Source organism: Halomonas sp. G11 (genome assembly GCF_001663515.1).
GTDB lineage: Bacteria > Pseudomonadota > Gammaproteobacteria > Pseudomonadales > Halomonadaceae > Vreelandella.
Genome location: NZ_LYXG01000009.1, coordinates 1 through 54,193, shown reverse-complemented (window position 1 = coordinate 54,193; position 54,193 = coordinate 1). Strand labels below are relative to the sequence as shown.

Below are 54,193 nucleotides of genomic sequence, written 5' to 3'. Positions count from 1 at the left end.
TCGCGCATCAACATGGTGGGCGTGGATGAGCTGAAAGGCGAAAAACTCGCCCTCGGCGTCACCGGCCCCATCGCCGCCCGCACCAACGTCAACAACCAGGATCGCACCACACGCGACCTCACGACTCTGGACGCTCAAGGCTACGAGTGCCGAATGACCGAGTTCGACACCCACCTGGGCTACAACAAGCTGGATGCCTGGGCCAAGTTCCCCAACTTCCAGGCCATGGTGCGCGATGTGATCGTTCGTCAGCAGGCTTTGGACCGCATGATGGTTGGCTTCAATGGCACCTCCGCCGCCGCGCAAACCGATCCGGTCGCCAACCCGCTTCTGCAAGACGTCAACATCGGCTGGCTGCAGCACTACCGTACCCAAGCCCCCGCTCGCGTCATGAAAGATGGTAAAACCAACGGGAAGATCCTGATCGACCATACCCCTACCAAAGATACAGATGGCAATATCGATGGCATCAAAGGCGACTACGCGACCCTAGATGCTCTGGTATACGACATTATTAGCTGCCTGATCGACCCTTGGTTCCGCCGTCTGCCGGGTCTGGTAGTCATCCTTGGCCGCAATCTCATGGCCGATAAGTACTTCCCGCTGCTCAACCAGCTACCGCCCAGCGAGCAAATGGCTGCCGACATGGTCATCAGCCAGAAACGCATCGGCGGACTGCAAGGTGTAGACGTGCCCTTCTTCCCCGACAACGCGCTAATGGTCACCACCCTGGATAACCTCTCGGTCTACTGGCAGAACGGCGCCCGCCGTCGCTATGTCACCGAGAATCCCAAGCGCAACCGCATCGAAAACTACGAGTCAAGCAACGACGCCTACGTGGTGGAGGACTTCGGCGCGGGCTGCCTGGTGGAAAACATTGAGCTCTCTGAAGCGGCTCGAAACGGTATCAAGGAGTAGTCATGACCAGCCCAGCCCGCCGCCACTTTGAACGCGTCAGCGCCGCCCAGGCGGCCGCTGATGCGGGCGACCAACCCATGCAGGGCGAAGCCTACGAGCTCATGCAGGCCGCGCTGTTTGAAGACTATCGCCGCCTTAAATCCACCCAGTCGATGGAGCGCAAAGCCGAGATCAAGCGCGAGATCCTGCCCAAGTACGCCGAGTACGTCACCGGCGTGCTGGAAGCCGGGCAAGGCGCCCAGGACGACGTGCTGATGCGCGTCATGCTCTGGCGTATCGACGCTGGCGACCTCGCCGGGGCCATCGCGATCGCCCACTATGCGATCACGCACGGCCTCACCCCGCCGGATCAGTTCGAGCGTGGTACCGCCGCCATCATCGCTGAGGAAGTCGCCGACCAGGCCCTCAAACAGCTGGACGACGAAGACGCCAATACGGTCGCCCTCCTCGAGCACCTGGTCAGCGTCGAAGCGCTTACCCGCGAGGCGGATATGCATGACCAGATCCGCGCCAAGCTCCACAAGGCCCTGGGTTACGCCCAACGCACCAATGGCCAGCTGGAAAATGCCCAGGCCACTCTGGAACGTGCTCTGTCACTCAACGAGCGCATTGGCGTGAAGAAAGACCTCGAACGCCTGGAACGAGAACTGAAACAGAACGCTGCCGCGAAGCCTTCGAGCTAGCGGCCAACCGAGTCGACCGCCGACGTCAGGGGGCGCGACGTAAGAGCCAAGCGTGTTAACGCGGCCGCTCGAACGCCGCCCACCCCCTTTTATTGATAGAGGGAACCGATGAGCAGCTTTATCTCGGCAGGCACCACCCGCGACACCGCTGAAAGCACCATCGAGAACAACGGCTTCTGGCCGGACATTCCGCCCAGCGACTTCCGCGAACGCCACCGGCTGGATAGCACCATCACCAGCGCCCGCATCGAAGGCGCGCTGCTGGCCGCCATGGCTACGGTGAACCGCATGCTGCGCCACTGGCAGGCGGAAAAGGTCGACGCGGGTTATCCCACGGTAGACGACATCCCCGTCCCCGTTTGGCAGGCCCCCGGCGTTTTCCTCGGCCTTTATCTCCGCGCCGTGTTCTCCACCGCCCACGCCAGCCTGATAGAGCGCTACGCCGACTATGACGCCACCAACAGCGCCCGCGAGCGCGGCGAACAGCTCGCCGACCCCGCCGATAGCTACCGGCGCGATGCCGCCTGGGCGATCAGCGAGATCGAAGGCCGCCCGCACAGCACGGTCGAGCTGATATGAAAACGCTTCACGCTCGCCAAAACGAAACCCTGGATGCCCTCTGCTACCGCGCCGTGGGGTTTACCCAAGGCATTACCGAACAGGTGCTGGCCGCCAACCCCGGCCTAGCCGACCTCGGCCCCGCTTTGCCCCAGGGCACACCGGTCAAGCTGCCCAACGCCACCGCTCCGCCCCGCCGCCAAACCGTGCGGCTGTGGGACTAATACATTGCTGCGCCCGCTGACGCGCACCCAATCATCTGCTTGAGGCCCGCATGAGCCAGCCCTTTGAAATCACCACCGAAAGTGCCAAGGCCGCGCCGCCCGCCGTGGTCTCGATGATGCACGTTGGCGGCATGACCCCGGCCGACTGGGTCACGGTGCTCACGCTGCTGTACCTCGCCCTGCAAATCGGCCTGCTGGTACCGCGCTACATCACCCGCCTGCGTGAATATTGGGAGAACCGCCGTGGGTCTTAAAACACGTATTGGCGTCAGCCTTGCCGCCGGCGCCGTCAGTATCGCCACCGCCGTGGTGTCGTTTTACGAAGGCTACGAGCCCACTGCCTACCATGACCCGGTGGGTATTCCGACCATCTGCTATGGCCACACCGCCACCGCCCGCATGGGGCAAACGCTCAGCCAAAAGCAATGCACCGAGCTGCTAAAGGCAGATCTCGGGCACGCTTTTGACGCCGTTGACCGCCACGCCCAGATCAAACTGCCAGCCCCTACCCGGGCCGCGCTGGCCTCGTTCGTTTACAACGTCGGCGAAGGCGCGTTTGCCCGCTCCACCCTCCTGCGCAAGCTCAACCAGGGCGACCTGCGCGGCGCCTGTCAGGAGCTACCCCGCTGGGTCTACGCCCAGGGCCGCAAGCTCAAAGGCCTGGTGAACCGCCGCGCCACCGAGCGCGAGCTGTGCCTGGCCGGGGTGAAAGTCGCCAAGCAAACAGAGGAGCCAACGCCATGACCCGCCTGACCGCCGCGCTTGTCATCCTCGGCCTGGTCATCCTGGTGACCTGGGCGCTTTGGCAACGCAGTACCGCCGCCGAGGCCCGGGCCGATCTCGCCGAGCAACGCCTGGCCGAATCCCAGCAGCGCGAAGCCCAACACCAAATGATTATCGACTCGCTATGGGATAACGCCCGCCGGCAAGCCAACCAGCGCCGCGCGCTCGCCAAACAGCAGGCAGCGCTCACCCGCATCGCCTCCAACCGCCTTGCCACCATCGAGGAGCTGCAACGTGAAAACCAAGCCCTACGCGCCTGGGCTGGCACTCGCCTGCCTGATGCTGTTATCCGCCTGCGCAAGCGCCCCGCCGTCACCGGCGCCGGTGCTTACCATCAATCAGTGCGCGATCCCCAGCCCCTGCAGCCTGCCCGCGAGTAACCCGCAAACGAACGGCGAGCTGCACCTGCAGCTGGAACGCACCGAGACCGCCTGGGCGCAGTGCGCCGCCGAGGTCGACGCCATCATTGCCTGCCACGAGGATGCCGATGAAAAAGCTGCACCGGTTACGCGCCCACCTGATTAACGCGGTGCCTGCACTCGCCAACGATCCCGAACGTCTGCTCACCTTCGTGGAAGAAGGCAGTATCGAGTTTCACCGTGGCCCAAACCTCACCCACGAATACCAGTTCACCGCCCAACTGGTCCTCACCGACTTCAGCGCGGATCTCGACACCGTCATTGTGCCGTTGCTTCAATGGCTGGCCGAATACCAGCCGGATGCCGACCCCAATGAGGCGCTAAGCTTTGAAGCCGAGATCCTCAGCCATCAATCGGTGGACGTCGCCCTGCGCGTCAAACTCACAGAACGGGTGCTCGCCAAGGTGGATTGTGACACCGGCCAGATCAAGGTCGATCACGCCCTGCCTCGCTTTGAGGTCACCGGCTGCCCAAGCCCCCGCTGGCAACTACTGATGCGCGATAGCGACACTGAGACCGACTACACCCTGGCCGCCGAATGGAAAGATCCAAATGGCGGATAACCTGGACGCCCTGGAAGACTGGGTCGGCCCGCTGCTGGCCCAGTTGGATGTCAAACAGCGCCGGGTACTCGCCCAACGCGTTGCGCGGGATCTTCGCCGCAGCCAGCGCGATCACATCCGCGCCCAAACCAACCCCGATGGCACGCCCTACGCACCCCGCAAGCCGCAAACGTGGCGGGCCAAACAAGGCCACATCCGCCGCCGCGCCATGTTCAGCAAGCTCTCCACCGCCAGATGGCTCAAGGCCACCGCCCGCAACGACACTGCCATGGTCGGCTTTTTCGGCAACATCGCCCGCATTGCCCGTACCCACCAATACGGCTTGCGCGACCGCGTCAGCCGGAATGGCCCTCGAGTCGAGTACGCCCAGCGCGAGCTGCTGGGTTTTACCCACCAGGATCACGAGCTGATTATGGATTCGGTGCTTACCCATCTGGACTCGGTGTAAAACACCCCACTCACACCCGCCACCGCTTCGCCTTCAACGCCTGCCGCCGCACGATAGCGGCATGAATATTCCCGAACTTCTCCGCCTGCTCCACAACCTGATCCGCACCGGCACTATTGCCGAGGTGGATCACGCCGCTGCCCGGGTACGCGTCAAAGCGGGCGCACTGCTGACCGACTGGCTGCCGTGGCTGGAAGCCCGCGCCGGGACTACCCGGGATTGGAATCCACCCACGGTGGGCGAGCAGGTGATGGTGTTCTCCCCCGGCGGTGACCCCGCTGCCGGGGTGGTGCTGGCCGGACTGTGCTCAAACGCGCATCCGACCCCCTCCAGCAACCCCGACGTGATCGGCCGCTGGCTGCCCGATGGCTCGCGGGTCGAGTACGACCATGCCAAGCACCGGCTGTTCATCAACTGCGTAGGGCCCATTGAGGTGAAAGCCACGGGCACCGTCACGGTCGATGCTCCCTTGATCAAACACAACCAGGGCACCGGCGTGGTCACGCAGCAGCACATCTGCCATTTCACCGGCAACCCGCATGGCGATGGCAGCTCAACGGTCAAGGCAGGCAAATAATGGCGCTCAGCAAATCCCAGCTCAAAAACCGCATCGTCAGCGAAATGCAGGCCCAGGGCGCGACCGCCTCGGGCCAGCACAGCTGGGTGAATCGCATGGCGGAGGCGATCGCCAATGCGGTGGTGGATGAAATTCAGAGCAATGCCGCCGTGCCGGTCACCGGTGGCAGCTCCTCCGGCACGTACAAGGTGCAATAGCATGCCCGGAATGAATGCCACCACCGGCCGCCAGTTGAATGAACGCCAACACCTGGTGCAGTCGGTGCAGGATATTCTCACCACCCCGCTAGGCTCGCGGGTCATGCGCCGCAATTACGGCTCGCTACTGCCGGAGCTGATCGACCAGCCGCTCAACGGCCCCACGGTACTCCGCGTTTACTCCGCCACCGTGGTCGCGCTGATGACCTGGGAGCCGCGCCTGCGCGTGCAACACATCACCCGCCAGGTCAGCACCACTCGACCAGGCCGGTTAACCCTCAGCATTACCGCCCAGCAGGTGGCCACGGGTGAGACGTTCGACATGGAGGTGCCCATCCAATGAGCACGCCGATCGATCTCTCCCAGTTGCCGCCGCCCAATGTGATCGAGCCGCTGGATTTTGAAACCATCCTCGCTGCTCGCAAGGCCCGGCTGGTTGCGCTCTACCCCGAAGAAGAGCGCGAAACGATCACCGAGTTGCTCACGCTGGAATCCGAGCCGCTGGTCAAACTGCTGGAAGAAAACGCCTACCGGGAGTTGCTGCTACGCCAACGCGTCAATGAAGCCGCTCGCGGCGTCATGCTCGCCTACGCAGAGGATGAAGACCTCGATCACCTAGCCGCTAACAATGAGGTGGAACGGCTGATGATCGATCCCGGCGACCCCGACGCCTCACCACCCATCCCGCCGACTTACGAGCGCAACACCGACCTGCGCCTGCGCACCCAGGAAGCGTGGGAAGGCCTGAGCATCGCCGGACCACGCGGCGCCTATGAATTTCACGCCCGCTCGGCGGATGGCCGTGTCGCCGATGCCCGCGCCCTTTCACCGGAGCCTTGTGAGGCGCTGGTGATTATTCTATCTCGCGAAGGCGACGGCACCGCCAGCCAGGACCTGTTGGATATCGTCGAGACCGCCCTCACGCCGGAAGATGTGCGCCCACTGGGCGACCGGGTCACGGTGCAATCCGCCGAGATCATTGACTACGAGATCGACGCCGAGCTGCAGCTGTACGACGACGCCGACACCGCCCAAGAGCCAATTCTCAACGCCGCCAACAACCGCCTGGCGCGCTTTATTGAAGCCCAACATCGCCAACGTCGGCGCCTGGGGGTCAGCATCTACCGCGATGCGATCAAGGCCGCATTGCATGTTGAAGGGGTCGAGCACGTCAACCTGATCAAGCCCGCCGTGCACCTGATCATCGAGCCCACCCAGGCGGCCCGCTGCACGGATAAACGCCTGCGCATCGGGGGCAGCGATGACTGACCAACGCCGCCCCTTATTGCCTGCCAACAGCACGCCACTGGAACGCGCCGCCGCCCAGGCGCTGGCCGAAATTCAGGACGTACCGGTACCACTTCGCCAACTCTGGAACCCCTACGATTGCCCCGCCCATCTGCTGCCCTATCTGGCCTGGGCGCTCAGCGTCGACCGCTGGGACCCGGCCTGGTCCACCGCCACCAAGCGCGGCGTGGTCAGCGCCTCTTGGGCGGTGCACAAGCGCAAAGGCACCATCAGCGCGCTGCGCCGGGTGGTCGAGCCGCTCGGGTATTTGCTCGAGGTGGTCCAGTGGTGGGAAACCGAACCAGCGGGCCAACGCGGCACGTTTTCGCTGCGCATCGGCGTGCTGGATAACGGCATTACCGATGCCATGTATCAGGAGCTCGAGCGGCTGATCGACGATGCCAAGCCGCTCACCCGCCACATTACCGGGCTGGATATCACCCTGAGCACCCGCGTTACCAGCCATGTGGGTGTAGCCATGTTCGATGGCGACACCCTCGAGGTACTGCCCTGGCAAACGCCCGACCTGCACGTGCAGTGCCTCACTACGCACGCGCTCACCCCCTTGTTCCACGACACGCTGGATGTCTACCTCCATGATTGATGAAAACTCTACGTTCGGCGGTTTTCTCACCACCGTTGGGGAAGCCAAGCAAGCCAACGCCAATGCCCTGAAAACGCCCTGGAAGCTCACTCACCTTTTGCTGGGCGATGCCAACGGAAGCGACCCGGTGCCCGACGCTGACCAGACCCAGTTGGTTAACCAGGTACACCGCGCCGCCATCAACCAGCTATCCATCGACCCTGATAACCCTGGCATCTTGATTGCCGAAGTGGTGCTGCCGCCCAACATTGGTGGCTGGTGGATACGCGAGCTGGGCATTGAAGACGAGGATGGCGACTTCGTTGCCGTGGCCAACTGCCCACCCAGCTACAAGCCCCTGCTCGCGCAAGGCTCTGGCCGTAATCAAGTGGTTCGCATGCACCTCATCCTGAGCAACACCGCCAACGTGGAGCTCAAGGTCGACCCGAGCATCGTGCTGGCCACCCGGGAGTATGTTGATAAGGAGATCGAGGCCCACATCGCCAGCCGGAACCACCCGGACGCTACCACCACGGCAAAAGGGTTCGTGCAGTTTGCCACCAAGCAAGAACACCTGGATGGCCAGCGGGACGACCGTGCGGCGAAGCCGTCAGGCGTTAAGGCGATGCTGGATGATCGCGCCGCCGATCAATCTACCGTCGATCAAGGCGAAAGCGACATCAGGTTCGTCACGCCTAAAAAGCTCAAAGCCTGGGCAACCAACTGGGTAAAGCAGGCGACTGAAAGTGTCGCTGGCATGCTCAAGGTGGCAACTCAGGAACAGGCAGAAGCTGGGGAAAGCGATGACACGGTGATAACACCGAAAAAGCTAAGGTGGGGGGTTAGCTATGACATCAGCGAGATAGGGTATTTGGTTATGCCGAGCTGGTTGGGAGGTCTCATTTTGCAATGGGGGATTAGCTCCGTGGGAAACACATCCACGGTCACTTACCCTATTGCATTTCCAAACGCCATTTTAGCAGTAACAGTTGGCGACCTGAACGACAACAATGCTGCCGGAGAAACTGTTGCAATTGCCTCTGACGGGAATGGTTCGCTGCCAACACTAACCATGATGAAACTAACTAAATATATCGCCGATAGCAGTTCTTCTCATCGTGTGTACTGGATTGCATTAGGCCATTAAAGGAAATCACTATGTTCTACAGCCCTAGCGCCCGTGGCTTTTATAGCAAAAAAGTCCACAAAAATATTCCGAGCGATGCAATAGAAATAGCTCCAGCCGAGCATAAGAAACTTCTGCGAGGAGAAGCACAAGGTAAAATAATCACCATTGCCAATGGCTCAATTGTACTCAGCAACAAGCCCGACATTAGCATCAAAGAACATGCGAATGCCGCCAAACAGAGAATCAACGCCGCCCGCGATGCGGCACTAGCAGATGGCCTGCCTCGAGACATCGCTGGCGAGCCGGACGTTGTGCAAACCCGCCCCCAAGATCAAATCAACCTGCTGGGCTTACGCGCCAAGGCCAAATCAGCGCTTGATGAAGGCATCACCGAGCCGGTGATGAAATTTCGTGGCGAGAAAAACGTCACCCGCTACCTCACCCCCGATGAGATGTACACGCTGACCAACGACGCACTGGCCCACATCGAGAGCATTTACGACCACAGCTGGGAGCGGAAGGATGCGATTGAGGTGGCGCTCGAAGCCGAGGATCGGCAATCTATAAATTCTATCTCCTGGTAACATCAGTTAGCGGTCTGCCATAGACTACATCCCTTGCTCTCTATATATGTAGATATATATAAAGCTATCACAATAGATTTACTATCTCGTGAACGTGATTCCAATTTGGCCTTACTAACGTCGCTTAATATGATATTATGTATGGAAGACCATCTCATTTCGATAAGGCCCTAAAATGATGAAAGTATTTTGGTTTCCAATCATAGCCACGGTAATTATTTGGGCTATAGGAGGAGGCTTCTATTGGGAAATAAGAGAAGGTACTCATTACCAGCTGAGCGATGCTGAAAGGGTTAATGCATACTTAACCATTTTTGCTGTGGCATCTGCGTTAACGGGTAGCATATTCTTAATATTTCAACACTGGTTTATGCGCTTACAGTTAGCCCAGACCAATAAACCAAGATTATATTTAGCAGTTGTTCATAACACGTTAAACAATGATCCACAAAATCCTCACAGGACCTCACTCAAGTATACAAACCTAACAGACAATGATTTCGAAGACCTTGAAATATTTCTCTACGGTTCTGTTGACAAAAATGAGACCCAACAATTTTTACAAACTTGTAAGAAAAGAGGATATGTTCAAGGTAGAGATGAAAGAGTTATCAACATATTCACTAATGAAATTATTGATAATCTCTCAAAGAAAAACAATAATACTATGAATGAAAGAAGGTCTTTTCGCATCCAAGCGAAATACGAATTCACTTATTTGAGAAAGAAAATTACGCATTATTCGCCCGTTTACATTTTCAACTTCTCAAGCAATACGTGGGATATTGATGAATAAGTTACAACATGACATCTCTAACTTAAACAGCCAAAAGCCCGCTACTCAGTGGGCTTTTCAAACGCTTTTTCACCTAGGTCGTGCCAAAACTGAGCCGCTGGGTTAGATTGTTTTCCATCCACTATTCTCAGCGCTCTTTGATGCCTACTAAAACCTGAATTGACGGAATTTTTCTTGAATAACATAGCGCATTCAATCATACTAAAGTTATCACTTCCTATAACTGACCTAAAATAATCCTCTAACTCTTTAGCCTCGTACAAGCAGTCTGACACCAAAACACCCAATCTATAAGCATTACCTGTCAAAGCCTCTCCAAAACAAATCAACCACCCCTTATCAAGCTGATCTAACCAAGAATATTCTCCTCCATCAGAAAATAGTTCACCTACTGTTTGATGAATATTGACGTCGGGAGGAACCTCCTGGACCAGATCAAACCCATCAAAAAAATAGTCAGATCGCATTACCCTTTGTCTTTCCAACTCTTTAACCACGGGAGGAATAATATTAACAGCACAGTTATATACCAATTCGACTTTACGCCTTCTTTCCTCACCTTCGAGCTGCTGTCGTGTGAGATCCAACTGCTGCTCTTGCTTTATGATCATATCACTTTGACTATCAATCAGTTTTTTCTGCTGCTTCAACGTAATTACGAAAGCCATCAGTGTCGCCACTACAGCAGCCACACCCACAGTGCCTGATACATACGTTGCGAACGCTGCCCAATCGCTTGGTTTACGTGAGGGTGGTAACCCCCAGAAATTATTTACGTACACTCCAATGGCAACAATGGCAGTAACCATGACTGGAAGTACTAGTGGCCAGTAGTTATATTTCTTACCAGTTTGATCAGTAGCTTCTATCTTTTCCTCTTCCTTCATCCCAACATCCCCTTAACAGTCACTTCCCCGCACCTTACCACACCCCTCAGTGTAAACCGCCCCACTCACCCCCAGCGCTGCTAACACCCTGCCCCAAGACCCCGCACGATACCTGCGTGAATTCACCTTTCTTGTGAACCTGCGCAGGAGCCACCATGGCACTTGATCAATACCACCACGGCGTGCGCGTTGCGGAAGTCAACGACGGCACCCGGTCCATCCGCACGGTCTCCACCGCCGTTATTGGCGTGGTGTGCACCGCGCCGGATGCCGATGACAAAACCTTTCCCCTTAACCGCCCGGCCCTGGTCACCAATGTGGATACCGCCATTGGCAACGCCGGTACTCAGGGCACGCTGAAAAACACCCTCACCGCCATCAGCCAGCAGGCCAAGCCGATCATCGTCGCGGTGCGGGTGGCCGAAGGCGAAACCGAGGAAGAAACCACCGCCAATTTAGTAGGTACCACCACGGAAACCGGCCAGCGCACCGGCCTGCAGGCGCTATTGACCGCCAAGCAAAAGCTGGGCGTGACGCCGCGCATCATAGGTGTGCCCTACCTGGATACCCAACCGGTGGTCACCGCCATGGCCTCGATCCTCGAGCAGTTGCGCGCCTTCGGTTACTTCTACGCCCACGGCTGCGAGACAGTTTCCGAGGTCATTGCTTACCGCGATGAGTTTGGTGCCCGTGAGCTGATGCCGATCTGGCCGCAGTGGGAAGCGTTCGATACCGACGACGCCGAGACCACCACCCTCTGCCCGGTGGCCACCGCCCTTGGCCTGCGCGCCCAGCTCGACCAAACCGTGGGCTGGCACAAAACCCTGAGTAACGTAGTGGTCAACGGCGTCACCGGCATCAGCAAAGACGTCTTCTGGGATCTGCAATCGCCCAATACCGATGCGGGCCTGCTCAACGCGGCGGATGTCACCACGCTGATCAACCAGAACGGCTACCGCTTCTGGGGCTCGCGCACCTGCGCCGGGCCGGAAAGCCTCTACCCGTTCGAGAACTACACCCGCACCGCGCAGATCATCGCCGACACCGTGGCGGAAGCGCACCTGTGGGCGGTGGACAAGCCGCTGCATGCCTCGCTGGCCCGGGACATCATAGAAGGCCTCAACGCCAAGTTCCGCGAACTGAAAAACCTGGGGCTGATCGTCGATGCCAACGCCTGGCTAAACGAGGAGCTCAACACCCAGACCTCGCTCAAGGCTGGCAAGCTGCGCATCGACTACGACTACACGCCGGTGCCGCCGCTTGAGGATCTCGGCTTCCTGCAGCGCATTACCGATTCGTACCTCGCCGACTTCGCTGAGCGCGTTGCGGCCACCGCGTAAGGATTTTTTTCCATGGCACTCCCCAAAAAGCTCAAAGACCTGAATCTGTTCAGCAACGGCGACAGCTGGCAGGGCATCGTGCAGGCCATCACCCTGCCCACCCTCACCCGCAAGATCGAAGAATGGCGCGGGGGCGGCATGGATGGCCCCGTCGGCATCGACCTGGGCCAGGACGGCCTGCTGACCGTCCAGTGGACCGTGGGCGGGCTGGTCGAAAGCATCTTCGATAACTTCGGCACCGCCCGCATCGACGCCGACATGCTACGCATGACCGGCAGCTACGAGCGTGACGACGTGGATGATGCCTCCGCTGTCGAGGTCGTCATGCGCGGCCGCCACACCGAGATCGACATGGGCGACGCCCAGGCCGGTGAGAACACCGAGCACCAGGTCACCAGCACGCTCAGCTATTACAAGCTGACCGTCGACGGCACCACCAAGATCGAGATCGACCTGGTCAACGGCGTGTTCAAGGTTAACGGTGAAGACCGTCTCGCCGGTCGCCGGCAACGCTTAGGCATTTAAAGACAGGCATTTAAGCCGCTCCTTTACCCAACCTTCACTCACACACTAGGACGACCCCATGACCAGAGCCGCCGTTACTCAAGCCATCGCCGCCACCATCACGCTGGATACCCCGCTCACCCGGGGTGAAACCGAGATCACCGAGCTGCGCCTGCGCAAACCCACCTCCGGCGAGCTGCGCGGTGTCTCGCTGGCCGAGGTGCTGCAGATGAACACCGACGCGTTGATCACGCTGGTACCGCGCCTTTCCAGCCCTTCCCTCACCGCCGCCGAGGTGCGCCAGATGGACCCAGCGGATCTCGTGCAATGCGGCGGTGAAATCGCCGGTTTTTTGCTGACGAAGCGGGCCAAGGGCGAGAGCGAATAAACCTACCCGGGCAAGTAGAAGACGCGATGGCGGATCTCGCCATCGTCTTCCACTGGTCACCGGAGGACTGCGCCGGTTTTAGCCTGCGCGAGCTGATGGAATGGCGCGAACGGGCGCGTAAGCGCAGCACACCAACGGAAAGCGGGAGCCAGCGTGGCACGCGATCTTAAACTTCAGGTAATTCTCAACGCCGTTGACCAGGCCACCCGCCCGCTGCGCTCCATTGATCGCGCATCGGCGGGTGCCTCCCAGGCCATGCGCGAAAACCGCGACCGCCTGAAGCAGCTGCAAGCCACGCAGAAGGACGTTAGCTCCTTTCGTACCCTGTCTCGCCAATCCACCGACACCGCCAGCGCGCTGCGCGAGCAGCAGGACCGCATCCGCCGCCTCTCGCAGCAAATGCAAGATAACCAGGGCGACACCGCCGCCCTCACCGCCGAGCGCCAAAAGGCCATCAGCCAGGCCCGCCGGCTGACCCAGCGCTACGACGAAGAACGCCAAAAGCTGCACCGGCTGCGCACCTCACTGAACGACAACGGCGTCAGCACCGGCCAGCTCGCCCGCGACCAGCGTCGGCTTTCCAGCGATATCCGCCAGGCCAACACCGTGGTGGATGAGCAGCGGCAACGGCTGAAGCGGCTGGCCGAGCAGCAACGTAACGCCGCCCGCGCACGCGGCCAGTACGACCGCGCCATGAGCATGCGCAACAACATGGCCGGTACCGGCGCGGGCATGGCAGCCAGCGGCGGTGCCGCGCTGTATGCCGGGGCACGCCTGCTCTCCCCCGGCGTGGCCTATGGCGAGTCGATGTCTCGCGTGCAGGCGCTTACCCGCATGGAGGCCGACGACGAACGGTTCCAGGCGCTTCGCCAACAGGCGCGGGAACTGGGGGCCTCCACCGCGTTCAGCGCCGGGCAATCTGCCGATGCGCAAGGCTACCTGGCCATGGCCGGGTTCGATCCGGAGGCGATTCAGGCCGCCATGCCGGACATGCTCAACCTCGCCCTGGCCAACCGCACGGATCTCGGCCGCACGGCGGATATCTCCTCCAACATTCTCTCCGGCTTTGGGCTGGACCCCGACGAGATGGGCCGCGTGGGCGACGTGCTAACCGCCACTACCACCCGGGCCAACGTCGACCTGGAAATGCTCGGCCAGTCGATGAAGTACGTCGCCCCCCAGGCCCGCGCCATGAACATGTCGCTGGAACAATCCGCCGCCATCGCGGGCCTGCTGGGTAACGTGGGCATTCAGGCCAGCCAGGCGGGCACCACGCTGCGCGCCATGGTCACGCGCTTGTCCGCGCCCACCAGCGCCGCCGCCGGGGCGCTGGCAGACCTGGGCGTCAACGCCAAGGATGCCGAGGGCAACCTGCGCGACGTGCCCAAAATCCTCGCCGATGTGGCCCGTGCCACGGAAGAAATGGGCAACGCCGACCGCGCCGCCTACCTGAAAGACATCTTCGGCGAAGAACCCGGCGCGGGCATGGCCGAGCTGATCGCCCAGCAGGGCAGCGCCGGGATCGAACAGTTCACCGAGATCCTCAGCAACTCAGCTGGTGAGAATGCCCGCGTGGCGAAAACCATGGCCGATAATATCGGCGGCGACCTCAAATCGCTCAGCAGCGCCTGGGATGAAATCGGCATCTCGATCACCGAGACCAACAACGGCCCGCTGCGCGATCTCATTCAGCGCGTCACCGCCATTACGCGGGGCATGGGCGAATGGATCAACGAAAACCCACGCCTGGCCGGTACCCTCGCCAAGGTCGCTGCCGGGCTTGCCGTGTTGGTCACCGCCGGAGGCGCGCTGACGCTGATGCTCGCCTCGATTCTCGGTCCCATCGCCATGGTGCGCTACGGCATGGCCCTGGTGGGGCCGCAGCTGCTCACCGCCGGAAAAGCCATGATGTGGCTGGGTGGCGTATTCCGGGCGGTCTCCATGTTCTTCCTTGCCAACCCCATTGGCATCGCCATCGCCGCGATCGCCGCGGCGGCTTACCTCATCTACCGCTACTGGGAACCCATCAAGGCGTTCTTCCAGGGGCTGTGGCAGCAAGTCAAAACCGCGTTTAGTGACGGCATTGGTGGCGTGGCCAAGCTGCTGGTGAACTGGTCGCCGCTGGGCCTGCTGTACAAGGGCATGACGACCGCCCTCTCAGCACTGGGCGTCGAGATACCCGCGCAGTTCGGCTCGCTGGGCACCGCCATTGTGGACGGCATTATCGGCGGGCTAACCGGCAAACTGGGCGAATTACGGGATCGCATAACAGGCATGGCAGGTAGCGTGCGCAACTGGTTCGCCAACGTGCTGGGCATCAACAGCCCCTCGCGGGTGTTTGCCCAGCTAGGCGGTTTCACGGTGGATGGGTTAATCAGCGGCCTGACCGGCAAGATCAGCGAGCTGCGTGACCGTGTCGTCGGTATAGCGGGTAGCGTAAAAGGCTGGTTTGCCGACGTGCTGGATATCAACAGCCCCTCCCGGGTGTTTACCCAACTGGGCGGCTACACAGTGGATGGCCTGAACAAAGGCCTGGACGCCCAGCGCGACGAACCCGCCCGACGCATTCAGGAGATCGCCAAGCGCGTCACCCGCGCCGGTGCCGGGCTGGCCCTGGGCACCGCCCTACCCGCAGCGGCCATGCCCGCCATCGAGCAGCCAGCGCCCATTCAGTTTGATAACCGCCCGCCGCTCACCCAAGCCAGCACCCAGACGGGCAGCGGCTTCAGCATGGGCGATATCAACATCAACGTAACGCCCACTCAGGGCATGGATGAACGCCAGCTCGCCCAATACGTCGCCCAGGAAGTGGAACGCGCCCTGGCCAACGCTCAACGCGAGAGCCAAGCGCGGCGCCGCTCATCGTTGTGGGATATTGATTAAGGAGTCTCCCTCATGCTCATGGCCCTTGGCATGTTCGTGTTTGAAACCCTCACCGTGCCTTACCAGGAACTCAAGCGAATCACCGAGTGGCGGCACGCCAGCCAATCCCGCGTGGGCGATCGCCCAGCCTATCAATTCGTTGGCCCAGGGGCCGACACTATCACGCTGACCGGCACCCTACTGCCCAGCTTTACCGGCGGGCGGCTCAGCCTGGATGAACTGCGCGAGATGGCCGACCAGGGCAGCGCCTGGCCGCTGGTCGAGGGCACCGGCAGGCAATACGGCCTCTGGGTAGTAACCCGGGTGGAAGAAACCAGCACCCACTTTTTCCGCGACGGCGCTGCAGAAAAAATCGACTTCGTCGTGTCGCTTGAGCATGTGGATGATCAGCGCACCGATCTCATCGGCCGCCTGACACTCTCAGCGGCGGCGCGCTTGGCCGGGGCCTACGCATGAACACGCCCAATGGCTACCCCCGGCCCAGCTACCGCATCACCCTGGGCGACCAGGACATTACCCCGCGCATCAACGGCCGGTTGATCAACCTCACACTGCGCGAGCAGCGCGGCATGGAGGCCGACCAGCTGGATATCACCCTCTCGGATCACGATGGCCAACTGGAATTACCCTCACGTGGCGCCGCACTGGAGGTCGCCTTCGGCTGGGAGGAAGAAGGCCTGGTGGACAAAGGCCGGTTCACGGTAGACGAGGTGCAGCACAGCGGCACGCCGGACAAGCTCACTCTCCGCGCCCGCTCGGCGGATATGCGCGGGCAACTGCCCGGCAAACGCACGCAAAGCTGGCACGACATCACCCTGCTCGACATCATCAGCACCATCGCCTCCCGCCACGACCTAACGCCCGTAGTAGCCACACAGCTCGGCGAGCGGCGCATTGCCCACATCGACCAAACCGACGAGTCGGATCTGAATTTTCTTACCCGTTTGGGCGAGCGGTTCGACGCCGTGGCCGCCATCAAGGCCGGGCGCATGTTGTTCACCGTGGCCGGTGAAGCCCTCACCGCCAGCGGCAACCCCATGCCCCGCGTGCCTCTCACCCGCCGCGACGGCGACCAGCACCGCTACAGCATCACCGACCGCGACGCCTACAGCGGCGTAAAAGCCTACTGGAACGACACCCAAGGCGCAGAGCGCCAAACCGTGCTAGCCGGCAGCGACGACAACGCCAAACAACTACGCCCCACCTACGCCACCGAAGCCGACGCCCTGGACGCCGCCCGCGCCGAATGGCAACGCATCCAGCGCGGCGCGGCAGAGTTCGAGCTCACCCTGGCACACGGCAACGCACGCCTAACCCCCGAAGCTACTGTCACCGCGCAGGGCTACAAACCAGAGATCGACGAGACCGAATGGCTCGCGACGGAAGTGGTGCACTCGCTTAATGATGGGGGTTTTGGGACGCAGATTAGGTGTGAGGTGAGGAGAACAGCAGTCACCAGATAGATAAGTGCTGAAGAACGCTTGCTTCATCTTTCGAAAGGCACTTCTTGGAATATACTAATGCCTAAGTGTTACTCATTTTCTTCGATCTTAAAATAAGGATGCATGCCTAAAAGAACCAGAAACGCTCCAAAATCAACTGTCATACGGGGAACGAATCGATGGTGTATTGCAGCCAGTGCAGCGGAAAGGGTGAGGTTGCTTGCCCAGAATGTAGGGGTGGCCATGCTGATTTGGTGTGTAGCGAATGTCTAGGCAGCGGGATCAGTTATGACGCTGATGCAGAGAAACAGAGGGGATGCCCTCGCTGCGAGGGTGAAGGGCTCGTTGGCCCTGATGAGTGCAGTCTGTGTGATGGAGACACAAAAATAGAATGCAGGACGTGTGGAGGCCTCGGCGAACTTTCAGAAGATGATTGCCAAGTCTGCGGAGGATTGAAAAAAGTAGACTGCGAGAACTGCCACCGCAAAGGAGAGGTAACTTGCAGTGAATGTGAGGGCGAAGATCCCTTCTGCGAATCATGTGGTGGCATCGGGCGTGCCCTCTGTGAAGAATGCGAGGGTGAGGGTGAAGTAATGTGTGCACACTGCGAGTGATGCCTTAAAAGACAACTCCCACTGGGGTATACAAAACCGTAAGCAACCCCCCCGCCATTGCATGGCCGGGGGGTCAATGTCGCATCCTTCTGACGAGCCGGATTCCGTCCCGAGTGCTTCAAGGCGACATTTTCATCATGGCAAATTTTCTATCGCTTTGATGTAAGCCAATGCCGACAGCGCATGTAAGAAATCGCTTACACCCCCCTGCACCTGGCCTGCCGGCAACAATACACCCCGGTACTAATCGGCTTTAGCAAAGCATCCCAGGCCCCGTTAGGCGGTAGCAATGGTCAACGCCTTAGGCCACTGTCACCACTCAGGGCTACAAACCAGAGATCGACGAGACCGAGTGGCTGGCGGCGGAGGTGGTGCACTCCTTGAATGACGGGGGCTTTGGGACGCAGGTGAGGTGTGAGGTAAAAAGCACTGAATTTGCCTCATTTTGATGGATACACCTTAGAACTATCAGTCCCTTAGCTGATAGACCTATTCATGGCACATTTGAACCGCTAAATCTGCTTATCCCAGCCCATACTGCTTAATGAATGTCAGGTAATAAAATATCAATGAGGGGTGGGAGCATGGTGCAACATGTAAAAACAATGAGCCGTAGAGCATTTATGGCCAGCGCGGGCGCAGGTAGCGGGGCGCTTATTTATTATCCTTTAAGTGCACTGGGCCAAGAAGGGGGAGTTTACCTCGACCAGGAAACTTACGATCGAATTAATGCTATCAAGGCTTCAGCAAACCAAGAATTTACATTACTCTTCCTTAAACCGGAATTAATCAATGAAAGTGCTGCTAAGCTTGAGGAATTGCAATCTCTAATTGAAGATTATCTTCCCCTAGATCTTCTTTATGAGGAGAGCCCACAGGAGGGCTGGACTCTAACAAACTACTCACCAAATCAGGTAAAAGACCTTGCACCGATTCGCAGCCCCCAAGAGGTTGCATCTATTCTTGAGCCCCAGGCTATTCATCCTTGTTTTAAAGCTGTTATTCGCGTATTAGCTGATATATTTAACATCGATGAAGAACACATTGAACAGTTCGAAGAATTCATTCAAGAGCAAAGCCTGGATACGCTTATAGAAGGTATAGCCGAATCACTCGAAAAAGATAACGATAACAGTGTCAAAAGCTATATAGAACTACTCATCAACGAATTCAGCATCAGTGATGCTATCAAGCAAGCAGTGCAAGCTTATAACTCTCCCGTCACGAGAGCTCTGCGCGTATGGATCAGGAGCAGAGCCATACCTTTTGTTGGATTATACTTAGCTCTCTTGGATGTAGGAGTGAGTATTATTCAACAGCGTAGGCACATCTTAGCGTGCGTTAATGAGTTTTGAGATAGTTAACCCCCAGCCATTCCATGGCCAGGGGCTTTTAATGCCGCATTCTTCTGACGAAACGTTGTCTGTCCCGTGTGCTTCAAGGCGACATCCTGAGCTTGGCAAATTTTTGCCTAATTTTATGTAAGCCATTGCCTACAGTGCATGTAAGAAATAGCTTACACGGCCCAGCACCTCGCCTGCCTGACCACCACCCCCTTGAACTGCTGCGCGTTCACAAAGTAGCCCTGCCCACCGTTGGGCGGCAATAATCGGCAGCGGCTACCGGCGCGATGGGACTTAAACAGCCGGTACTCGCCTTCTATTTCAGCCACCACCAGATCGGCGTGGCCGAGTGTCAACACCAATGAAGGTTGTCCGCATTTCATCACTCTAGATTGTCCAGTGTTTATCAATGCTCTTTTATCGGAACAGCGTCAGGTTCGTTTGAGGTGTTGTCCTCCTTCGTCGTCGGTGTCGTCACTAAGCCAGCACGTCGTTTGTCCTTCAGTCGATAGCTCTCGCCTTTGATGTTCAGGGTGGTCGAGTGATGCAGTAGCCGGTCCAAGATAGCCGTGGCGATGACCTGGTCGCCAAAGATCTCGCCCCAGTCCATGAACGATTTGTTCGAGGTGAGGATCGTACTGGCCCGTTCGTAGCGCCGGTTGATCAAGCGGAAGAACAGGCTGGCTTCTTCGCGGGTCATCGGCAGGTAGCCCATCTCGTCCAGTACCAGCACCTTCGGGTACGTCAGTTGCTGGAGTTGTCGGTCCAGGCGGTTTTCCTGTCGGGCACGCATCAGCGTGCTGACCAGCCGGTCTAACGTCATGAACAGCACCCGGTGGCCGGCTTCGGCCGCCTTCACCGCCAGCGCCACGGCGAGGTGCGTTTTACCGACACCAGGCGGCCCGAGCAGCACGACGTTGTCACTGCGCTCGACGAAGCCCAGGCCAGCCAGCTCGCGCACGATCTTGTGGTCGATGCTGGGCTGGAAGCTGAAGTCGAACTGCTCCAGGGTCTTGATCCACGGCAGTCGGGCCTGTTTTAGACGGGACTCCAGGCCCTTCTGATGACGCCCGCCCCATTCCTGCAACAGGGCTTGTTCCAGGAACTCGCGGTAGTTCAGGTCTTGCTTGCTGGCGTGCTCGCAGAGGCTGTCGAGCGACGCCTGAAGATGCTCCATCTTCAGGCGATCAAGTAGCTGTTCCAGGGCCATCACAGCACCTCCTCGTAGACGCTCAGGTCACGCTGCTGCACGGAGAGCGTCTGCTGCCATAGGGCAGCATGATGCTCCGGCACGGTGTGCCAACCTGCTTGCGGGGCCTGTAGGCGGTGATAGGCGATGGTGTCACCAGCGGCGGTGTACACCGTCAGCTCGTCATCCAGGCTGAGCCGGATCACCACCGCCTGGCCGCAATAGCCGTCGGGCACGCTATAGCGGTTGCCACGGACTTCGATGTAGCCGTCCCAGCCGACCTGGCGAAGGTCGTGATAGCGGGTATCGAAGTCGGTGGCCGGGAGCCCCTGGAGGGCCTCCGCTTCGGCCGTAAAGCGCTCGGTCGGCGTTAGCCGGAACTGCCGCAGTGGCCGCTGATCGGCCACGCGCTCCAGCCATAGCTGGAGCAGCTGGTTCAAGTGGGCGTAGCTCTCGAACTGGCGATAGCGCTGGAAGAAGTGCTGCTTTACGTAGCCCACCATGCGCTCGGTCTTGCCCTTGGTGCGCGGGCGCTGCGGGCGGCACGCCTTGGGCGCGAAGCTGTAATGGTTGGCCAGTTGCAGGAAGCCAGCGTTGAAGATCACGCGGTGGTCCCGGCCATGCTTGAGCACAGCGGCCTTCTGATTATCGACCAGTACGGTGCGCGGTACGCCGCCAAAATAACGGAAGGCCTGTACCAGCGCCTCGTAGGTATGCTCGGCATCTTGGCTAGGGGCCGCCCAGGCATGGAACCGCCGTGAGTATCCCAGGGTGTTGACGGCAAAATTAACCTTACAACGCTGGCTGGCGATGATTGTCTCGATCTCGCCCCAGTCATGCTGCAACTGAAAGCCGGGCTGGGTCTCGAAACGCACGGTCTGCTTACTGGGCCGGAGGGCGCGTTTAGGCTGGATGTACATCCGCACCATGGTGCTGCCACCGGTGTAGCCCTGCTCGCGAATCAACTGGAAGATCACCTCGGCATTCCAGACATTGTCGGCTAGCAGCTGATTGATGATGGGCTTGAAGGGATCCAGCTTGCTCGCTCGTGGCTTGGTTGGCCGCCCGGTGGGTGCCGCCTCACGGGCCAGGTGGCGCCGCACGGTACGTTCACAACAGCCGATCTGGTGTGCAATGTCCACGAGATGGGCGCCTCGTTGGTGAAGTTGCTTTATCATGAGAAAGTCCTCTCGGCTTAGCATGGCGCAATCTCTTTGTGGTTTGGTCACCAACAAGGAAAGGTCATGCGGGTCGGGGGGACAATCTATTTTGATGATTTACGGACTTATAGCACCGGCGTCGACACGAGCGAGCGCGCTTCATCAACCACCAGCACGTCGCCTTCCATCAACGGCCCGCCTGGATGCGCTTCCTCGCTAATCTCCACCAGAAAACAGCTCGGGGTAAATTTTCGCCTGTCCATTTCCGCTACCGCCGGATGATCAATGCCCACCACGGCTGGCCCCAAGTAAGTCACTCGCATTCGCTCCCCCTGTGCTTGCTCGATGTTTGGCGACGTACATTAGCGTTTGCCTGTCGCTTTCCCTGTGGCTAATACTGTATAAATAAACAGTCTTTCGCAAGAGCCGGGAAGCAAAATGGTCAAAGGAGAAACCCCATACACAGTGGATGCGCGAAGCGACGAACAGGGCTTATCTGATGAAGACGTATCCCAAATAGCATCGGCCCGTGTCACAATCAAAACATATGATGAAATACTTAAAGAAGGTGCTGCATGGCAAAAAATAAGCCCTGGTCTCGAGATGAGCTAATATTGGCATTAGATTTATATTTTCGGTTGGAACCGCGACAAAACAGCACTGACGAGACCGCAATACAAGAACTTAGCCGTCTGTTAGCTGCTATACCCCCACTTGAGAATGAATCTAGGCAAGAGAATTACCGCTCACCCAACAGCATCACGATGAAAATTGCTAACTTGCAGTACATTGACCCTACTAGGTCTGGGGGTCTTAAGGCCGGCGGCAAGTTAGATCGAGAAATATGGGAAGAATTTTCAGGTGACCGCCCTAGATTAGAAGCTACAGCAGCAGCCATATCCCAAGCCTTGGATACAGAGCCATCAAGCGATCAGTACCCTACCGGCGGCGAAGACGACGACGAAGCGAGCGAGGGCCGAACCCTCACTCGCTTGCACAAGAGCAAAGAGCGTAACCGTACACTAGTCAAAAAGAAGAAAGCGAAGGTGATGAAAGAATCCGGCAAGCTAACTTGTGAAGCCTGCTGCTTTGACTTTGCCGAAGTCTATGGAGAGCGTGGCGAAGGCTTTATAGAATGCCACCACACGCGACCGCTCTACACGTTGGACGCAGGGAGTAAAACAAAAATCAGCGACTTGGCCCTACTCTGCGCGAACTGCCACCGCATGGTACATGCTCAACGGCCGTGGCTATCGATTGATCAATTGAAAGAAATAATCGCCTACTCGCAGGGTAAATAGAGGCAAAAGCTTCAAGAAGAAAGAAAGTGTGGCCATACGGCTCTGGGCGTATTAGCATGAGATGCAATAACGCAATAAAGAAAAAACGCATTGAGGGTGTGCCTACACGGCCAAGGGACGTTAGAATCCTACCCTTTCAAGAACATCCATCCCGAGAGGGAGTTAAGGCTTAGGGTAACGTCATGCCAACAGCAGTGTCACTTTTCTCAGGTTGCGGAGGCTCAGACGCTGGCATCATCAATGCTGGCTTTGATGTGCTGATGGCCAACGATGTGTTGGCATACGCGCAGGCAGTGTATGAGCACAACCACCCAGAGACTGACTACCGCTTAGGTGACGTCAGCAAAATAGAACATTTTCCAGATGCCGAGTTATTGGTTGGCTGCTACCCATGTCAAGGATTCAGTCAAGGCGGCGTACGCGACGCTAACAGAAAAATCAACACGCTGTATCTTGAATTTGCACGCGCGCTAAGGCAGATACGGCCCAAGGCATTCATTGTTGAGAATGTATCTGGCATGGTGCGTAAAAATTACGCCTACCTCCTACAGGACCAGGAACGGGTATTTACTGAAGCTGGGTACAACGTATCTTTCCAAGTACTAAATGCAGCCGACTTCGGAGTCGCGCAAGAGCGTAAGCGGATTTTCATCGTCGGCATCCGAGACGACTTTGGTATTGAGTATGAGTTTCCACAGCCAACCCATAGCGTGCTGGGCGGCACTCCAAAAAAGACAATTCATGACGCCATCGGTGGAATGCCCGAATGGCCAGAAGGCGAGTTCTACGACCTAGACTTCCACTGGTACTACTTATCAAGAAACCGGCGCAACGAATGGGCAGATCAGTCAAAAACAATTGTGGCTAATCCTCGGCATATGCCGCTTCATCCAATGAGCCCGCCGCTCGAAAAGCTTGAGCATAACGTTTGGCGTTTCGCGCATGATGGGCCAGCACGCCGCTTCAGTTACCGGGAGGCCGCTAAGCTGCAAGGCTTTGGCGACCTAATGTTTCCAGAGCATAAATACGGAAGCATGAGCATGCGATACAAAGTGGTTGGGAATGCAGTACCACCGCCTCTTTTTGAGGCGGTGGCGAGAGCTTTACCAGACATATGGGATTAATTCTTATAGAGGAAGGCTATAAGCTTCAAATTCAGCCTCAAAATTTTGAAAGTAAGCTTGAAGAGCGATGCCTTCAAAATCATTGCTCTTCTCTATTAAACTAATAATTCGTAAGCGATCTATCACTACGACCCCGGTCACTTTACTTCCTTGCGCCCACCTACCCGTTGAAGATCTGTAAAGTACAGGTGTGAACATAGTAGTTATAACATCATGAGAAAATTGGAAATAGTTTGACAACCCCATGGGATGGGCTTCAAGCCGTTTATCCGGCCAGTTTTCTTCTTGGGCGCCGCACTGTCCAAATATAACATGCGCACCATGTGCCATATCTCTAAAAGAAATGACACCAACTAAATCAATCCCACCATCTCCAGAAGAATCTCGCTCCCTGATATCTTCTTCATGTACTTTGAAAGCACTAACCTGATCTCCTAGCCTAACAAGCGCATCTCTACAGTCGGTTCCGTAATATTCTCGTCGATCATCCGAGTTTGCATCGAAAATTTTAACATCTGCATAATCAGGCAGTAATGAACTCAATGCAACTGATGAAACTTTAGCAAAAGCCTGAGACCAGTGATATCTATTAGTAGGCTTAAAAGACCGCAATCGTGAAGAAGCCAATAAAAACCTATAAACTTTATGCCTAGGGTTGCTCCAATCTGTATTTAGTTTTATTACATCCCCGACGACCTGAAATGGATAATTTTCAGAAAAGCATGAAGCTCGGTACTCCAATTGCGTCCAAGCATCTTCAAGTCGCTCTTCTTTTATATCATGTTTACCGGAGTCAGAGAGATCTGAGTCATCTAATAGCTCCTCACTGTCAACATCATCATCGGATAATGGTAAACCATTGACAATATTCGCAATGTCGTTTTTATGAACTTCATTTTTACCATGAGGATCGAAGATAGCTAAAAATTCAATCAAGTCCGCAAAAAGATGAGGAGAATTGGGCTGCAAGACACCTATCTCAAAATTCATCGTCATCAACCTTCTTAGCTGACAATGTTTTTCCTATGAGCTTGATATTACTTTGTATCTCTCTAGAAACTTCTAGCGCTTGTTCAGAGAAGTCAATATTTGCAACCAAGCTAGAAGCTTGAGCTAGTGAGGCCTGTGCATTATAAAGAAACTCCATAAACTCTTCTTCAGATCCTTTCGAAAGCCTAAAAGCATAATCTAAAGAACTGCCACCCATAAAAGCAATTTTTGCTTTTTCTGAATCTAAGATAGCTCCTAAGCGTTTTAGGTTACGAGATTCGCCAACTCGAGTAACTCCATTTTCGTTTTTCCTATACAGCCAATTTGTTAAATCTTTGATACTTGCTTTAGACAAGCAACCAGACTCAACGATAGGATGTGTATGCTCAGTTTCTCTGCCTTCTTTTTCTGCTGTTCCAATAAAACAAGCTATTCTTTCGTCAGCCAAGGCTGTTGATAATACAGCAAATTTTATACTCTCTTCATCGAGACCAGGAATACCATAGAAATCTTCTTTCTCGATCACCTCATAAACTGCTAAGGCATCTAAGTTGCGCTTAATATGATTGCTACGAGAGCCAATCATCTGAGCAACTTTTCTATATCTTTCACTTGGATCTTCGTGCTCACCCGTAAGTGAAAAAAGTTCACGCATGTATCGAGCTTTTGACAACGGCTCCCACTGTTTCACACCAGTAATATGCCGATACCCCAGATAAGGAAGTACTTTCTCCCTACTCTCCCTTATTACTACAGGAAGTTTTTCAATAGGCTCACAGCTTTCAGAAATCACTGTCATGAGCCTACCTGGTCTATCTATCTCATTAGGGTTATTAAGGAGCCTTACAGCTGAAAGACGTCGATTTCCTTCAACTATTATATATTTTTCATCTTCTTTAATAGCAACTAAAGGTTCACCTGGAAAAAACCCGTTTTGTGCAATAGCTTCCATCAAATCTTCAAGGCTAGTTGTGGTGGCTATATATTTCAGTATAGATTTTTCTGTTTTCTGGACATTTGATGGTAGCCTAGGGTTTCTAAAATCAAGATGCAGAAGATTTACATCTATCATTTTAATTTCACTTTGCTCAATCATTATAAACTCCGCATTTTATAAACCGAGTTAAACGTTATTTTAACAGCAGCCTCCACACCAAACAGTTGTTTACCGTAGAACCCACAATATCCAAGTCTCACACGCCTCAAAATCTTCACGTAGCACATATACTACGGCATGCGACTCGCATCATTTTCGGCTTGTAAAATTCATAACAAACTATTTCCTCAATTGCTCGCCTAGATATGCCAGATCCACCAAAACAGTAGCCTCGCCGGTGGTGATCGCTCGCTCAATCAGCACATCCGAGAAACGTAAGGAAATGGTTTCGCTATCAGGCACTTCCAAGGGTTGTAACGTTGCGGGCTCGCCGTTGACCCACGTAGAAAGTGCAGTGACGGCAAAGGGTTCACCAGTATCGTTAACCACGTCCACAGTAATCGCATATTCTAGTTCGCCCATCATCATATTGGCTTGCTGGGCTTGTTCCAGACGGTTTAACACGGCAGGCGGAACGGCTACGCCAAGCGGCAGGTTTTCACTGGTAGTAATATTGAAAGCATCTTCTGACGCGAACGTTTCTGCATCACCATCTCGATCAATGGGCAAGGCAATGTCAAACTCAGCCCAGCTATCCATACTTTGCGAATAACACTCACTGAAAGACGCGGTAGGGAAAATGCGAGGCATCATTTCTTGAGCTTCAACCAGCGAGTCCGATGGCTTACGGCTATCTTCGTAATCTTCACAGGTCAACACTTCTAACCGCACCTTGCCAGGTACGCTGGCAACGTCTGGGTCTTGCAACTCTGAAAGTGCTACCTGTGTGGAAAACTCGGTTTTGCATCCCGCTAATGCAACAGCTGCCGCCGCGATAGCGGTCATTTTAAAAACTCGCATTCCCTTACTCCCTGTCGTTATTGCAGCCTCAAAACCACCTAGCTGCCTTTATAGTTTTACAGTCAAACCACCCGCCCAATCCGAATCTCACACCTCCCAAGTATCTCCACATCGTGCATATCCTGCGGCTTGATCATTTCCGGCTGGTAGTGATCGTTGTCGCTAATCAGGTACAGCGCACCGCCCGCCAGGCGCTGTACCCGCTTGATCCGACGCTCTCCGCTCACCAGTAGCAAAAACACGCCTTCCTGTTTCGGGTCACGGTTGCTGCGATCCACCAGCACCCAGTCGCCATCATCCAGCGTGCCGAGCATGGAATCGCCGCGAACTTTCACGCCAACCACCTGGGCCGGGTCTAGCCCCTGCTCGGCCAGCTCGCTACTAGGGAAATGCAAAATGGTTTGAACTGGCTCGCCTTCAAAGCTGCGCCCTGCCCCGGCGGCGGCTTCGATGTCGTACATCTTCACTGGCGAGAGCCCAGCTCCTATATCTACTGGCCCAACGTCAGAAGTAATCGAACGACTACCTGTCAGCACGTAATGAGTATTCACACCAACACTATGCAAAGTCGAAAGGTAATCAGCCTTTGGGCTTCGCTTATCGCTCTCATAGAGCAATTGAGTGTTTTTTGTGACGCCTGCGGCGGCTCCCAGCTCTCCTTGGGAGAAGCCAAGCCGTACTCTTTCATCACGCAAACGCTCACCGATAGAACTCATTAGGTATTCATTCCTTGACAAGGTATCGTTTTGGATACACGATAAATATGTCTTTCACTTCACAACACACAGCAAGGGAGCCACTGCCATGGCCACACCTGCCAAACCCACACCGCTACACCCCAAAACCGTGACCTATCGCGGCGTCACCGTTGACCTGGAGCGTTGCCCGCAACGCACTCGCCAGTTACTGCAGCTGGCCACCGGCGGCGGTAGCCAAACGCTCAACCCGCTGGCGGAGATCGAGGCGCTGGAAGAGCGCACCACCGCCGAGGCGGTAGGCCAACTGGCGGCCACGTTGATCGCCAACGGCCAGCATTCCGACATTCAGCGGGAACACGCGCTGGAAGCGCTGCGTACCCACCTGGATGAGCACTTCGTGCAACGCAAGCTGATTCGCCTGTACCAGCGCTAACCACTGGTTCGCATTGTCTTTCACTTTGTTAAGGAAGCCTAACCCATGAACCGCCCTAACTCCATTACCCCAAAGGCAATTTATGCCCCCAAGGGGTGTAACTGCCCAATCATGGCCCACGTGACCGAAAACGAGCGCGACGACCTGAAGCGTATCGCCCAGCTGGAAATGCGCACGCTGTCGGCCACCGCTCGCATGCTCATGCTGCGCGGTATCGAGCAGTACGACCAAGACACCCTCAGTGCCGAATGACGACCCGCTGCCTTGCATAAGGATGTTTGCCATGTACCAGGACCCCAAACGTGTGCGCTCTCGTTACGCCGCTCTCAATTTGGATCAGTACGAGGCCCGACTGATCGATGCCCTGGTGGATTACACCGGCATCGACCGAGCCTCGCTGCTACGTCAACTGGTGCTGAAAGAAGCACTAGAGACGCTGGGCGTTGCTGATCTCTCCGTTAGCAATGTGCCTCAAGAGGCGTCGTAAAGGCAGGTCTTTTTGAGGACCCCAAGGAGCACTGATGTATGGCTGACCAACCGGCCCGCGGCGAATTACGCCTTCCGCTGAATGAGCAGCTAGAGGACGTGCTGCAGCAGGTATGCAACCAGCAGAACTTATCGAGCCTGGACGAAGCCGCCGAGTGGTTGATGCGTCGCCGCTTGCGCAAAGGCACCCAAGGACTCACCGGCCGAGGCCGCGCCCTTTACCCCATTGAGAGAAAACACTGATGACGATGACCAGCAAACACCGCCTTCCTTGCCCGCACTGTGGCCACAACCTGCGCATCCGCAAAAGCCAGGGGCTAACGCCGGTGTACCGCGAGGCGGTCGTGGAATGCCGCAATGAAGACTGTGGGTTTCGGGGCAAAGCGCGCATCGAGGTGTGCAACACGCTGACACCCAGCGACAGCCCCAACGCCCAGGTGGATCTGCCGTTTACGCCCAGGTTGCTTCAACAGGCGATCAAGCAGGCGCAAGGGGCATCGTAAACGCCTGACCGGCCCAGCCAATGACTCTGAAACTAAGGAGGCGAGCGTGAATCCATCGCTGCGCCAGGACATTGTTACGCGCTTGATAAGCGATTTTGAGGCCATTGAGCGCGGCCCCTACCTGCAACGGGTGCGCTGCCCGGAGTGCGGGAAGCGCGAGGCGTACATCAATGCCGACGCGCCGTGGATGCTGAAATGCGGCCGGGAGAACAACTGCGGCGCGCAGCTGCACGTTAAGGCGCTGTTCCCTGACCTGTTCCGCTCCTGGAGCGAACGCTACAGCCCCAAAGCGGGGGAACAGCCCGCCTCCGCCACGCCGGTGGCGGATGGCTACCTGCGCGACGGCCGTGGTTTTGAGCTTTCTCGTATTCAGGGCTGGTACACCCAGGAGAGCTACTGGAAGCCGGAGGTCGGCGGCACCGCCACGGTGCGCTTTGCCCTGCCTGGCGGCGCCTACTGGGAACGCCTGCTGGATAACCCGGAGCGCTTTGGCAAGCAGAAAGCCAACTTCGTCGGCCGCTATAAAGGCCAGTGGTGGTGCCCGCCAGCGCTGACGCTTAACGATCTGGTCGCCGCCGGCGAAGTATGGATCGTGGAAGGCATCTTTGATGCCACCGCCCTATATCACCACGGCATCGCCGCCGTGTCCGCCATGAGCTGCGGCAACTACCCCGATGCAGCGCTCAAAGCCCTGGCGGACGCCGCCCACCACGCAGGCACCTGCCGCCCGGCGCTGGTGTGGGCGCTGGATAACAACCGCGCTGGCCACAACGCCACGCTCAAGCACGTTAAACGTGCCCGGGCGGCTGGTTGGGAGTGCCACGCCGCGCAGATTCCGCACGGTGGCCACGACTGGAACGATGCCCACCAACGCGGCGAGCTGACCGAGGCGGACCGCGAGACCTACCGCTACCACGGCGACCTGCTGTTAGCGCCGACCGCCATGGCCAAGGCGCTGCTGATGTACAAGCGCCGCGAGCAGCGGGAGTTCTGGTTCGAGTTCAAACGCCAGGTGTGGTGGTGGAAGCTGGATATGGACGCCTTCGACCGTGCCCTGCGTGCCGATGGAGCGGATGGCCACGACCAGGAACAGCTGGACCCGGCGATGCGCGATGCCGCCCTGGAGCAAGCGGGCAGCGTGAAGCGGATCTGCACCTGTTACCCCACGGCGCTGTATTACCAGGCCAACGCGGTCACCGATGAGAGCTGGTACTACTACCGCGTGGAATTCCCCGACGGCCGCCCGCCGATCAAGAACACCTTCAGCGGCGGCCAGCTGGCCAGTGCCAGCGAATATAAAAAGCGCCTGCTGGGCGTGGCTCCCGGCGCAGTGTGGACCGGTACCAGTCAACAGCTCGACCAACTGCTGCAGGACCAGATCGGCAACATCAAAACCGTCGAGACCATCGACTTCATCGGCTACAGCAAAGACCACGGCGCCTATGTGTTCGGTGATCTCGCCGTGGCCGGTGGCCGGGTGGTCCCCATCAACAGCGAAGACTTTTTCGAGCTCGGCCCCCGCCGCCAGTTGAAGACCCTCAGCCAGTCCGTGGCGCTGCACATCAACCCCGATCGCAAAGCGTTCAGTACCGACTGGATTCCGCAGCTGCTCGGCGCGTTTGGTACCCGCGGTGTGGTGGCCCTGGGCTATTGGATGGGCAGCCTGCTGGCCGAGCAGATCCGCGCCGAGATGGGCAGCTTCCCATTTCTGGAGATCGTCGGCGAAGCCGGCGCCGGTAAATCCACGCTGATCGAGTTTCTGTGGAAGCTGTGCGGCCGGCGCGACTACGAGGGCTTTGACCCCAGCAAGGCCACCATGCCCGCCCGCTCGCGCAACTTCGCCCAGGTGAGCAACCTGCCGGTGGTGCTGATCGAGTCCGACCGCGAGCAGGAAGGCGGCGCCAAGCAAAAGCAGTTCGATTGGGATGAGCTAAAAACCGCCTTTAACGGCCGCTCGATCCGCGCCCGTGGCGTGAAGAACAGCGGCAACGACACCTACGAACCACCCTTTCGCGGCAGCATCGTCATCAGCCAGAACGCCCCGGTCCAGGCGGGCGAAGCCATCCAGACGCGCATCTGCCACCTGCACTTTTCCCGTGAAGGCCAGAACAAAGACACCAAGGCCATGGCCGAGGCGTTGGAAAAAGCCGAGCTCGAGCACGTCAGCCAGTTTGCCCTCGAGGTCGCCCAGCGCGAAGCCGCGCTGCTGGCGTTGATCACCCAGCGCGCCCGCCGGTACGCCAACCAGCTGGGCGACGATCCGGATATCAAGGTGCTGCGCATCGCCAAGTGCCACGGCCAGCTGATGGCCCTGGTGGAGTGCCTGGGGCCGGAAGGGCTCGACCTGTTCGATGAGCAGACCATCACCGTGGCCATGGGCCACATCCAGCAGATGGCCCGCGAGCGTCAGCAATCCATCAATGCCGACCATCCCCTGGTCGCCGAATTCTGGGAAGCCGTCGACTACATCGAAGGCCTGCGCGACGAGCCCATGCTGAACCACTACGGCAAGGGCAGCGACTTGATCGCCATCAACCTGAAGGATTTCGAGCGCACCTGCGCCGAATACAAGCTGCGCACGCCGGAAATGCGCGAGCTGAAGCGGTACCTGAAGAGCAGCAAGACCCGCAAGTTTGTGGATTCCAACCGCACCGTGAACTCCCGCGTCCGCCTCCACGGCGGCAGCGTGAAGTGCTGGGTGTTTCAACAATGAAGGAGCTAATCATGACCTTTGAAGATAACGCCATTTACAACGCCCTGACCCGCATCAGCCGGTTAACGAGCATCGCCAACCAGCACCGGCTGGCGTACCAGCAAACCGAGCGTGAGCTGAAAGAGGCCAAGCTTGACGCGTTCAACACGCTGAAAACGTTGCCTCACGAAACGCTCATCGCGCTCTCGGAAAACCCCATTGAGGACATGGACCACTTGATCGTCATCAACGACGGCGACGTAGTGGAAGACACCTTCAACGACAACACCATCACCGTGACCCGCTGCCCCAGCGTCACGCCAATCTACCGCTTCAAAGCCCAGGAGGTGAACGATGGCTGATAACGCCGACATCGCCACCGACACCATGGAGCGCCGCATGGAAGCGGCGCTGGCCAGCCGCCCCAAGTGGCTAGGCGTCGACATGGCCGCCACCGATCCGGACTGCGAAGACTGCGGCGACGAGATCCCCGCCGCCCGACGCAAAGCAGCGCCCTGGGCCACCACCTGCATCGAGTGCCAGGGCATACGCGAGCAACGGAGGCGGCATGTGCGCTGAACCGTTCAAGGGCGGCAAGCTGGCCAGGCAAGCCGCCATGCTCTGCCAGGATCGCGCCTTCCAGAGCTACCTGGACAAACGCCGCCGCTACAAACAGGGCCTCACCGAGGCCCAATTACCCGACGGCACCCACAACGCCGACGACGCCCGCGACTGGCTCTGCGCCGCCTGCCAGATCCAAAGCCGCGCGGAGCTGGATCACGACTCAACCGCGGCGGCCACGTTCCGCCGCATTCGCCAACGCTTCATGAAGTGGAAGCAGCTAACAGGTAATAAATCATGACCACATCATCTACCGGTAACCGTCTATTGCGCAGAAAGGAAGTAGAGAGCCGTACTGGAAAAAGTCGCTCTGCCATCTATGAAGGCATAAGAAAAGGGACTTTCCCCGCGCCTGTCCCCATCGGAGGGAAGAGCGTTGCCTGGCTGGAAGAAGAGGTTGAAAGCTGGATCGCCAACTGTGTGGCCGCACGAACAGCATCACGGAAAAACCTCAATAACTAAAACCTTGCCGAGTTAGACCACAACCCAACCGCGGCGGCCACATTCCGCCGCATTCGCCAACGCTTCATGAAGTGGAAGCAGCGCCCAGGGAGGCACCAATGAACACTTACTTTGGCCTACTCGCAGAATTCAACGGCCGCACCGAGTTGCCCCTCGAGGAAGTCGCCCCGCGCTTCTTCGGTATCACCGCCCGCACAGCCGGTTTCCGCGCCGGCGCCCAAGCCCTGCCGGTACCCGCCTACCGCGCCGGCGACTCACAGAAAAGCCCCTGGCTGGTCAGTGCGATCGACCTGGCGCAGTACATCGATGAGAAACGTGCCGAAGCTAGGGAACAGTGGAAGATGGTGAATGAGTGAGGTATGCGCCGCAGCTGCGGCGCTTAATACAAGAAGAAAGGTAACGGTATAAGACTACCGCAGTTGCAGTTTTTCCGGCCTCAAGTGTGTGTATCGCTTCAATACATCCCAACTCTCATGGAGCGTGAACTGTTGCACCTCCACGATCTCATAACCTGCCTCAAATAGCCGCGACGTCGCTTCATGGCGTAGATCATGAAAGCGCAGATCCTCTATGCCTTTGGATTCCGTCGCTGCCCGCCAACGGGTACCGATGGATCTAGAGTAATAGGGAAAAATTCGCGGCTCGTCTCTTTTACGCGGCTGCCGTTGGATGATGGCCATCGCCTCATGAGTGAGCTTAAACCGCTTATGGTTGCCCCACTTCTGCCTTGGGTGCTTAGCATCCCGCACCCAGCAGGTCATCGCCTCTGTATCCAGGTCATCCCAGGTGAGCCGGGTGATCTCCTCCTGGCGGCGAGATGAGGCGATCGCAAAGTCCATGATGTCTTCCATGGGAATAATCGCGCTCGGCCGGATCTTCTGAGAGTGCTGGAAGTAAGCGCGAATCTGCTCGATCTCCTCTGGCGTCGGTCGCCGATCGCGAGATGCCGGGCGGTTTATCAGCCCTTTACTTCGAAGCAACAGCTTGGCCGACTCAAACTCGTTCAGGTCCACCGGCATACGCCAGGCAGCGACCGCTGTTTTTAAAATGATGCCAAGCCAGGTTATATCCAGGGCGGCGGTCGAAGGCTTCACGCCACTGCGGCGCCGCATCTGAGCATGATCTATGATTTGCTCGCTGCTGAGCTCCGTAATTTTGACGCGTGCGATCGGGAAGCGCCGAAGCTGCTCGATAGTGGCCCGCTTACTACGCCCGGCCCCATCGGCAAATTCATGCAGGTAGCGCTCAATGGCATCGTTTAAAGTAACGCCTTTCCATTTCGCAGTCAGCACACCACCTGGTGCAGCCAGTTCGAGCTCGCGTCGTTTGGCCCATTCTGCGGCCATCGCCTTTTTAGGGAATGTTTTGGACTCTGAGTAGTCAGGTTGACCAGTACGCGCAATGCGAATACGCGCTAGATATGAGAAACTGCCGTCCCTTTTTGGACGCTTCACGATCGTCGCCATCACTGCCTCGAAATGTGACAAATTAAAGTGCCACGAAGTGCCAAATTTGTGACACTAATTAGCTAAAAACGTGGCTCAACCACTGTAAATATGAACAGTTATGAATGATACCACAACACCGCAAACCCGCATGAAGTCTGGCACCGTCCGCCCTGAGCTGGATAGGACTTTCTCCGTCGCGCCTATGATGGATTGGACTACGAGAGACTACAGAGCCTTCGCACGCACCTTGACCAAGCGTGCGTTGCTGTATACCGAGATGGTGACTACCGGGGCTATCTTGTACGGTTCTCCACGTGCGCGTTTTTTGGGTTTTGACGACGTTGAGCACCCGATTGCCTTGCAGCTGGGTGGCAGCGATGCCGCTGAGCTTGCTGAGTGCGCGGCGATTGCCGAGGCGTGGGGGTACGACGAGGTCAACCTGAACGTCGGCTGCCCGAGCGATCGGGTGCAGAACAACATGATCGGTGCCTGCCTGATGGGTTATCCGGATAAAGTCGCAGCGGCTGTGCGTGCCATGCAGGCGTCGGTGTCGATCCCCGTGACGGTAAAATGCCGTATCGGCGTTGATGATCAGGATGAAGATGCGGACCTGGCTCGCTTTATTGACACTGTAGCGGATGCGGGCTGCCAGACATTTACTGTTCATGCCCGAAAAGCCTGGCTGCAAGGCTTATCGCCCAAGGAAAACCGCGATGTGCCTCCGCTGAATTACCCGCGTGTGCATCGCTTGAAGCAGCAGCATCCCGAGTTGCACATCGGGATCAACGGCGGCATTAAAACGCTTGAGGAATGCCAGGCGCAGCTTGAACACGTTGACAGCGTGATGGTGGGCCGTGAGGCCTATCAAAACCCGTGGCTGCTGGCGGGCGTGGATGAGCAACTGTTCGGCACGCCAGGCCCCGCCGCCAGCCGACTGGACGCTGCACGGGCATTTCGCCCCTACATACAGCGTCGGCTTGACGAAGGTGCCAAGCTCAACCACATCACGCGCCATTTGCTGGGTCTGTTTCAGGGCTGCCCAGGTGGGCGGCGCTTCCGTCGTCATCTGTCGGAAAATGCACACAAAGAAGGCGCTGGACTACGCCTGTTTGACGAAGCCTTGAGCCTGGTCCGCGAGCCTTCAAACCAGCCCACTGACGCAAAACAGCCCGCCATCGCTTAACGGTGACGGGCTGCGATCTAGTGACTGCCTGAGCCGTTACTGGCCGCGCACGCCTTGTTCGATGCGTTTGCCAATCTCCGGGTCCACGTTGCGCCAATATTCGAAGGCCCGCTCAAGCACCGGCTCGGTTACGCCACCGGAAAGGTGGCCCACTACGTTGCTTACCAGCCGCTCTCGCTCTGCATCGTCCATGACGTCACGGACCAGCGCACCCGCTTGGCTCCAGTCATCGTCATCGGAACGAAGCGTGTACGCCTCACGCACAAACTGACCGTCCGTGGACCAAACGGCATCTTCCGGGTAGCGCTGCGGATCGGCTTTGGGACCGCCTTTGCTGTTCGGCGCATATACCGGGTCGGTGGCATGCTTGATGCGCATCGCCCCACCCTGGCCGTAGCTGTGCACGGGGCTCTTGGGCGTGTTCACCGGAATATGCTTGTAGTTGACCCCCAAGCGAGCGCGGTGGGCGTCGGCATAGGAGATCGAACGTGCCAGCAGCATTTTGTCCGGTGATAGCCCCGTTCCCGGCACCATGTTGTTAGGCTCGAACGCGGCCTGCTCGATCTGGCTGTGGAAATCCGTCGGATTGCGGTCCAGCGTGAGCTTGCCGACCTCGATCAGCGGATAGTCGTCGTGGGGCCACACCTTGGTCAGGTCGAACGGGTTGATGCGATAGGTCTTGGCATCGTCGAAGGGCATGATTTGCATCTTGAGCGTCCAGGTCGGGTAATCCCCCCGCTCGATCGCTTCAAACAAGTCACGACGGTGATAGTCGGCATCGCTACCAGCCATCTCATCGGCCTGCTGCTGGGTCATGCATTTGATGCCCTGGTCGGTCTTGAAGTGATACTTCACCCAGAAGCGCTCGCCATCTTCATTGACCCACATATAGGTATGGCTCGAGTACCCGTTCATGTGCCGCCAGGTGGCCGGAATGCCCCGGTCACCCATCAACCAGGTCACCTGGTGGGCGGATTCAGGCGAAAGCGTCCAGAAATCCCACTGCATGTCGTGGTCGCGCAGACCGTTGTCGGCACGGCGCTTTTGCGAATGAATAAAGTGTTGAAACTTCATCGGGTCGCGGACAAAGAACACGGGGGTGTTATTACCCACCATGTCGAAATTGCCGTCGTCGGTATAAAACTTCACGGCAAAACCACGCGGGTCGCGCCAGGTATCCGGGCTACCGCTTTCCCCCGCCACGGTTGAAAAGCGAATCACCACATCGGTTTTGGCGCCTTTCTGGAGGAACTTGGCCTTGGTGTATTGGCTGACGTCGTGGGTCACCTCGAAATGGCCGAACGCCCCACTGCCCTTGGCGTGGGGCTGCCTGTCGGGGATCATTTCGCGGTTGAACGCCGCCATCTGCTCCATGAGATAATGGTCGTGCATGACAATCGGGCCATCTTGGCCTACCGAAAGCGCATGCTCGTCGCTGGCAACCGGATTGCCTGCTTCAGTTGTCGTGTAATGGGGGTTGTCGCCTGCCATCGTTAGTTCTCCCTTCATTCGAGGTGGCGCGGTCACTGTCCAGTCACCGTCTCTACTGTTACAGCTTGTCTACTGTTACAGCTTGGCCACTGGCCAGTTGGCTGCGTTAGTCACGTCATAAGTTATAGTTAAACAAAGCACTGACTGCCATCCATGGCCGTAAGTTGCAGGCTATCAAGCTGATAGTTTTCTGTTATCGATATTGTCAATAAAGTGCGTCAGGGAGAGGCGTCAGACTCGATTGAAAGCTTTCGATCGCCGTTTCCGCTTCCTCGATGGCATCAAAACGGGCAATGTGGAACAGGGCTTCGCCTTCGTTGGCCAGCGGTAAGCGGCTCATGCCGATCACGATGCCATCGGCCATGGCGCGCACGTCGCCCTCATCGTTGCCGAACGGATCGGCTACTTTGCCCAGCACTTCGCCTTTGGCAACGCGGGCGCCCAGGCGCACCTTGGGTCGCAGAATGCCGTCGATCGGCGCCCGTGCCCAGCTTGACCCGTTGGCGACTTCCGCCGGGGCCGGCGAACGGCGGCGCTGCTCGCCGCTGAGCATGCCCAGACGGCGCATGACCCGCAGCACGCCGCGCACTCCCGGGGCAATGGCCCATTCATCAAAGCGCAGCGCTTCCCCAGCCTCGTAGGTGAGCACCGGAATACCGCGACTTTGTGCGTAGTGGCGCAGGCTGCCCTCGCGCAGTTCGGCGTTGAGCACCACCGGCGCGCCAAAGGCATCGGCCATGCGCTCGGTTTCGCTTTCCGGGCTCAACTGGGCGCGGATTTGCGGCAGGTTCGTGCGGTGGATCGCCCCGGTGTGCAGGTCGATAATGTGCGTGGCGTGATCGACGATTTCTTCGCGGAACAACGCCGCCACACGCCCACCCAGGGAACCGGACTCACTGCCCGGAAAGCAGCGGTTGAGATCCCGCCGATCGGGCAAGTAGCGGGTTTGCTGCAGAAAGGCGAACACATTGACGACCGGCACGGCAATCAAGGTGCCCTTCAGGCTATTGATGGTTTTTGCACGTAATACGCGGCGGACGATTTCCACCCCGTTGATTTCATCGCCGTGAATGCCGCCGCACACCAGCATTACCGGCCCGCTGCGCCGTCCGTGCACCACCTCGACGGGAATATGCAAAGGCGTATGGGTATACAGTCGGGCGACCGGTACATCGATCTGTAAGCGCTTGCCGGGCGCGATACTGTGTCCGGCAAGTTGAAAAGAGGCTCGTGCCATTATGGATTGTCTCGCTTTGCGGGTCGTATAGCTTGCACTGCCACGACATTTAAAAACAGCGTTTCCAATTATTCTTTATACCCGCCTCGCGCTGAAATATCAGCCCCCTGATTATGTGAGTGCTTACCCATGCGTTTCCATACACAATTGAATGTAAAATAATTGCAGAATCAGATAAGATATATGCACAAATAACGTCGACGAGGTTGGGTTTCCATGGCAAGAAAAACAAAGGCTGAAGCAGCGGCCACGCGCGAGGCGCTACTTGATGCTGCGGAAGATATGTTCATGGAACACGGTGTCGCCCGTACCTCGCTGGAGCAAATCGCCCGCCACGCCGGCATGACGCGCGGCGCGGTTTACTGGCATTTCAAGAACAAGGGCGATATGTTTCGCGCCATGCTTGAACGCGTGCACATGCCGTTTCAGGATCTAGTGGACGAAATCGAGGCGCTGGAGCACGACGTCTCCTCACTGGAAGCGATTCGGCTCGCCTGCCTGCAAGGCTTGGAGCGCTTCGATCAGAATCCCCGTTCGCGCCGGGTGCACGCCATCCTGATTCATCGCTGCGAGTTTTTCAGTGACATCGACCCTATTGCCATGCAGCAGGAAATCGTCGACGAATGCCGTGAATCGCTCTACCAGCACCTGCTGATCTCCAAAGAGCAACAGATGCTCATCCAAGGCCTATCACCCGAGGTTGCCACCGATCTGCTCCAGGCAACCCTCGCCGGCCTCTTCCATGAATGGATCAGAGACCCTTCGCGGTTTTCAATCTACGAACGGGGTGTCCCGCTGGTGAACCAACTGATCAGCATGATGCGACGTTCGCCTGACACCAGCGAGACAAACTGACCGCTAATGATGCGCTAAAGGGCCACTCGACCCGGACTTGCCTTTAAGCCGGCGCAGGCGCGTGCGGGTTTCGAGAAAGGCATCCTGAGCGACGCTGCGGAACGCATCCTCTTTAGGTAGGTACTTGACCAGTATACGGTATTCCCCTGCGTTTTCCGCCGGGTCATGCTTACCCAGCAACTGTACCTCGCAGGAAGGGTCGTCGGTGAGAATCGCGCGCCCCGGCTTTCCTTCACTGCTTGCCTGAACCACTTGCACACACTTGCCCAACAAGCTGCGCCGGGCATGGTGGCGATGAAACCATGGCCCTACCTGCCGACACAGACTTTCCGCAATTGGCGATGCCAGGGCAAAGCTTGCCCATAGCAGCACCACGCCAATCGGCACGATAAACAGCCCGACCGACAGCCACCGCAGTACCAGCAGCTCTACCGCCAATGTAATGCCAGCGGCCAAAACGATAAGCCAGCTCAGAGCAACCGTCGTCGGCACGCCGGCAAAACCGAGGGCGACCAGTGCGCTCGCCAGGTGGTCATCCCGCAGGCTGTCTCGTTCGAAAAGCTCCACAGGGGCTATCCTCAGAAGGACCAATAGCCAATAAAGTCCAACTAACGGCAGCAATATGCTGAACAGGATAAACGGAAAACTCACTAACAGCTGGCGTACGGTATCCATTGTGTGACCTCCTACGCATTGGCTCAATTTTATTGAGCTTTGTCTTGTCAGCGTAGCTTCCCGAGTTGCCAATAACATGTAGCAGTGCAGCATAAAAAACGGGCATCATCGCTAGCGATGATGCCCGTCAATATACACGTCAGTTAATGATGCCTGTTGGCCTCACTGCTCCTGGGCTGACGGCTCTTGCCGAGACTTACCTCGGAACTTGCGGCCTAACCAGTCGGATGTCTGGGCAATCATGACATAGTAGCTGGGCACGAACAGGCTGCCCAGAATAGCCACTGTGGCCATCCCTACCGCGACGGTCGTGCCGATATGGTGACTGCTGACATCGCTTGCACCGGTCGCCAGCGCCAGCGGCAGCGTGCCGAAAATAAACGCCAGCGACGTCATGATGATCGGCCGGAAGCGAAGCTCAGCCGCCGTGATCGCGGCCTCCTTAATGCTCTTGCCCTGCTCTTTACGCTGCAGCTCGGCAAACTCGACGATCAGGATGGCGTTTTTGGCGGCCAGGCCGACCACCACCAACAGGCCGATTTCCACGTAGATACTGGTATCCAAGCCGCGCAGCACGATACCGCCAACGCCCCCCAAAAACGCAAAGGGCGTAGAGGTCAGCACCGCCAGCGGCAGCGACCAGCTTTCATACTGGGCCGCGAGGATCAGGAACACCATCAGGATACCGAAGACAATCGCCAGCGCCGCCGTATTGCCCATTTCGGCTTCCTGGTAGGCGGTACCGGTCCAGCCCATGCCCCAGTTTCTACCCAGGTTATCGGCAACGATTTGATCCATCGCCTCGATCGCCTCTGCCGAGCTGTAGCCTTCCGCCGGGCCGCCCTGGAATTGCGCGCCCAGATAGACGCCAAAGCGCGACACCACGGCAGGTTTGGCTTCCCGCTCGAGGCTGACAAACTCGGACAGCGGAATACGCTCGCCGTCGCCGCCGCGCACGTAGACGTGGTTCACGTCATCCGGCGTCAGACGGAAATCGTCCTCGTTTTGCAGGTACACCTGGAAGTTACGGTTCTGGTAGCTGAAGTAGTTAACAAAGCCGGTACCAAACGTATTGGACAGCGTCGAATGCAGATCTTCCAGCGACACGCCGTAACTCAGCGCTTTCTGCTGGTCGATATCGGCGCGGTAGCCAGGCACGTTGACGCTGAAGGTCGTGAATACCTGCTCGAGCGCCGGGTGTTCATTGGCTTTTTGCATGACCTGCAGCGAGGCTTCGAACAGTTCCTGGGACGTCGCCCCGCCAAAGGACTGCAGATAACCGGTGAAGCCGCCGGTGGTCGACAGCCCCTGGATCGGCGGCGCATTGAACGCCCTGGCCGAGCCGCCGGGTATTTCAGCACCAATCTGCATGATCTGGCCAACAAGCTCGCTGGCGGTAATATCCCGCTCGGGCCAGGGCGCCAGGTTGATGAACATGACCCCGCGAGCGGTGTTCACCGAACTCGTCAGGATGTCGTAACCCGCCACCGCTGACGAATAGCTTACCCCGGGAATGGCTTCAACCCGTTCGCTGAGCGCCGCCATGTAATCCTGGGTACGGTCCAGAGAAGCGGCGTTGGGCAGCTGTATGCTTGCCAGCACAACGCCCTGGTCGGTTTCCGGCACCAGGCTCGAGGGCGTATTTTGATACAGCCACCAGGCGCTACCGATGACCACCCCGGTCAACACCAGCGCCAGCATCCAGAAGCGTACCAGGCACTTCACCGCCACCATGAAAAGCGCCGTGATGGCGGCAAACAGCCGGTCAAACAGGCGCAGCGGCGTGTTCACCGCGCGCATGAATTTGGACTGGCCGTGCTTGGCCTTGTGCTTGATGAAAATCGCCGACAGCGCGGGCGTGAAGGTCAGGGCCATCAACGCCGAGAAGGCTACCGATATCGCCACGGTCAGGGCGAACTGCTGGTAGATCTGCCCGGTAAAGCCACCGAGGAACGCCACGGGAATAAAGACTGCCGCCATGATCAGCGAGGTGGCGATAACCGGCCCGCCGACTTCCTTCATGGCGCGAATGGTGGCATCCCTCACGCTGATGTCATCGTCCTCGCTGAGCACCCGCTCGACGTTTTCGACCACCAGTATCGCATCGTCCACCACGATCCCGATCGACAGTACCAGCGCGAACAGCGTCAGCAGGTTGATCGAGAAGCCGAACATGTAAAAACCGGCAAAGGTCGCCAGCACGGAGACCGGCACCACCGACATGGCGATCACCGTGAACCGCCAGTTCTGCAGGAAGATGAACAGAATGACGCCGACGATCAGGAAGGCTTCAATAAAGACCTTCACCACGGTATTGACCGAGGCGTCGATGAACAGCGTGGTGTCGTAGGGCACCGCGTACTCGAGCCCCGGCGGAAAACGCTCGCTCAGCTCTTCCATGGTGGTGTTCACCGCGCGCGCGGTTTCCAGCGCGTTGGCACCTGGCTGCTGATTGATGATGATGGGCGCCATGGCCTGGCCGTTCAGGCGCGCATCCACTCCGTAAGACGAGGCGCCGAGCTCGATCCGTGCGACGTCATCCAAGCGCAACGTCGAACCGTCTGGATTGGTGCGCAGCGCAATATTGCGGAAGTCATCAACGTCGTTGAGCCGACCACCTGCCGTAATGGTATAGGTATAGGCACGCGGATCGCTTTGCGGGGTCGCCGCCAGGCTACCCGCCGGCACTTCGGTATTCTGGGCGCGAATGGCCGAAGCCAGCTCGCTGGGCGTCAGGTCGTATTGCGAGAGTTTTTCCGGGTCCATCCAGATACGCATGGCGAACTCACCGCCGCCCAGCACCTCGGCTTCCCCCACACCTGGAACCTGGCGAAGCTCGTCGATGATATTGAGCGTGGCGTAGTTCTGCATGAAGATTTTGTTGTAGTCACCTTCCGGCGAGAACAGCGCCACAAACATCAAGATCGAGCTTGAGCTTAGCTCAACGGTGACACCTTGATCCTGAACGGCTTCAGGGAGCTGCGAGAGCGCTCCCTGAACACGGTTGTTGACGTTGATCGTGCTGATGTCGCCTTCGGTGCCGATATCGAAGGAGACGTTCAGCGACATTGTGCCATTATCGCTGCTGTTCGAGGTCATGTAGATCATGTCCTCGACGCCGTTAATCGCTTCCGCGATCGGCGCAGCAACGGTCTGGGCGACGGTTTCGGCGTCGGCCCCCGGGAACTGCGCCTGTACCGACACGGTCGGCGGCACGACATTCGGGTACTGTTCGATGGGCAGCACCCGCATGCTGACGACCCCGATAATGGTCAGGATAATCGCCAGAACCGTCGCAAAGATGGGGCGGCTGATGAAGAAATTAGAGAAATTCATTGCGAGGAGTCTCCTTCCCCATCGCTTTCCTGATCACCCTCAGTACCGCCGCCTTGGGCCTGCTCGGCGGCCTCCTCTGCCTGTTCCTCCTGAGCTTCTTCCACGTTTTCAACCACTTGCTCGGCGTCACCGCTGAACGGCTGCGGATCAATTGCCGTACCGGGCTCGATACCGGTCGGGTCGCCAACCACCACGCGGTCTCCCTCTTCCAGGCCATCGCGCAAAATTTGCCAGGGACCCGCGATTTCACCCAGGCTAACGGTTCTCGAGCGGGCGCGGTTGTCATCATCCAATACAAAGACCTGAGGCCCCATCAACCCTTGAGTGACGGCGATTTCAGGGACTGCAAATACGCCGTAGCGCTTCAAGCCTTCAATGCTGACACGGACAAACTGGCCAGGCAGGATTTCCCCGTCTGGGTTATCAAAGGTGGCACTGGCCTGCACGGTGCTGGTGCGATCACTGACTCGCGACCCCAGGTAGTCAAGGCGCCCTTCAAGCGTCTGATCACCTCCGCCATCGCGACCCGGTAGTGCCAGGGTGGCACGGATATCCTCTACCGCCATCCCTTCACGCAGCTGTCGACGCAGTGCAAAGGCATCGTCTTGTGGCATCTGGAAGCGAACTTCCAGCGGATCAAGCGGCGTGACGGTGGCAAGCTCGGTGCCGGACTGTACCAGATTGCCCACATTAATTTCGCTCAGGCTGATCATACCGGCGACGGGCGCCGTCACCTCAGCATAGTTCAGGTCAATCTGCGCGCTTTCCAGTGCTGCCTCGGCCTGGGCCACATTGGCCTGGGCGACGCCCAGGTCAGCACGCGCCTGGTCATAGTCCTGACGACTCACCGAATTCTGGTTCAGCAGCCGCTCAAAGCGCTCTGCATCGCGCTGGGCGCGGGCAAACTCGGCCCGGGCGCTTTGCAAATCGGCTTCGCGCTGGTTCACCGTGGCGCGGTAGACATCAGGCTCGATGGAGTAGAGAAGCTGGCCTTCCTCGACAAACTCGCCGGGCTCGAAATGACGTTCCTGTAAATAGCCGGTGACGCGGGCAACCAGAGTGACTTCATCGTCGCTGCGCAGCAGCGAAGAGTATGATTTTTCCAGCGGCAGGTCCTGTCGGGCCGCCTCGGTCACTTCAACGGGATGCGGAGGCCGTTCTTGTTGCTGTCCCTCTGCTTGTTCGGCTTGCTCTTCCTGGCCACAGGCAACAAGCAGCGCGCTAGCGCCTATCACCATCAGCGCGCTACGAACGCCGTAAAACATGTTCTTCATTACTTTATTCCCTTGAGGCGCTTATAAAACCGACACAGACTACAACCATACATGTATGAATGTAAATGTTTGGCGGCCTTCAGCGCCGCCAAACAGGTTGTTACTGCTCAAGTACCGGGCGCTCACCGATGTTGGTGACGCTGCTGGAGCCAGCGTCTTCAGGCAATGTAAAGGTCACTTCTTCGCCCTGTAGCCACGCATTGATCTCTTCGACGGCCTCAACGTCCAACCGGCCAGACTGTTGGCGTAGCGATAGCAGATTGACGACGTAGTCGTAACGCGCCTGGGCATAGTCGGAAATCGCGTTGTAGAGGTTTTGCTCGGCATTCAACACGTCGACAATATTGCGGGTACCGACTTCATAGCCTGCACGTGTGGCATCCAGCGCACTCTGGTTGGAAACGATGGCCTGCTCACGGGCGTCCACGGTGGAGACATCATTGCTGACCTGGGTATACAGGGAGCGCACCTGCTGAACGGTGTCACGGCGCTGGGCCTCAAAGTCGAACTGGCTGGCTTCCAACTGGTAGGTGCTTTGACGGATGCTGGCCTGGGTACTGCCGCCCGTGTATAGCGGCCAGTTGGCGCTCAACCCTATCTGGCTGGATTCATCATGGCCTTGAATGCCATCGATATCGTTATCGGCATACTGATAACTCGCGAACGCCTCCAGAGTAGGCAGGCGCTGCGCCTGGGCCACGCCCACAGCACTGCGGGACACCTCGACACCCGCCTGTTCAGCAAGCACCAGTGGGTTGTTCTCAACAGCGAGATCCACCCAGTAATCGCGGTCGCTAGGTGTCGGCTGCTGGATGGGATAGTCGTCGCTCAGCGCTTCAATGCTGGCATAGCGCTGGCCGGTCAAACGCTCAAGGGCCTCAAAACTCACCTGAAGATCGCTCTGTGCGGCAATGCGTTCGGCACGAGACTGATCGAAACTGGCCTGCGCCTCTTCCACCTCGGTAATCGCAATCAGCCCGACCTCGAACTGTTCTTCCGCCTGTTCCAACTGACGGCCAATGGCACGCTCCTGAGCCAGACGGGCATCGAGAATGTCGTTGGCGCGAAGAATGTCAAAGTAAGCCGTCGCCACGTCGATCAACACTTGCTGCTCGGTCGAGGCCAGTGCGTAAATTTGCTGATCGATTTCCCGCTCGGCTTGTTCAACCTCGCGGCTGTTGCGGGCGTCAAAAAGTGCTTGCGAGGCTTCCAGTGTCAGGCTGACGCTATTGAAGGGATCGTCATTGCCGCCGGTGTTGCCCGTCCCGTTACCCACCTGACCTGCCTGAGTGCCCGCTGCACTGGTTTGGCTTTCGTAGGTGCGGTTATGCGCCACATTTCCTGACGCGTTCAACTGAGGCAGCAAGTCGCCACGGGCAACGTCACGCCCCGCCTCGACGCTCTGGGTTTGGGAACGCGCTGAACTCAACTCGGCGTTATTTTCCAGCGCATCGCGGGTGATGGTGAGTAGATCCGCTGACCAAGCGGGAGCCGCCCATACGGAAAGCAACAACGCCGGAAGCAGCATGCGCTGTGCCATAAGAGGGCGAGGGGTTTTGAAAGCCAACGTGGAAGGGAGTCGCAGCATAGCGTTTTCCTCATTAATATTCGTCTGAATGCTTACATACATTGTCGCATGTTTTTTTGGCGATACCAGACCTTAGTCAAATATTCGGCTTATATTTCACTTTTCTTTACTATTTCTCTGGCAGTGTCTGCCTTGCCGTTATTGCTTGGGGCTTTCCTTTGCCAATGGCCACCACACCGCGATGCCGTACAGGTTGGCTTTAGTCTACTATCCTGTACGTCATCATGCTGCAAAGCAACAAACGACTTACTGAGGTATGCCATGGATCGCATTGAATATATACGCGTACGTCAGCTCGAAATCGCCGTTCGTATCTGGCACCCCGACGCCCCCCATACGGTGATCGCCTGGCACGGGCTGGCCCGCCACGGCGGCGACTTTGAATCCCTGGCCCGGAAGCTCGGCCCTCAATGGCGAGTCATTGCACCTGATACGCCGGGACGCGGACTTTCCAGCTGGTCGCTTTACCCTGCCAATGATTACTTATATAGCCACTATGTGACGATCGCGTTGGCCGTACTCGACCATTTCCACATCGAGAGCGCTAACTGGGTCGGCACCTCGATGGGTGGCTTGCTCGGCATGCTGCTGGCCGCTGATGAGAACACCGCTCAGCGAATTCGCTGCTTGGTTCTCAATGATGTCGGCCCCGAACTTGACAGCCAGGCACTGGCTGAAATGGCAACCTACTTTAGCGTGCTCAAACGTTTTTCGACGCTCAGCGAGCTACAGCAGGCGCTTGAGCAACATTACCAGGGGTTCGGTACCCTCAGCCGTTTTGAGTGGCAGCAGATGGCACTGAGCAGTGGACGTCGACTGCCTGATGGCAGTTGGAGCTTTCATTACGATCCTCGCATAAGCGAGCAGTTCGTCAACGATACACCTCGCGATACGTGGCGCGACTGGCAGCAGATCCGCTGCCCGCTGATGGTTATTCGGGGTGAACACTCCACGTTGTTGCGTGCCGAGAGCATAGAACGCATGCAGGTCGACCAGCCGCATATGGAAGTGCTCGAGGCAACGGGATGTGGTCATGCCCCCATGCTCAACAATGACCGGCAGGTGGCTCCCCTCAAGCGCTTTCTAAACCACTATGGCGGCATCGCCTCTGACCCAGCGGCAAGCCCTGGCGAACGGATCAGCCGTTGGTGGCAACGTCTGATCCGCCCTCGTGGCTAAAAGTGATAGTTGATCAGCGCACCGCCCATGACTTGGGTCTTGTCACCCTGGTCATCCACGATCGGGCTGTCAGCGGCGTCGCCTGTCAATCGGGTAACACCGACTAGCCCTGTTACCGACCAGTCCCGGGTCAGGTAATAGCTCAGGCGGCTGTTCAGTCCATAACGGAAATAGCCATCGTTCGGGCGGTAGACGGCGAGTCCTGAACGCGCACTTTCTGCAGGCGAAATACCGAACATATCGCGCGTCCAGTCATCGCTTGAGTAGGTCAACTCAGGACCAATCGAAAACGCCATCCGTTCCGACAACATGGTACGCCAGTTGGCTTTCAGGTCTGCTTCATAGCCGTCTACATCGCCGCCTAAAGGAGCTTTAGTAGCGGCTTCCAGCCCCCAAGGGCCGTTTGAATAGCGGGCACGCACGCCCGCTGCTGCACCATCGTCTACCTCGTCTAGGCCGCTTAGCTCGCCATCGTTATCACGGCCCGGCAAGTAAGTGATAAACGGTGAAACCTTCCAGTTGCCCTGGCGAAGCAAGTTCCAGCCAATACCATCACGCACGCTGGCGTAAAAGGTATCGCCATACGTAATACTGGCACTTGGCCAGCCACGCGTTTCATTTTCATCGCTGCCCAGATATTCAGGCACGCTGAATACGCCGGCGCCAACGCTGCCTTCCCACTGCGCCAGCGCGTTACCCGATGCCATCAGCAACAACGTGGACAGCGCGCAATATGGCATAGCCGATAGTCTTGATCTCATGGTTAAAACCCACTGTTGTCATGAAGGTTTGGAAGCAATGCCCTAACCAACCACAGGCCGTCTTCCTTGACGTAAGCAATCAACGACAAAGTCGCAGCTGGCATGGCCAACTGCGCTGGAATCGACGCTTAATAGGACGCATGAACTGCGCCATAACATACATTTATGAATGTAAGCTAGCACTCGCCTTCAGCTCCGTCAATTCCCCTTCTCGTACCAAGTCAACGCTATCACAGGGGCAATCAACGCCTGAACGGCCAAACGACCTTTTGCAACAATATTGTGCACAGCTCATAGCGCCGCCTCCCAATGGTGCACAGCCCTTATCAAACCGCCTTGCGACGATTGATTCTCACCACACCACCGGCAAATATACGATTTGGTGCCAAAAAAATAAATCAATGAAATAAATCGATTTTATGGCTCCCCAAGCCCTCCCATGAATAAATTGGCATGCCACATGCAGTGTCCTGTCGGCGAGCTGAGCGCCTGCAATCTCCAGATCGTATCGAAGCGCTAACACAACGTACTGACGCTAAGGGCAGACGCAAAGGACTGACACAAAGGACTAACGAAAACGCAAAGGACTGGCACTGGACATTCAGGCGCGGCGTTAACTAACCGAAAATGACACAGGAAAACCTATACATGTCATATCTAATGCCCAGTGAGTTTGTTACCAAGCTGGTAGACCAGGGTGAAGCGAAAGTCTATATGGGCACCCGGGATACGCTTATTCGCGCCTTCATGGCGGGGGCCACCCTGGCGTTGGCGGTTATTTTCGCCATCACTATCGCCACTCAGACCGGCAACTTCCTGATCGGCGCGCTGCTGTTTCCCGTGGGCTTTGTCATGCTTTACCTGATGGGTTATGACCTGCTCACCGGGGTGTTCATGCTGGTGCCGATCGCCTGGCTCGATAAGCGCCCCGGTGTCACCCTGCCGCGCATGCTGAAATGCTGGGGGCTGGTAGGGCTCGGCAACCTTGGGGGTGCCCTGTTCATCGCCACCTTCGGCTATCTGAACTTCACCATGGGCGGCACCGAGGAAATCAACGCCGTCGGCCAGACCATGATGTCTGTCGGTGAAAGTCGAACCGTGGGTTACCAGGATGCCGGGCTTGCCGGTTGGATTGTGCTCTTCCTCAGGGGCATGTTCTGCAACTGGATGGTGTCCATGGGAGTCGTGGGTGCCGCTATCTCGACAACGGTATCCGGCAAGATCATGGCCATGTGGATGCCGATCATTGTGTTTTTCTATCTTGGCTTCGAGCACTCCGTGGTCAACATGTTCCTGTTCCCGATCGGCCTCATGATGGGCGCTGAATTTACGCTGTATCAGTACATCATGTGGAATGAAATCCCCACGGTACTGGGCAACCTGGTCGGTGGCCTGACACTGGTGGGCCTGGTGCTGTACACCACCCATGTCCGCACCCAGCCCAAGAAAAAATTATCTTGATCTAGGTCCATTGACCGAAAGCCGCTAACAACAATGCCGTTAACAACAATGCCGCTAACAACAACAGGGCGTCACGCGCCCTCCATCGCACAGGAGAAATCTCGTGGATAAACTTGAAATGCGCCACACCCTGCTTGCCGCCAAAGCGCGCAAGAAAATGAGCTGGGACGATATTGCCAGCCCCATCGGAATGTCGCCGGTATGGGTAGCATCGGCCTGCTACGGCATGAACAGCGCCAGCCCCGATATCGCCCAAAAGATCTGCAAGACTCTGGATGTCGAGAGCGATGTCGCCGATGCCCTAGTGACATTTCCGACCAAGGTGTGGGATGAAGCCATCCCCCAGGACCCCTTCATTTACCGCCTTTATGAAGTCGTCGGCGTATATGGCGAAACGCTCAAGGATGTGGTGCAGGAGCAGTTTGGCGACGGCATCATGAGCGCGATCGATTTCACCATGGATGTCGATAAGGTCGAAGACCCCAAAGGCGACCGGGTGCTGCTTACCCTGAACGGCAAGTTCCTGCCCTACAAGTCTTGGTAATGCTTAACCCTGATAGGCCTCAAGCGCGGCAACGCTGCGCTCAACACCGCTGCGATAGCTCGCTCCAAAGAGCAGCAAATGATTGAGCAGCGGGTAGAGTTGAAATAACGCTTCACGCCTCGGCCAATCGGCCGGGGCGTCGCCGTTCCAGTAGGCCTCGAAAAAGCGTTCATCCAGCGAGCCAAAAAGCGTCAACATGGCAATATCGACTTCCGGGTAGTGACGATATATCGCCGGGTCGATAATCGCCGGGCCACGCGGCGTGAACATCACATTGCCCGACCACAGATCGCCATGCACCAGGCTTGCGGGCCTGTCGGGCAGCCAGTTTTCCAACTCATGTGCCTGGCGGGCGATGCGCTCATAAAGCTTTTTATCGAGCAAACCGCGCTGATAGCAGGCATCGCCGAGAGGCAATAGCCGTCGCTCGCGCTGAAAAACACGCCCATCGTCCAACGGCGCATTGGGCTGAGGAGTGCTGCCACAGGCGTTATCCCAGTGCCAGCCATGTTGTTGACCGACGCTTGCGTGAAGCTCTTTGAGGCCTTCACCCAGCCTCGCATTATCGCGTCGACCCGAGGCTTCAAGCGTCTCCATTACCAGCCAGCTTTCGGAAAGGCCGAGCACCTGAGGGACAATCAGTATGGAACATGCGCCCTTTAACGCCCGTAATGCCTCGGCTTCGCCGCGCAGCCGCTGCGCGTCGTCATGCTTGACGACGACACGGCCCTGTTCGGTATCAAGCTGATAGACGGCCGCAATATCGCCACCGCCAAGCGGCGTTAATGCGCCCTTGGGTGTCAGGTCGAGTGTTTCCAGTAACGCATCTAGGGCTGAGTCCATTGCATGCTCCTTTGCGCTGAATGTCAGTCTATTATGGCGGCCAATTGGCGGCGACGTCGACTCACCCCAGCCGCTGATGAATGAGCTTTTCCAGCTCGAGCTGGTCATCGTGGAACCGACGAATACCCTCCGCCAGCTTGTCGTTGGCCATGGCATCCTGATTGTGGCCCCAGCGGAAATCGGCTTCATTGAGGGCGGGCAATGGCTGACCGTTGCCCGCAGGCGCAGCAATCTGAGGCGTCACCTCCCCCTCTGCGGAAGCCAGCTCTTCAAGCAGGGCCGGGGAAATGGTCAACCTTGGGCATCCCGCCAACGCCAGCACCTGGCCGGTGGTGCGGAAACTGGCGCCCATCACGACGGTGTCGTAGCCGCCCTGGTTGGCCCGTTCACAAACCCCGCGCACAAACGCGACGCCCGGGTCGTTTTCCGGCGTGTAGTCGTTGCCGGTGGCATTCTTGTACCAATCGGTCACACGGCCCACAAACGGCGAGACAAGAAACACGCCCGCATCAAAACAGGCCTGCGCCTGGGCGTCGCTGAACAGCAGCGTCAGGTTGCACTGAATCCCTTCGCGCTCCAGGACTTCGGCGGCGCGAATGCCTTCCCAGGTGGACGCCAGCTTGATCAGCACGCGGTCGCGGGTTACACCTCGGGCTTCATAAAGCTCGATCAGCTCATGGGCCTTGGCGATGCTCGCCTGGGTGTCAAACGACAGCCGGGCCGCCACTTCAGTGGACACACGCCCTGGCACCACGGCGGCGATTTCGCTGCCTACCGCCACCGCCAACCGGTCAACGGCATGGGGTACCTGCTGCTCAAGCGCCCCGCCCGCGGCTTTCACCTGGCTCAGTTCTTCGTCGATCATCGCCTGATAGCCCGGCAGACTGAACGCCTTGAGCAGTAGCGACGGATTGGTGGTGGCGTCCTGCGGCTGGTAGCGGCGAATCGCTTCCAGGTCCCCGGTATCGGCCACCACCAGTGAGTGTTGTTTTAACTGCTGTAATTGATCAGTCATCTATCAATCTCCTTAATAGACCGTGTAACTGGGTTTAATCGGTTTGGCCGTGGCGTTGGTTCAGCGCACGATAGTACCGCGAATACGCCTTCTGGTAAGCGGCCACCCGCGCTGGGTCAGGGTCCGCCTGGGATTGGGCATCCAAGGTAACCAACCGTTCACAGAGCGCGTCCAGGGTGACCCCGGCTTCCCGCTGGTCGCACCACGCGGCCTGTAGTGCCCCACCCAGGGCCGCGGCATCGGTGATTTCCGGACAGATCACCTGCGTATTGGTGATATCCGCCACCATCTGCCGCCAAACCGCGCTCTTGGCACCGCCGCCAATCAGACGGATTTGGCTGGCTCCCGCGGTTAAATCACCGAGCAGTTCCAGGCCGTAGCGCAGACCAAACGTCGCCCCTTCCATCACCGCCCGGCATAGATTGGCCTGGGTGGTATTGAGGCTGGTCAGGCCGAGGAAATCCGCCGACGCCTCCGGCAGCATAGGCACTCGCTCGCCGTTGAAAAACGGCAGCACGGTCACGCCTTCCGCGCCGATGGGCGCACTCGCTACGCGCTCGCCAAAGGCCTCGAGATCCAGACCGAACAGCTCGCGCACCCGGGTAGTCGCCGACGTCACATTCATGGTGCAGATCAGCGGCAGCCAACCGCCGGTGCTCGAACAGAAATTGGCCACCATGGCATTATCGCAAACCACCGGCGCCGGTGAATAAGCACATACGGTTCCTGATGTCCCCAAGCTTAACGTAATCAGCCCGGGCGTTATATTGCCGGTGCCAATTGCACCCAGCATATTATCCCCGCCGCCGGAGGACACCACGACATCGTCCGCCAAGCCCAGCTCGGCGGCCACGGCGCTTTGCACAACACCGGCGGGCTCATGCGCCTCAAGTAAGCGGGGAAGCACACGCTGGGCATCCAGCTCAGGGGCTATCTCGGCAAACACATCCAGCCGCCAGCGCCGCCTTTGGGTATCGAAATAACCCGTGCCGGAGGCATCGCCCGCCTCGGTCACGCGGTTGCCGGTAAGCCAGAAATTCAGGTAATCGTGAGGCAACAACAGGCTATCGATACGCCGATAAGCGTCAGGATGATGGTCGCGCAGCCACGCCACCTTGGAGGCAGTATAGCCGGTTTGCAGCACCAGACCGAGCTTTTCCAGGCAGCCTGCTTCACCGCCGAGACGTACCATCAGGTCGTTGTTATGCGCGCTGGTTTCGGTATCACACCACAATTTGGCGGGATACACCGGCTCGCCCTCGGCATCCAGTGCCACCATGCCATGCTGTTGACCTGAGACACCGATACCGCGCACCTGACGGGCGTCGACGTCGGCACGCTCAAGGGCCTCGAAGAAGGCGCCTTTCAGCGCTGCCAGCCATTCGCTGGGGGCCTGCTCACGGCGGCCATTCTCACCTTCGTCAAGGTGATGGGGACGGCTTGCCTCCCCGCGGATAAGGCCTTGCTCAACATCCACGACCACCACTTTGGTACTTTGCGTTCCGCAGTCGACACCGATATACATTACTGAATTCCTTTGGACGAGACCAGATCCTCAAGCGTAGCGCGTGCGCCGCGTTCGTGCAGCGATGTCAGCGCCGCCAGATAGGCCGCCAGAAAACGCGGCTGGTCGGCCAGGTCCCCAAACACCTCACGGTTTTCAACAAACGCCGTTGGCTGGGTGCGGTTATGGGCGGCAATTTGCATAAGCGACGCTTTCAGACGGTCGACGATCTCGATGGGCTCGCCCTGTTCGTCGACCCCTTCAGCATAGCGTGCCCAACTGGCCACAACCGCCGCACTGCGTTTGATCTCGCCGCCATCGGCCAACTGCTGACGAATCACCGGCACCAGCCACTTGGGTATGCGGTCAGAGCTTTCTGCGCACAGCCGCGCCAGGGTGTCCTTGATTTGGGGATTGGCAAAGCGTTCGATCAGCGTCATCCGATAGTCTTCCAGGTCGACGCCAGGCACCGGCGCCAGCGTCGGCGATCCCTCTTCGCGCATGTAGCCGAGCAAAAAGTCCACAAAAAGCGGGTCCTGGCAGACCTCATGAGCGTAGCGGTAACCGGCCAGGTAGCCAAAGTAGGTGAGCGCCTGATGACTGGCGTTGAGCAGCCGCAGCTTCATCAGCTCGTAGGGCTCAACGTCATCGACCAACTGTACGCCCACCTTTTCCAGCGCCGGACGCCCCAGCGGGAAATGATCTTCCAGCACCCACTGCGTGAACGGCTCGCACACCACCGGCCAGGCATCTTCAATGTCGAAACGCTGTGAAAGCTCGCTGATATCCGCCGCCGACGTCACGGGGGTAATGCGATCCACCATGGCATTGGGGAACGCCACTTCCTCGGCCAGCCAGGCACCCAACTCGGTATCACGGGCCTGGGCATAAGCGCTGAACATGCGCTTGGCCACTTCACCATTGCCTTGAATGTTATCGCAGGACATGACCGTAAAAGGGGCGATACCGCGCTCGCGGCGGCGTACCAGCGCCTCCACCACCAGACCGAAGCTGGATGAGGGCTGGGTGGGGT

General features: G+C 57.8%; 65 protein-coding genes (1 of these 65 cut by a window edge). 44 read left to right on the top strand and 21 right to left on the bottom strand.

Annotated elements, in window-relative coordinates:
* From ADS46_RS05115 to ADS46_RS05035, 18 genes are all read left to right on the top strand, one after another.
* Positions 1–918, top strand: the 3' portion of a protein-coding gene (locus ADS46_RS05115) for a phage major capsid protein, P2 family (RefSeq protein ID WP_066317165.1). It extends 150 nt beyond the left edge of the window; only the last 918 of its 1,068 coding nucleotides appear in the window; its start codon lies beyond the left edge, outside the window; the stop codon is at positions 916–918.
* A gap of 2 nt (positions 919–920) precedes the next feature.
* Positions 921–1,601: a phage terminase small subunit gene (gene gpM, locus ADS46_RS05110; RefSeq protein ID WP_066317161.1), complete on the top strand. Its 681-nt coding sequence runs from the start codon at positions 921–923 to the stop codon at positions 1,599–1,601.
* A gap of 108 nt (positions 1,602–1,709) precedes the next feature.
* Entirely contained in the window at positions 1,710–2,180 is a 471-nt protein-coding gene (locus ADS46_RS05105; RefSeq protein ID WP_066317159.1) for a head completion/stabilization protein, read from the top strand.
* Positions 2,177–2,383, top strand: coding sequence for a tail protein X (locus tag ADS46_RS05100; RefSeq protein WP_066317157.1), 207 nt, complete (start codon positions 2,177–2,179; stop codon positions 2,381–2,383). Before ADS46_RS05105 ends, ADS46_RS05100 begins: the two co-directional genes overlap by 4 nt.
* Positions 2,384–2,433: 50 nt before the next feature.
* Positions 2,434–2,637, top strand: coding sequence for a hypothetical protein (locus tag ADS46_RS05095; protein ID WP_066317153.1), 204 nt, complete (start codon positions 2,434–2,436; stop codon positions 2,635–2,637).
* Positions 2,627–3,127 carry a lysozyme gene (locus ADS46_RS05090; RefSeq protein WP_066317149.1) on the top strand — a complete coding sequence of 167 codons (501 nt, stop codon included), beginning with the start codon at positions 2,627–2,629 and terminating at the stop codon, positions 3,125–3,127. Before ADS46_RS05095 ends, ADS46_RS05090 begins: the two co-directional genes overlap by 11 nt.
* Complete coding sequence (lysB, locus tag ADS46_RS05085; RefSeq protein WP_066317147.1) at positions 3,124–3,546, top strand: Rz-like lysis system protein LysB; 423 nt, start codon at positions 3,124–3,126, stop codon at positions 3,544–3,546. Before ADS46_RS05090 ends, lysB begins: the two co-directional genes overlap by 4 nt.
* Positions 3,446–3,691 carry an Rz1-like lysis system protein LysC gene (gene lysC, locus ADS46_RS19155; RefSeq protein WP_420706095.1) on the top strand — a complete coding sequence of 82 codons (246 nt, stop codon included), beginning with the start codon at positions 3,446–3,448 and terminating at the stop codon, positions 3,689–3,691. The genes lysB and lysC overlap by 101 nt, the downstream gene beginning before the upstream one ends.
* A complete protein-coding gene (locus tag ADS46_RS05080) occupies positions 3,654–4,148 on the top strand; it encodes a phage tail protein (RefSeq protein WP_066317143.1) in 495 nt (164 codons plus the stop codon). Before lysC ends, ADS46_RS05080 begins: the two co-directional genes overlap by 38 nt.
* Positions 4,138–4,596: a phage virion morphogenesis protein gene (locus tag ADS46_RS05075; RefSeq protein ID WP_066317141.1), complete on the top strand. Its 459-nt coding sequence runs from the start codon at positions 4,138–4,140 to the stop codon at positions 4,594–4,596. The genes ADS46_RS05080 and ADS46_RS05075 overlap by 11 nt, the downstream gene beginning before the upstream one ends.
* A 61-nt stretch (positions 4,597–4,657) precedes the next feature.
* Positions 4,658–5,173, top strand: coding sequence for a phage baseplate assembly protein V (locus ADS46_RS05070; protein WP_066317139.1), 516 nt, complete (start codon positions 4,658–4,660; stop codon positions 5,171–5,173).
* Positions 5,173–5,370, top strand: coding sequence for a hypothetical protein (locus tag ADS46_RS05065; protein WP_066317137.1), 198 nt, complete (start codon positions 5,173–5,175; stop codon positions 5,368–5,370). Before ADS46_RS05070 ends, ADS46_RS05065 begins: the two co-directional genes overlap by 1 nt.
* Before the next feature lies 1 nt (position 5,371).
* A complete protein-coding gene (locus ADS46_RS05060; RefSeq protein WP_066317135.1) occupies positions 5,372–5,713 on the top strand; it encodes a GPW/gp25 family protein in 342 nt (113 codons plus the stop codon).
* Positions 5,710–6,639, top strand: coding sequence for a baseplate assembly protein (locus ADS46_RS05055; RefSeq protein ID WP_066317133.1), 930 nt, complete (start codon positions 5,710–5,712; stop codon positions 6,637–6,639). The genes ADS46_RS05060 and ADS46_RS05055 overlap by 4 nt, the downstream gene beginning before the upstream one ends.
* A complete protein-coding gene (locus ADS46_RS05050) occupies positions 6,632–7,261 on the top strand; it encodes a phage tail protein I (RefSeq protein WP_066317132.1) in 630 nt (209 codons plus the stop codon). Before ADS46_RS05055 ends, ADS46_RS05050 begins: the two co-directional genes overlap by 8 nt.
* A complete protein-coding gene (locus ADS46_RS05045; RefSeq protein WP_066317131.1) occupies positions 7,254–8,387 on the top strand; it encodes a phage tail protein in 1,134 nt (377 codons plus the stop codon). The genes ADS46_RS05050 and ADS46_RS05045 overlap by 8 nt, the downstream gene beginning before the upstream one ends.
* An 11-nt stretch (positions 8,388–8,398) precedes the next feature.
* A complete protein-coding gene (locus tag ADS46_RS05040; protein ID WP_066317129.1) occupies positions 8,399–8,953 on the top strand; it encodes a DUF4376 domain-containing protein in 555 nt (184 codons plus the stop codon).
* Positions 8,954–9,128: 175 nt separating this feature from the next.
* Positions 9,129–9,749: a hypothetical protein gene (locus tag ADS46_RS05035; RefSeq protein WP_066317127.1), complete on the top strand. Its 621-nt coding sequence runs from the start codon at positions 9,129–9,131 to the stop codon at positions 9,747–9,749.
* A 41-nt stretch (positions 9,750–9,790) separates the two neighbouring features.
* Here the strand turns inward: ADS46_RS05035 and ADS46_RS05030 are convergent, their stop codons facing one another.
* Positions 9,791–10,636, bottom strand: coding sequence for a hypothetical protein (locus tag ADS46_RS05030; RefSeq protein WP_066317125.1), 846 nt, complete (start codon positions 10,634–10,636; stop codon positions 9,791–9,793).
* Between the two features lie 155 nt (positions 10,637–10,791).
* Here ADS46_RS05030 and ADS46_RS05025 point away from each other — a divergent pair, with 155 nt between their 5' ends.
* The 8 genes from ADS46_RS05025 (at position 10,792) to ADS46_RS04995 (ending at position 19,162) form a co-directional block, all read left to right on the top strand.
* Entirely contained in the window at positions 10,792–11,976 is a 1,185-nt protein-coding gene (locus ADS46_RS05025) for a phage tail sheath protein (RefSeq protein WP_066317123.1), read from the top strand.
* 12 nt (positions 11,977–11,988) lie between these two features.
* Positions 11,989–12,501, top strand: coding sequence for a phage major tail tube protein (locus ADS46_RS05020; protein ID WP_066317121.1), 513 nt, complete (start codon positions 11,989–11,991; stop codon positions 12,499–12,501).
* A 58-nt stretch (positions 12,502–12,559) separates the two neighbouring features.
* Positions 12,560–12,868: a phage tail assembly protein gene (locus ADS46_RS05015; protein WP_066317119.1), complete on the top strand. Its 309-nt coding sequence runs from the start codon at positions 12,560–12,562 to the stop codon at positions 12,866–12,868.
* Positions 12,869–12,894: 26 nt separating this feature from the next.
* Positions 12,895–13,038 carry a GpE family phage tail protein gene (locus tag ADS46_RS18470; protein ID WP_082925995.1) on the top strand — a complete coding sequence of 48 codons (144 nt, stop codon included), beginning with the start codon at positions 12,895–12,897 and terminating at the stop codon, positions 13,036–13,038.
* Entirely contained in the window at positions 13,022–15,751 is a 2,730-nt protein-coding gene (locus tag ADS46_RS05010) for a phage tail tape measure protein (protein WP_066317116.1), read from the top strand. The genes ADS46_RS18470 and ADS46_RS05010 overlap by 17 nt, the downstream gene beginning before the upstream one ends.
* 12 nt (positions 15,752–15,763) lie before the next feature.
* Positions 15,764–16,207: a phage tail protein gene (locus ADS46_RS05005; protein ID WP_066317114.1), complete on the top strand. Its 444-nt coding sequence runs from the start codon at positions 15,764–15,766 to the stop codon at positions 16,205–16,207.
* The gene (locus ADS46_RS05000) at positions 16,204–17,214 is read left to right on the top strand and encodes a phage late control D family protein (protein ID WP_066317111.1); all 1,011 of its coding nucleotides are present in this window, start codon (positions 16,204–16,206) and stop codon (positions 17,212–17,214) included. Before ADS46_RS05005 ends, ADS46_RS05000 begins: the two co-directional genes overlap by 4 nt.
* A 1,177-nt stretch (positions 17,215–18,391) precedes the next feature.
* The gene (locus tag ADS46_RS04995; protein ID WP_066317109.1) at positions 18,392–19,162 is read left to right on the top strand and encodes a hypothetical protein; all 771 of its coding nucleotides are present in this window, start codon (positions 18,392–18,394) and stop codon (positions 19,160–19,162) included.
* 161 nt (positions 19,163–19,323) lie between these two features.
* Here ADS46_RS04995 and ADS46_RS04990 read toward each other — a convergent pair whose 3' ends face one another.
* The 4 genes from ADS46_RS04990 to ADS46_RS04975 all read right to left on the bottom strand — a co-directional run bounded on the left by ADS46_RS04990 (position 19,324) and on the right by ADS46_RS04975 (position 21,822).
* Positions 19,324–19,533 carry a hypothetical protein gene (locus ADS46_RS04990; RefSeq protein ID WP_066317107.1) on the bottom strand — a complete coding sequence of 70 codons (210 nt, stop codon included), beginning with the start codon at positions 19,531–19,533 and terminating at the stop codon, positions 19,324–19,326.
* A 23-nt stretch (positions 19,534–19,556) separates the two neighbouring features.
* Entirely contained in the window at positions 19,557–20,363 is an 807-nt protein-coding gene (gene istB, locus ADS46_RS04985; RefSeq protein ID WP_156524476.1) for an IS21-like element helper ATPase IstB, read from the bottom strand.
* A complete protein-coding gene (istA, locus tag ADS46_RS04980) occupies positions 20,360–21,541 on the bottom strand; it encodes an IS21 family transposase (protein WP_066317102.1) in 1,182 nt (393 codons plus the stop codon). The genes istB and istA overlap by 4 nt, the downstream gene beginning before the upstream one ends.
* 83 nt (positions 21,542–21,624) lie before the next feature.
* Positions 21,625–21,822 (bottom strand): hypothetical protein, encoded by a 198-nt coding sequence (locus ADS46_RS04975; RefSeq protein WP_066317099.1) that lies wholly within the window; start codon positions 21,820–21,822, stop codon positions 21,625–21,627.
* 252 nt (positions 21,823–22,074) lie between these two features.
* On the opposite strand from ADS46_RS04975, the gene ADS46_RS04970 reads away from it, so the two are divergent.
* Together ADS46_RS04970 and ADS46_RS04965 are read left to right on the top strand one after the other, a co-directional pair.
* On the top strand, positions 22,075–22,800 hold the full coding sequence (locus ADS46_RS04970) for an HNH endonuclease (protein ID WP_066317096.1): 726 nt from the start codon (positions 22,075–22,077) through the stop codon (positions 22,798–22,800).
* Positions 22,801–22,982: 182 nt separating this feature from the next.
* On the top strand, positions 22,983–23,924 hold the full coding sequence (locus ADS46_RS04965; protein WP_066317094.1) for a DNA cytosine methyltransferase: 942 nt from the start codon (positions 22,983–22,985) through the stop codon (positions 23,922–23,924).
* A gap of 3 nt (positions 23,925–23,927) precedes the next feature.
* Here the strand turns inward: ADS46_RS04965 and ADS46_RS18715 are convergent, their stop codons facing one another.
* From ADS46_RS18715 to ADS46_RS18845, 4 genes are all read right to left on the bottom strand, one after another.
* Positions 23,928–24,914: a hypothetical protein gene (locus ADS46_RS18715; RefSeq protein ID WP_156524475.1), complete on the bottom strand. Its 987-nt coding sequence runs from the start codon at positions 24,912–24,914 to the stop codon at positions 23,928–23,930.
* Positions 24,904–26,010: a ParB N-terminal domain-containing protein gene (locus ADS46_RS04960; RefSeq protein WP_066317092.1), complete on the bottom strand. Its 1,107-nt coding sequence runs from the start codon at positions 26,008–26,010 to the stop codon at positions 24,904–24,906. The genes ADS46_RS18715 and ADS46_RS04960 overlap by 11 nt, the downstream gene beginning before the upstream one ends.
* A gap of 180 nt (positions 26,011–26,190) precedes the next feature.
* Positions 26,191–26,871, bottom strand: a complete 681-nt coding sequence (locus ADS46_RS04955) for a DUF7424 family protein (protein WP_066317091.1) — start codon at positions 26,869–26,871, stop codon at positions 26,191–26,193.
* Between the two features lie 62 nt (positions 26,872–26,933).
* Positions 26,934–27,332, bottom strand: coding sequence for a S24 family peptidase (locus tag ADS46_RS18845; RefSeq protein ID WP_066317089.1), 399 nt, complete (start codon positions 27,330–27,332; stop codon positions 26,934–26,936).
* Positions 27,333–27,675: 343 nt separating this feature from the next.
* Between ADS46_RS18845 and ADS46_RS04945 the strand changes: the two genes are divergently transcribed.
* From ADS46_RS04945 to ADS46_RS04900, 11 genes are all read left to right on the top strand, one after another.
* A complete protein-coding gene (locus ADS46_RS04945) occupies positions 27,676–28,002 on the top strand; it encodes a hypothetical protein (RefSeq protein WP_066317087.1) in 327 nt (108 codons plus the stop codon).
* Positions 28,003–28,047: 45 nt separating this feature from the next.
* Positions 28,048–28,254, top strand: a complete 207-nt coding sequence (locus tag ADS46_RS04940; RefSeq protein ID WP_066317085.1) for a hypothetical protein — start codon at positions 28,048–28,050, stop codon at positions 28,252–28,254.
* 31 nt (positions 28,255–28,285) lie between these two features.
* Positions 28,286–28,489, top strand: coding sequence for a hypothetical protein (locus ADS46_RS04935; RefSeq protein ID WP_066317083.1), 204 nt, complete (start codon positions 28,286–28,288; stop codon positions 28,487–28,489).
* A 38-nt stretch (positions 28,490–28,527) separates the two neighbouring features.
* Positions 28,528–28,731, top strand: a complete 204-nt coding sequence (locus tag ADS46_RS04930) for a hypothetical protein (RefSeq protein ID WP_066317081.1) — start codon at positions 28,528–28,530, stop codon at positions 28,729–28,731.
* Positions 28,731–28,991 (top strand): ogr/Delta-like zinc finger family protein, encoded by a 261-nt coding sequence (locus tag ADS46_RS04925; RefSeq protein WP_082925993.1) that lies wholly within the window; start codon positions 28,731–28,733, stop codon positions 28,989–28,991. The genes ADS46_RS04930 and ADS46_RS04925 overlap by 1 nt, the downstream gene beginning before the upstream one ends.
* A 46-nt stretch (positions 28,992–29,037) precedes the next feature.
* A complete protein-coding gene (locus ADS46_RS04920) occupies positions 29,038–31,704 on the top strand; it encodes a toprim domain-containing protein (RefSeq protein ID WP_066317071.1) in 2,667 nt (888 codons plus the stop codon).
* An 11-nt stretch (positions 31,705–31,715) separates the two neighbouring features.
* Positions 31,716–32,045, top strand: a complete 330-nt coding sequence (locus ADS46_RS04915; RefSeq protein ID WP_066317069.1) for a hypothetical protein — start codon at positions 31,716–31,718, stop codon at positions 32,043–32,045.
* Positions 32,038–32,262, top strand: a complete 225-nt coding sequence (locus tag ADS46_RS04910) for a TraR/DksA C4-type zinc finger protein (RefSeq protein ID WP_066317067.1) — start codon at positions 32,038–32,040, stop codon at positions 32,260–32,262. The genes ADS46_RS04915 and ADS46_RS04910 overlap by 8 nt, the downstream gene beginning before the upstream one ends.
* Entirely contained in the window at positions 32,252–32,545 is a 294-nt protein-coding gene (locus ADS46_RS04905; RefSeq protein ID WP_066317063.1) for a hypothetical protein, read from the top strand. The genes ADS46_RS04910 and ADS46_RS04905 overlap by 11 nt, the downstream gene beginning before the upstream one ends.
* The gene (locus ADS46_RS18460; protein ID WP_082925992.1) at positions 32,542–32,766 is read left to right on the top strand and encodes a helix-turn-helix transcriptional regulator; all 225 of its coding nucleotides are present in this window, start codon (positions 32,542–32,544) and stop codon (positions 32,764–32,766) included. Before ADS46_RS04905 ends, ADS46_RS18460 begins: the two co-directional genes overlap by 4 nt.
* A 98-nt stretch (positions 32,767–32,864) precedes the next feature.
* The gene (locus tag ADS46_RS04900; protein WP_066317061.1) at positions 32,865–33,122 is read left to right on the top strand and encodes a pyocin activator PrtN family protein; all 258 of its coding nucleotides are present in this window, start codon (positions 32,865–32,867) and stop codon (positions 33,120–33,122) included.
* A 54-nt stretch (positions 33,123–33,176) separates the two neighbouring features.
* Here ADS46_RS04900 and ADS46_RS04895 read toward each other — a convergent pair whose 3' ends face one another.
* Entirely contained in the window at positions 33,177–34,232 is a 1,056-nt protein-coding gene (locus tag ADS46_RS04895) for a site-specific integrase (protein WP_066317058.1), read from the bottom strand.
* Between the two features lie 130 nt (positions 34,233–34,362).
* Here ADS46_RS04895 and dusA point away from each other — a divergent pair, with 130 nt between their 5' ends.
* A complete protein-coding gene (gene dusA / locus ADS46_RS04890; protein WP_066317229.1) occupies positions 34,363–35,397 on the top strand; it encodes a tRNA dihydrouridine(20/20a) synthase DusA in 1,035 nt (344 codons plus the stop codon).
* Positions 35,398–35,433: 36 nt separating this feature from the next.
* Here the strand turns inward: dusA and ADS46_RS04885 are convergent, their stop codons facing one another.
* Both ADS46_RS04885 and ADS46_RS04880 read right to left on the bottom strand, forming a co-directional pair.
* On the bottom strand, positions 35,434–36,888 hold the full coding sequence (locus tag ADS46_RS04885; protein WP_066317054.1) for a catalase: 1,455 nt from the start codon (positions 36,886–36,888) through the stop codon (positions 35,434–35,436).
* Between the two features lie 205 nt (positions 36,889–37,093).
* Positions 37,094–38,125 carry a succinylglutamate desuccinylase/aspartoacylase family protein gene (locus tag ADS46_RS04880; RefSeq protein ID WP_066317051.1) on the bottom strand — a complete coding sequence of 344 codons (1,032 nt, stop codon included), beginning with the start codon at positions 38,123–38,125 and terminating at the stop codon, positions 37,094–37,096.
* A gap of 216 nt (positions 38,126–38,341) precedes the next feature.
* Between ADS46_RS04880 and ADS46_RS04875 the strand changes: the two genes are divergently transcribed.
* Positions 38,342–38,980: a TetR family transcriptional regulator gene (locus ADS46_RS04875; RefSeq protein WP_066317044.1), complete on the top strand. Its 639-nt coding sequence runs from the start codon at positions 38,342–38,344 to the stop codon at positions 38,978–38,980.
* A 3-nt stretch (positions 38,981–38,983) separates the two neighbouring features.
* Here ADS46_RS04875 and ADS46_RS04870 read toward each other — a convergent pair whose 3' ends face one another.
* The 4 genes from ADS46_RS04870 to ADS46_RS04855 all read right to left on the bottom strand — a co-directional run bounded on the left by ADS46_RS04870 (position 38,984) and on the right by ADS46_RS04855 (position 45,853).
* Positions 38,984–39,655, bottom strand: a complete 672-nt coding sequence (locus ADS46_RS04870) for a hypothetical protein (RefSeq protein ID WP_066317043.1) — start codon at positions 39,653–39,655, stop codon at positions 38,984–38,986.
* 162 nt (positions 39,656–39,817) lie between these two features.
* Positions 39,818–42,991: an efflux RND transporter permease subunit gene (locus ADS46_RS04865; protein ID WP_066317042.1), complete on the bottom strand. Its 3,174-nt coding sequence runs from the start codon at positions 42,989–42,991 to the stop codon at positions 39,818–39,820.
* Positions 42,988–44,265, bottom strand: coding sequence for an efflux RND transporter periplasmic adaptor subunit (locus tag ADS46_RS04860; protein ID WP_066317041.1), 1,278 nt, complete (start codon positions 44,263–44,265; stop codon positions 42,988–42,990). Before ADS46_RS04860 ends, ADS46_RS04865 begins: the two co-directional genes overlap by 4 nt.
* Before the next feature lie 100 nt (positions 44,266–44,365).
* Positions 44,366–45,853, bottom strand: a complete 1,488-nt coding sequence (locus ADS46_RS04855; protein ID WP_082925991.1) for a TolC family outer membrane protein — start codon at positions 45,851–45,853, stop codon at positions 44,366–44,368.
* Between the two features lie 261 nt (positions 45,854–46,114).
* On the opposite strand from ADS46_RS04855, the gene ADS46_RS04850 reads away from it, so the two are divergent.
* Positions 46,115–47,032: an alpha/beta fold hydrolase gene (locus tag ADS46_RS04850; RefSeq protein WP_066317040.1), complete on the top strand. Its 918-nt coding sequence runs from the start codon at positions 46,115–46,117 to the stop codon at positions 47,030–47,032.
* On the opposite strand, the gene ADS46_RS04845 is transcribed toward ADS46_RS04850, so the two are convergent.
* Complete coding sequence (locus ADS46_RS04845) at positions 47,029–47,772, bottom strand: MipA/OmpV family protein (protein WP_066317039.1); 744 nt, start codon at positions 47,770–47,772, stop codon at positions 47,029–47,031. The genes ADS46_RS04850 and ADS46_RS04845 overlap by 4 nt on opposite strands.
* Before the next feature lie 669 nt (positions 47,773–48,441).
* Between ADS46_RS04845 and ADS46_RS04840 the strand changes: the two genes are divergently transcribed.
* Positions 48,442–49,254, top strand: coding sequence for a formate/nitrite transporter family protein (locus ADS46_RS04840; RefSeq protein WP_066317037.1), 813 nt, complete (start codon positions 48,442–48,444; stop codon positions 49,252–49,254).
* A 103-nt stretch (positions 49,255–49,357) separates the two neighbouring features.
* Positions 49,358–49,798, top strand: a complete 441-nt coding sequence (gene cynS, locus ADS46_RS04835; RefSeq protein WP_066317035.1) for a cyanase — start codon at positions 49,358–49,360, stop codon at positions 49,796–49,798.
* A 3-nt stretch (positions 49,799–49,801) separates the two neighbouring features.
* Here cynS and ADS46_RS04830 read toward each other — a convergent pair whose 3' ends face one another.
* From ADS46_RS04830 to ADS46_RS04815, 4 genes are all read right to left on the bottom strand, one after another.
* Complete coding sequence (locus ADS46_RS04830; protein WP_066317033.1) at positions 49,802–50,641, bottom strand: fructosamine kinase family protein; 840 nt, start codon at positions 50,639–50,641, stop codon at positions 49,802–49,804.
* 61 nt (positions 50,642–50,702) lie between these two features.
* Positions 50,703–51,656 (bottom strand): transaldolase, encoded by a 954-nt coding sequence (gene tal, locus ADS46_RS04825; protein WP_066317032.1) that lies wholly within the window; start codon positions 51,654–51,656, stop codon positions 50,703–50,705.
* A gap of 34 nt (positions 51,657–51,690) precedes the next feature.
* Positions 51,691–53,181: a xylulokinase gene (gene xylB / locus ADS46_RS04820; RefSeq protein ID WP_066317030.1), complete on the bottom strand. Its 1,491-nt coding sequence runs from the start codon at positions 53,179–53,181 to the stop codon at positions 51,691–51,693.
* The coding region (locus tag ADS46_RS04815) for a mannitol dehydrogenase family protein (RefSeq protein WP_066317028.1) at positions 53,181–54,193 on the bottom strand (1,013 nt) is incomplete at its 5' end. The genes xylB and ADS46_RS04815, both read right to left, overlap by 1 nt.

What these genes read in the sequence shown, in the direction of transcription:
- gpM (WP_066317161.1), top strand. Translation starts at nt 921, where the DNA reads ATGACCAGCCCAGCCCGCCGCCACTTTGAACGCGTCAGCGCCGCCCAG.
- ADS46_RS05105 (WP_066317159.1), top strand. Translation starts at nt 1,710, where the DNA reads ATGAGCAGCTTTATCTCGGCAGGCACCACCCGCGACACCGCTGAAAGC.
- ADS46_RS05100 (WP_066317157.1), top strand. Translation starts at nt 2,177, where the DNA reads ATGAAAACGCTTCACGCTCGCCAAAACGAAACCCTGGATGCCCTCTGC.
- ADS46_RS05095 (WP_066317153.1), top strand. Translation starts at nt 2,434, where the DNA reads ATGAGCCAGCCCTTTGAAATCACCACCGAAAGTGCCAAGGCCGCGCCG.
- lysB (WP_066317147.1), top strand. Translation starts at nt 3,124, where the DNA reads ATGACCCGCCTGACCGCCGCGCTTGTCATCCTCGGCCTGGTCATCCTG.
- lysC (WP_420706095.1), top strand. Translation starts at nt 3,446, where the DNA reads ATGCTGTTATCCGCCTGCGCAAGCGCCCCGCCGTCACCGGCGCCGGTG.
- ADS46_RS05080 (WP_066317143.1), top strand. Translation starts at nt 3,654, where the DNA reads ATGAAAAAGCTGCACCGGTTACGCGCCCACCTGATTAACGCGGTGCCT.
- ADS46_RS05075 (WP_066317141.1), top strand. Translation starts at nt 4,138, where the DNA reads ATGGCGGATAACCTGGACGCCCTGGAAGACTGGGTCGGCCCGCTGCTG.
- ADS46_RS05070 (WP_066317139.1), top strand. Translation starts at nt 4,658, where the DNA reads ATGAATATTCCCGAACTTCTCCGCCTGCTCCACAACCTGATCCGCACC.
- ADS46_RS05065 (WP_066317137.1), top strand. Translation starts at nt 5,173, where the DNA reads ATGGCGCTCAGCAAATCCCAGCTCAAAAACCGCATCGTCAGCGAAATG.
- ADS46_RS05060 (WP_066317135.1), top strand. Translation starts at nt 5,372, where the DNA reads ATGCCCGGAATGAATGCCACCACCGGCCGCCAGTTGAATGAACGCCAA.
- ADS46_RS05055 (WP_066317133.1), top strand. Translation starts at nt 5,710, where the DNA reads ATGAGCACGCCGATCGATCTCTCCCAGTTGCCGCCGCCCAATGTGATC.
- ADS46_RS05050 (WP_066317132.1), top strand. Translation starts at nt 6,632, where the DNA reads ATGACTGACCAACGCCGCCCCTTATTGCCTGCCAACAGCACGCCACTG.
- ADS46_RS05045 (WP_066317131.1), top strand. Translation starts at nt 7,254, where the DNA reads ATGATTGATGAAAACTCTACGTTCGGCGGTTTTCTCACCACCGTTGGG.
- ADS46_RS05040 (WP_066317129.1), top strand. Translation starts at nt 8,399, where the DNA reads ATGTTCTACAGCCCTAGCGCCCGTGGCTTTTATAGCAAAAAAGTCCAC.
- ADS46_RS05035 (WP_066317127.1), top strand. Translation starts at nt 9,129, where the DNA reads ATGATGAAAGTATTTTGGTTTCCAATCATAGCCACGGTAATTATTTGG.
- ADS46_RS05030 (WP_066317125.1), bottom strand. Translation starts at nt 10,636, where the DNA reads ATGAAGGAAGAGGAAAAGATAGAAGCTACTGATCAAACTGGTAAGAAA.
- ADS46_RS05025 (WP_066317123.1), top strand. Translation starts at nt 10,792, where the DNA reads ATGGCACTTGATCAATACCACCACGGCGTGCGCGTTGCGGAAGTCAAC.
- ADS46_RS05020 (WP_066317121.1), top strand. Translation starts at nt 11,989, where the DNA reads ATGGCACTCCCCAAAAAGCTCAAAGACCTGAATCTGTTCAGCAACGGC.
- ADS46_RS05015 (WP_066317119.1), top strand. Translation starts at nt 12,560, where the DNA reads ATGACCAGAGCCGCCGTTACTCAAGCCATCGCCGCCACCATCACGCTG.
- ADS46_RS18470 (WP_082925995.1), top strand. Translation starts at nt 12,895, where the DNA reads ATGGCGGATCTCGCCATCGTCTTCCACTGGTCACCGGAGGACTGCGCC.
- ADS46_RS05005 (WP_066317114.1), top strand. Translation starts at nt 15,764, where the DNA reads ATGCTCATGGCCCTTGGCATGTTCGTGTTTGAAACCCTCACCGTGCCT.
- ADS46_RS05000 (WP_066317111.1), top strand. Translation starts at nt 16,204, where the DNA reads ATGAACACGCCCAATGGCTACCCCCGGCCCAGCTACCGCATCACCCTG.
- ADS46_RS04995 (WP_066317109.1), top strand. Translation starts at nt 18,392, where the DNA reads ATGGTGCAACATGTAAAAACAATGAGCCGTAGAGCATTTATGGCCAGC.
- ADS46_RS04990 (WP_066317107.1), bottom strand. Translation starts at nt 19,533, where the DNA reads ATGAAATGCGGACAACCTTCATTGGTGTTGACACTCGGCCACGCCGAT.
- istA (WP_066317102.1), bottom strand. Translation starts at nt 21,541, where the DNA reads ATGCTAAGCCGAGAGGACTTTCTCATGATAAAGCAACTTCACCAACGA.
- ADS46_RS04975 (WP_066317099.1), bottom strand. Translation starts at nt 21,822, where the DNA reads ATGCGAGTGACTTACTTGGGGCCAGCCGTGGTGGGCATTGATCATCCG.
- ADS46_RS04970 (WP_066317096.1), top strand. Translation starts at nt 22,075, where the DNA reads ATGGCAAAAAATAAGCCCTGGTCTCGAGATGAGCTAATATTGGCATTA.
- ADS46_RS04965 (WP_066317094.1), top strand. Translation starts at nt 22,983, where the DNA reads ATGCCAACAGCAGTGTCACTTTTCTCAGGTTGCGGAGGCTCAGACGCT.
- ADS46_RS18715 (WP_156524475.1), bottom strand. Translation starts at nt 24,914, where the DNA reads ATGAATTTTGAGATAGGTGTCTTGCAGCCCAATTCTCCTCATCTTTTT.
- ADS46_RS04960 (WP_066317092.1), bottom strand. Translation starts at nt 26,010, where the DNA reads ATGATTGAGCAAAGTGAAATTAAAATGATAGATGTAAATCTTCTGCAT.
- ADS46_RS04955 (WP_066317091.1), bottom strand. Translation starts at nt 26,871, where the DNA reads ATGCGAGTTTTTAAAATGACCGCTATCGCGGCGGCAGCTGTTGCATTA.
- ADS46_RS18845 (WP_066317089.1), bottom strand. Translation starts at nt 27,332, where the DNA reads ATGTACGACATCGAAGCCGCCGCCGGGGCAGGGCGCAGCTTTGAAGGC.
- ADS46_RS04945 (WP_066317087.1), top strand. Translation starts at nt 27,676, where the DNA reads ATGGCCACACCTGCCAAACCCACACCGCTACACCCCAAAACCGTGACC.
- ADS46_RS04940 (WP_066317085.1), top strand. Translation starts at nt 28,048, where the DNA reads ATGAACCGCCCTAACTCCATTACCCCAAAGGCAATTTATGCCCCCAAG.
- ADS46_RS04935 (WP_066317083.1), top strand. Translation starts at nt 28,286, where the DNA reads ATGTACCAGGACCCCAAACGTGTGCGCTCTCGTTACGCCGCTCTCAAT.
- ADS46_RS04930 (WP_066317081.1), top strand. Translation starts at nt 28,528, where the DNA reads ATGGCTGACCAACCGGCCCGCGGCGAATTACGCCTTCCGCTGAATGAG.
- ADS46_RS04925 (WP_082925993.1), top strand. Translation starts at nt 28,731, where the DNA reads ATGACGATGACCAGCAAACACCGCCTTCCTTGCCCGCACTGTGGCCAC.
- ADS46_RS04915 (WP_066317069.1), top strand. Translation starts at nt 31,716, where the DNA reads ATGACCTTTGAAGATAACGCCATTTACAACGCCCTGACCCGCATCAGC.
- ADS46_RS04910 (WP_066317067.1), top strand. Translation starts at nt 32,038, where the DNA reads ATGGCTGATAACGCCGACATCGCCACCGACACCATGGAGCGCCGCATG.
- ADS46_RS04905 (WP_066317063.1), top strand. Translation starts at nt 32,252, where the DNA reads ATGTGCGCTGAACCGTTCAAGGGCGGCAAGCTGGCCAGGCAAGCCGCC.
- ADS46_RS18460 (WP_082925992.1), top strand. Translation starts at nt 32,542, where the DNA reads ATGACCACATCATCTACCGGTAACCGTCTATTGCGCAGAAAGGAAGTA.
- ADS46_RS04900 (WP_066317061.1), top strand. Translation starts at nt 32,865, where the DNA reads ATGAACACTTACTTTGGCCTACTCGCAGAATTCAACGGCCGCACCGAG.
- ADS46_RS04895 (WP_066317058.1), bottom strand. Translation starts at nt 34,232, where the DNA reads ATGGCGACGATCGTGAAGCGTCCAAAAAGGGACGGCAGTTTCTCATAT.
- dusA (WP_066317229.1), top strand. Translation starts at nt 34,363, where the DNA reads ATGAAGTCTGGCACCGTCCGCCCTGAGCTGGATAGGACTTTCTCCGTC.
- ADS46_RS04885 (WP_066317054.1), bottom strand. Translation starts at nt 36,888, where the DNA reads ATGGCAGGCGACAACCCCCATTACACGACAACTGAAGCAGGCAATCCG.
- ADS46_RS04880 (WP_066317051.1), bottom strand. Translation starts at nt 38,125, where the DNA reads ATGGCACGAGCCTCTTTTCAACTTGCCGGACACAGTATCGCGCCCGGC.
- ADS46_RS04875 (WP_066317044.1), top strand. Translation starts at nt 38,342, where the DNA reads ATGGCAAGAAAAACAAAGGCTGAAGCAGCGGCCACGCGCGAGGCGCTA.
- ADS46_RS04870 (WP_066317043.1), bottom strand. Translation starts at nt 39,655, where the DNA reads ATGGATACCGTACGCCAGCTGTTAGTGAGTTTTCCGTTTATCCTGTTC.
- ADS46_RS04865 (WP_066317042.1), bottom strand. Translation starts at nt 42,991, where the DNA reads ATGAATTTCTCTAATTTCTTCATCAGCCGCCCCATCTTTGCGACGGTT.
- ADS46_RS04860 (WP_066317041.1), bottom strand. Translation starts at nt 44,265, where the DNA reads ATGAAGAACATGTTTTACGGCGTTCGTAGCGCGCTGATGGTGATAGGC.
- ADS46_RS04855 (WP_082925991.1), bottom strand. Translation starts at nt 45,853, where the DNA reads ATGCTGCGACTCCCTTCCACGTTGGCTTTCAAAACCCCTCGCCCTCTT.
- ADS46_RS04850 (WP_066317040.1), top strand. Translation starts at nt 46,115, where the DNA reads ATGGATCGCATTGAATATATACGCGTACGTCAGCTCGAAATCGCCGTT.
- ADS46_RS04845 (WP_066317039.1), bottom strand. Translation starts at nt 47,772, where the DNA reads ATGCCATATTGCGCGCTGTCCACGTTGTTGCTGATGGCATCGGGTAAC.
- ADS46_RS04840 (WP_066317037.1), top strand. Translation starts at nt 48,442, where the DNA reads ATGTCATATCTAATGCCCAGTGAGTTTGTTACCAAGCTGGTAGACCAG.
- ADS46_RS04830 (WP_066317033.1), bottom strand. Translation starts at nt 50,641, where the DNA reads ATGGACTCAGCCCTAGATGCGTTACTGGAAACACTCGACCTGACACCC.
- tal (WP_066317032.1), bottom strand. Translation starts at nt 51,656, where the DNA reads ATGACTGATCAATTACAGCAGTTAAAACAACACTCACTGGTGGTGGCC.
- xylB (WP_066317030.1), bottom strand. Translation starts at nt 53,181, where the DNA reads ATGTATATCGGTGTCGACTGCGGAACGCAAAGTACCAAAGTGGTGGTC.